The organism is Arthrobacter sp. GW822-FHT05G07 (assembly GCF_058799755.1).
Genome location: NZ_JBXALT010000014.1, coordinates 55,750 through 111,289, shown reverse-complemented (window position 1 = coordinate 111,289; position 55,540 = coordinate 55,750). Strand labels below are relative to the sequence as shown.

The window sequence follows — 55,540 nt, the reverse complement described above, 5'->3', positions numbered from 1 at the left end:
CCAACGCAGCGGAACCCATTGCTCCGGCACCCACAACTTCCCCGGACAAAGCACCGTTGCTGGATCCGAATATGCCAAGCCCCCTCCCACAGCCGCAGGAGGACGCGATCACGGCAGCCGTCCAGGGTTTCATCTTCGCCCGTTCAGGGCAGCGGTGGGACGACGGATCGGCCACTGCCTGGGTGGACAGGGCTGCCCACTTCACCACTGATCGCTATGCTGCCCAGCTCAAAGCAACGTACCCGGCCGGTGCGGCAGGCACGGCCTGGCAGCAGCTGGTCCAGGAACGAATCATCCGTGAAGCCAGAATCGACAGCCTCCAGGTAGTCCAGGCCCAGGACCTCAGCAAGGGGTCCGCTACCGTGTTGGCGCGCTACCGGATCAGCCAGGCGATCGATGGGCGGCAGGCCGAGACGTTCGAGCCCTTTGCCAAACTCGTGACCGTACTCCTGGTGGATGGCCAATGGCGGATTGATTCGATGGACGAAGTCACAGGAGGTTCTGTCCCGGAGCTGCCAGCGCCGGCCTTGTCACCGTCGAACCCGCCAAGGGTTTCCGAGGAATAACGCAGCAGCGACCTAACTCCCGTTGCTGAATGAGGCCCCGCCACGGTGGGGCCTCATCTGTGCTTAAAGCTGCATGCTGATCGTGGCCAATCACCAGCTGATAAGAGTTCACGTCCTGGCGGCAAAGGGTTGAGTTCTTGTTGGGTGCGCGTGGATTCCGGAGTGGGTTCGCGTGTGATGGTGAGGCGCTGAGGTTTGAATGAGAGATGAATACACGGTCAATGCGCAGTCAACGTATATTGCTGGCGCAGACAGGGGTGTATCTAGACTCGGTGAGAGCACTGACTCCTTTGGAGTTCCGCTCCGAGTCTAATCACCCTGTCAAGTCAATAGCAACCCAAATTTTGTTTCCGGCCGGTCCGTTTCCCTGTCTTTCCTGCACCTTTTGTTGGCAGCAGGAGAGAGAGGTGAGGGCATGGTGTCCAAGGCAAGGAGTCCCAAAACAGCTTCCGGTCCGCTGAAGGTGACGGAGCCGGTTGTCCACCAATGGGGATACCAGGGCGTTCGATCTGAGATCGCGCCAACGCTGCCACCCAAGCCGCAGAACTGGCCGTTCGCTGCGCTCGGCATCCCAGGGGCAGCAGCTGCAGTGGCTGGCTTCGAAATGGTGGGCGGATACGGCGAAGCGTTGCCGGCCACGGTTGCAGCCGGCCTCGCTGGCGCAGCTGGCGTCACTGCCATCGGGTTAAGGAACAAGGAACGTTCGGCCATTGCAGACCGAGCAACCGAAGACGTTGCCGTGCACGTGTCGACCTATCTGACCCGTAAGTGCCTCAAGGTACTCAAATGGGAGGGCGGATGGATTGGCTACCCGGCCCGGGTCAGGATCCGGTATGCCCAGGGCGCTGCAGATAATCCGTCCCTCAAAAACACCCTGGCGGAACTGTTGGAGGACAGGCTTGGCAGACCGTACCGCCTGATCTCGGAAAATTCCCGCGGCCGTTCCTTGGTGTACGAAGTCACCGAACATGCCCCGGCTCCGGACTCCGAAGAGACTCCCAGCAAGGTTGAGCAGCGCGTGGACAAAATCGTCAAGAAGCTTTTCACACCCCGAGGTGCTGGTGAGCAGCCCACCTATGAACTCTTCTGGGACAACGATGTTCTGGAGAAGGTCATCATCCGCCACGACATCAGTGACGTTGTCGAAAACAGGGTCGTCCAGACCCTGAAAACCCGAAAGTTCTCGAACTCCGTACCGGGCGAATGGAAGGCCGAGTGGGACACGGAGGAGGACTATGTCGTCTTTACCCATCCCCCCAAACTTCCGGACGTCATCCCGCACCCGCCACGAAATCCGGACGAGCCGATGAAGATCGCATTTGGTCAGTTCCGAACCGGTGAACCGTGCATCTGGGATCTGGACGCACCACTGCCTCATCTCCTGATCAACGGCGGTACGGGCGGTGGTAAGACGGTCCTCATACTCTCGATCCTCCTGGGCCTCCCCTTGGGCAGGACAAAGATCGTACCCATCGACCCAAAGCGTATTGGGCTTTTCAACCTGGATCTCATACCCGGGGGCCGGAAAGCAGCAACCACAGAGAAGGCCATCGTGGACGCCCTCTTTGAGGTCAAGGCTGAGATGGACCGCCGGTATGAATTCCTCGAATCCGAAGGCCCGCACCTGAGGGAAACCCTGGATCCTGTCGTGCTTGTCATTGATGAGGGCGAGGAAATGAATGACATGCTCTCGGACTGGTGGGTATCCGGGGAGGGAAAGGAAGACTGGAAACTAAGGTTTGATCTTGAAAAAGCACCAGCGGGAAGCACTCACCCCGCGATGGGCACCTTGGGATCCATTCTCAGACTGGGTCGAGAGGCCCGCATACATGTGATGGTTGCATCCCAGCAGGCAGCAGCTGCATGGCTGAGCACTTCGAGCCGAAGCCAGTTCGCAGTTCGAATAGCACTACGAAACCTCGAAACAACCACCAGCCAGATGCTCTTTGGCAGCACCGTTGCGACATCCGGGTTGGAGAACCTTCCAGGCCGCGCCTGGGTCAGCGTGGGCATGGGCGTGGTTCCCGAGCACGCGCAGATCTACTGGACGCCCAAGCTTCAGAGCGGACTCAGCGAAAACGACCGCGCAATCCTCCACGGACTTGGAATAGTCCTGCCTGACGACGAGGAATTCGTCCGCCCGAATCCGGCCAAGGGCTTCAGCCAGGCATCCCTACCGTCCCGGGAGGGTGGACATGAGCAGCCGGATTCACCGGACCAGGATGACAACACACAGGATGACGACGCAGCGGAAGTGGTCACGGCAGTTCAGAAAGCTGAACGTTTGGAAGTACTCAGCGGCACGGACAGCGCCGTGCAGCTGCGGGCGCGTCCGGAACGGTCGGTGCTTCAACTGTCACGGGCAGGGGATGAGATTCCTGACAATGTCACCTTTCTGCAAGTACCCCCACCTGTCCCCGCAGAACAGAAACCCGATAGCTCCGGCGTCCAGACGTATGGATCCGAGTCCCAGGCAGCCATCGAGGATATCGAGCCGGGATCAATGATCCTCATAGATGAAAGCGCCGGCACGTGGGCAGTCGTGACCGAAGAGGGGTTGCCCGATGACACGGACGACGAGGCGTGGGCCTTGCTCTGCACCACGGAGGACGGCCAGGAAACCGCCCTTATCGCGGGCTTGGGGGAAATCGTCACCTACCGCCCAGCTAGCTAAACAAAATCTACGAAAGCAGGAAACAGTGATGGAAAAAGAAACAGCAGGTCCTGAATCGGATCTTCAGGAGCTCATGGGCCTGGTCACGATAGCGATGCTGGTCATATCAGCCGGGGGACTGGGCGGCTTGCTCACGTTCATGGAACCAGCCAAAGAGTGGGCACTCAATACCGGGATCCTGGTCCAAGGGACGGCGGTCCTTTTCGCGTTGCCCGGGGATCCCACTATCGGACTCGACGCCGGACGGGCACTGCTTGCAGCTGGCGGGATTCTGGTCCTGATACTCGGATCGGCCTACCTTGTTATCCGCCGGCACCAGCGTCGGAAAATGGTTGTTTGACCGCTCCTTCCCGGGGCCTGGATCCCCCAAGCAGCGGAACTAAAGAAGGAGAGTGAGGGCAGTTGCCCCGACTCTCCTTCTTTCCCACCCACTCCGAACTGTCAGGAACCTCCGGAAGATTCTGATGCTGTGGTGCGGCGGCGTATCTTTCTCACCCAGACTTCGGACACTCCTGCAGCTTCGGCGATTTCCCTGGCTGAGAACTGGTGCACCACCGCCGCAATGCCGGCCGTCCTGGCGTCAAGGGCTTGCAGTAGTTCCTTGTCAGCGCTGTTCCTTGCTGTCCGCAGCGGGGCGATGGACTCCAGGTCGTGGACTTCCGGATGATCCGACCGTCCGCGTTCAAGGCGCAGGTAATAGGTTTGCTTGCTGATCCCGGCCGTATCCAAAAGCGTACGGATCGGAAGACTTTGGTTTGCGAGTTTTGAAACGGCAGAGACCAGCGCCTGAATAGTGTCGTCGCGCCTTTCCGCGGCTGTTTCAACGGACGATCGGAGCTGGTGCAGCTCATGAAGAGTGGACATTTGAACCTCTAAATATTTACTCGATCTGACATAGATAATCGTAGGGACGGAAGACTTGCCGGTCAAGCTCGCGAGCCACGGGCGGCGGTCAGGCGCTTCGGGTCGCTCTGCTGGTTCTGTGAACTGGAGTCGCGGCCGGCGTGTGGGCGCAGATGTACATCCCGGCCAGTCGGCGGGCGAAAGCCGGGTTGCGGCCAATGAGCGCAAGGGCCGCCTCGGCGTCGGAGCAGCCCCAGCCTGCGGGAACTATCTCCGGCTGGGCAGCGGCCCACTTGGCCAGTGCCTTGGGTTCGATTTCGATGACGGCGACAGCGTTTTGGGAAAGCATGGGCAATCCGCCTTTACTCGATCTGACATATATAAATGTAGGCATGCCAACACTCTCTGTCAATGCACCGAGCGAGGGTACGAAAAGACCCCGCCAGGATGGAGCCCAATTGTCAGATCGAGTTGACCCTGGCGGGGCCGGCATTCAGGATAGCGCGGATCTTGGCGTTCTGCCGAGTGCGGGCCTAGCATGTGGCTCAAGCGGCCCCTTCTCCTGTCGAGTTCGAGGGGCCGCTTTCCTTTGCCTTGAAAGCCGTGAGTGTTCTGCCTTGTTTCTCCATCAGGAAACTCGTAGATTGGACACATGAGAGATGCTATTGAGTTGGCTTCATACGCCCAGGGGATAGCTGCAGCTGCGCATGCCGGCCAGCGGGACAAAGCCGGCGCCCCGTACATCGAGCACCCGGCCCGTGTTGCGGGCCATCTCATCGCTCTTTTCCCTGATGCTTCCAGTGCGGCCGTGGCTGTTGCCTGGCTGCATGACACTGTCGAAGACACGGCCCTGACTCTCGAAAATTTACGCGAACTGGGATTCCCTGACTCGGTGGTGGCCGGCGTGGACGCCATGACCAAACGGGCCAATGAGGCCCCTGAGGATTATTTCCGGAGGGTCAGGTCCGATCCCTTAGCGTTGATGGTCAAGGCCGCGGATGTGCGCGACAACACAGACCCCGAGAGGGTAAAGTTCCTCGACGCTGCCACAGCGGAGAGATTGGCCAGGAAGTACGAAAAGTCTCAGCGCCTGCTGCAGGGTGCCGGCTAGTGTGTAGAGCTCTTGCTGAAGGCGGCCGCCGGTGCGACAGGGACGCGGGGCGTCTCCAATCCCTGGGACACGCGGATCTGCTTCCGGAAGCTTCCGACGACAGGCCGGGAGTTACCTGGAGCGTCCCTGGACACGCTGAACCTCCGCTTGCGAACCTCTGGTCACCGCCTGAGCCCCCTCCAGGAACGCCTGTGCAGGCCCGGCCGGCGCCGAAGGCTGTGGTCGCGGAGGCTGTTGGAACTCTGCATGACGTCCGGGCTGTGGAACCTGAGATCACCAGCACGGTATTGAATGCACTGCCGCCGGGATCCCGGGCGCATGGATTGGAATTCAGGCTTAAGTCACCATCCTCGTTGGCCCGCAAAATTGCCGATAGGGTCAGGCGTACCGCGCAGTCGGATAATCCGCAGTCCCCGCATGATGTCGCGTCCAGGCTCACCGACGTCGTCAGGTACACGGTCATTGCCCCGGACGGGGATTCCCTGGTTCCCACGGCCAGGACAGTGGTCACCAGGATGGGGCGTGCAGGGTACAAAGTCGTTGAGGCGGAGCATTCCTACTTGGAGGGCTCCGCATATAAGGGTTTGCATCTCCTTTTCGAAGCACCAGGCGGGCTCAGGTTCGAGCTGCAGGTCCACTCTGAACTGTCGCAGAAGGTCAAGGACGAGATCCACGTTGGATATGAGAAAGCCCGGGTCCTCCCGCAAGGAGATCCAGAACGAGACCGGCTGGTTGCCGGGATGCAAGCAGCAACAGATTCAGTCCCCATACCGGCGAAGATCCGCGGCATGAGAAAACTCGGCGGCATCCAGGTCGAAAAGAGGAAGAAATGAACACCTACCAGTTTGAAGAGGTCCGAGACCAGGAAACCGGGGCGCTTTTGTGGGTTGGCGCCCGTGAGCAGCAGAGCCCTTGGCGGTTCTTTGTGTGGGTGTCCAACACCGGGGCCTGGCACCGCTACCAGGAGTTTGAGCCGGGCGCCGGTTGGGTGGACGGTGTGGACTTCAAGGAAATCGATGCAGCTGCTGTGCCGGCCGTGGTTGAGTCCGTGCGGCGAATAGATGAGCGCCGTTTCGGGTGGGTCATGGATGAGTTCCGGGCACAGCCCGCCGAAGAGATCCTCACACACGCCCAACTTGGTTTGGATGCCGGCAGGGGAGCGCGTCCGACACGCACCGTTTCTTTGGAGGAGATTCCGACAGATGGCTGGATGACCCTGAAAACCTATGAGCCGGATGGTGAAGGCAAAGCTAGGTCACTGGCCAGTGACATCCGCCTGGGCAAACGGAAAGGATGGCCGGTCGGCGCCGTGGAGTCCCGGATAGAAAAAACCCCGGAGGGCTTTGAAGTCCAAGTCAGGGCCGCGGCGCAGGCGATAAGCCCTCCGGGCAAGGCCCAGACGGAAAGGCATGACTTAACCATGGGGCCGGTGCGATTGGAAAAAGACACGGTCTCTGATGACTTCTACGTTGACGACATCATCGACAAGAAATAGTCGAGCCATGCGGTTGGAGATGGCTGATGCTGGTGGCCAGGTCCTCTGTTCTGGTGGTGGTGTGGTGGCGTTCACCGTCCCGGGCATGGCTGACCACGTCAAACGTCTTCAAGAATAACCAGAAGCCCATGGGAGGCCAACGGTCGGAGGGGTCACCAGATGTTGTTCTTCGGCTGGTCCGAGGGGAGATGGTTGTTCTCCCGCGAGAAAATGCGGTCGTAGGCTGCTCCTGTGGCTTTCCATGCGAGCTTCGGATCGGGGGTGTAGCCAGACATCCAGAGGGCGGCTGAAAGTGGAGGGAAAAGAGCTGCAGCCAATCCCACAATGTAGGCAGCAGACATATATGCCGTTCCAACGGCCAGCTGCAGGGCGGCCCTGCTGTAGCGGTCATGGAAGGGGATTGTCAGCGCTAAGTCGCTGGCAGGATCCTTTTCAGCAACGGCCGGGGTAACTACCTGGCCGTATGCCGCTTCTTTACATCCAGGTCAGCCTTTAAAGGATCTTGCAGTAGGGGCCCACCGGGCATGTCAAGGACGTGCTGAATTGCTGTCTTTCCAGCAAATAGGCCTTGAAAATCAGGCAGATGCTGGTTGCCTGCTCGTTCCAGGATGCGTTGCACGCTGGCGAGGGCGGCGGGTTGCATGGCGATGTTTTTGTAGGGCTGGTTGCCTGCTTGTTCCAGGATGCGTTGCATCCTGGCCATGGCTGGGGGTTGCATGGCGATGTTTTTGTAGGGCTGGTTGCCTGCTTGTTCCAGGATGCGTCGCATCCCGGCTAGGGCGGGCGGCTCCATGGTGATGTTTTTGGAAGCCTTGTTGCTGGCTTTCTCCACCGATTCCTGAGCCGTGTGCTCCACATTTGTCCTGGGATGCTGCGGAGAAGCCTTGTCGGTAGTCATGACAACTATTCTGTGCCGGTTAACCTTTATCGGCAGCATGACGCGCTAACCAGAAGCGCCCGCGAATATGTACTCACCAGCGTTCAGGATCCGAATATGACAACTTGAGGGCGCTCGGATCCTCAATCGGCTGTTGGAGATACCAGGCTGAGCAGTATGCGCGGGCGAAGGGGTGCGTTGTGTACGCCCTGACCTTGGACCATTAAAACTGCGGCTACAGTCACGGAAGAGCCTGCGCAAAAGTACGGGCAGGTCGTGGCTGAAGGCATGGAACTACCAACAGTTGGACTGGTTAGATGAGTGAGCGGAAGGACGTAAGAATGAGCCAACGGGGTTCGAAAGCACGTCGCGCGGCGCAGGCAGCGAAAGTCATTGCACGAAGCGCACAGAGCTCCGGCACGATCAAGTGTTACGTGGAGCGCTTCAAGAACCCTGACGGAACGCCTAACCTTCGCCTCCGTGAGAAGGTGACCCAGCGGACGGTCCGGGTTCATACTGACCAACGGATGCTTCATCCTTTATCGCCGATGTCGAACCTACTGCAGGACTGCTATGCCCACGGCGGGGGGCTTGTCGAACCTCGGAACCGCAAAGAACACATCGCCATCGCCGCGCCAATCCTTGTGCAGAATACTCAAGAGGTAGCCGTCATGCTCGACAACGAACTCTCCGTAACGGTCAACATCTTGTCTGCGCACATGGTCTCCCCTCCCCACTCCGTGTGGTGTTACGTCGAAGAGTACCCAGGCGGGGACGGAGCCACCGGCCTCCGACTTCGGGAAAAAGTCACCGGTCGAAAGGTCGAGATGTACGGCAAGACTAAGGACCACTTGACCGAGTTCCTTGCCAGCACTCTCTTCACCGGCGCGTACAAGCTCATGCCGAACCTCTATGAGAAGGACGGGTTCCAGGACTACGTTTTGGTCTCTGGAGGAACTGCCGTTGACTCGTATGACGTGCTCCTCTTCGAAGCCGGAGCCCAGCTCACATACCTACTAGGCCCGACGCCCGATACGGCGTACCGGGATGCTTTCCGTGCTCTTGAGCAAGAGTCTCCGACCGCCTCGCACGCACGTACAGCCATGAGGCTTTTCGAGGGCGGTCGTTACCGTGAGGCTGTGCTCTCCGCGCGACTGGCTGTCGAAGTGGCTTGCGGCGGAGGTGGTTTAGTCGTGAAGAAGCGTTTGGACGAAGGACCCCAGGACATTTCGGCTCTCGGGAAGGACCTTTTTGAAAGGCGCAATATCGCTGTTCACGAGGGCCGTACAAGAGTCGAACAGCCGGACGCAATGCAGGCCATTACCGCGATGAAGCGCATCCTTGAATACCTGGAGCTGAAGGACGCCTGATCTGAGCGCAGTGGCTCTGGCGGCAAACCCTATGCTTTGGGGATGACGAACGAAGAAATAGGACTTGTCTGGCATTACACCGACGGTGGTGCGCTGATGAACATCCTCAAAAACAACGAACTTTGGGCGGGGTCGGCCGCCTTCATGAATGACATGAATGAGCTGCTCAGTGGCAGCATCCAGCTTCGAAACCACTTTGAGGACCAGCGTCCGAACCTCTCTAAAGACGTCATCCAGAAGCTGGAAGAGTACATCCCTGAGGTGAAGGCAAGATCCCGAGATTCCTTCGTTTTGTCAGCCTCTTCTGACCCTGACAGCCTGACCATGTGGCGCTACTATGGCCGTCATCAAGTCAGCTTTGCAGTCGGGCTCGACCGAAGTGAGTCCTTGGTGCCCTTGGCAAGGCTCACAGAGGACGAGCACCCCCACCCTCCGGCCGACTACGGTGACGACGGAATCGAATATGACGAGCAAGGGGCACCTTTCCGGACCTATCACCCGGATGACGTATTCATAGAGGGTGGTGAATGGAAATCCGTCGTTTACGAGCCGAACAAACAGTCGGAGATCATCGCCAACATCTTTGAGAAACTCCGTGATGGTGTCGAGAAACGGCTGGCGCCCGCTGAGAAAGGCAAGATCTCTGTCTGGCTATTTCCCTTCTTCATGAATGAGGACCTGGATCTCATCAAAAATGAAGGTTTCCGTGACGAGCTGGAAGAGCGAATAATCGTGTGGCCTAACCCCGCCTGGAAGTTTGTCTTCCACCGTCCGGGCCCTTTCGGGCTCGTACCCTACGTGAAGCTCACCTCACTGCGGGGTAAGAACATTGATCCTCAAGAAAATCGCTTTGCCACTAAGGCCGGCAGGCTGCCCATCCGCGAAATCCGTATCGGCCCAACCCCTTACAGCGTGGAAGCAACAGCTAGCTTGAAGCAGCTGCTGGAGTTTCATGGTCTGCACGACGTCAAGGTCACCTCCAGTGAGATTCCATTCCGTCAATAACACGGCGCGCCCCGGGCTAACTAGGTTCTGCCGAAGGGCCGGGGCTCATAAGTAAGGGCCCCGCGGCCGCCGCGTAGCGCGGCCACCCGAAACTCCTGCTCTTGGTCCTGGTCACGGCCCTCGGGTCTCCCCGACAAAACTCTGTTGATTTTCCCGTCACGATTCCATGGGTAAAGGCACTATATCCGTAAGGGGAGTTTTGCCTTTGCTGATCTTAGGAGAACCTGAGGCGCTGTTGACGTTGTCAGAGGATTTTGTGTTAAGGAGGAGCAGACTTGACGCGCTGTTTCTAGGAGCGGCGGAATGAGCTGCCGTTCGGAAGTCCACTTAGGGCCTCGACGACGGGTCGCCAGTCAATGGTCAGTGAAGGGTAGCTTTGGATGCGCCCCAGGATGGGCCACCCCTCGGTGTCGCGAGTAAAGGAACGGATCATCATCAGCATCCGTCCATCCTTGGCTGCGGCGGCGACGACCAAGGCCTCCCCGCGGTGAGGGTTAACGGTGTAGAACGTTTGTTCATGCTGATGAATTTTCTGTTCTTCGGCTTGGTGGGTTGTCCATACTTCACCGGTCCACATGAATCCGTCTGCTCCCGAGGAGCGGACTTTGTCTGCCATTAATCGGTGCATTGCGATCTTGGACGCACTGTCATGCGATGAGAGCTGGAAGGATTCGATCGGTGTTTCCCCTTTGTAGAGGACCATCCAAGGGAGTGCCTCACCATCGACCGTGAGGAACAGGGAGGCACTGCGCATCTGGAGCGGGGTGACAGCAATTGGGTCACCATCCAAACCGAAGTGGTCTCCGTAGCGCTCCCTGAGTTTCTCTGTAGTGATGGCGGGATCTCGCCGGATTCCAGCGACTTTCAAGATCAGTTCTCGGCGGCTTTGAATGTCGATGGTTCGGGTGATTGGTGTCTGGCCAGCCCACGCCATGCACGTAGGGACGATCAATGTGCTTTCATCGACGTTGCATTCACGGGTTGGTAGGGAAAGTTCCGCGCAGGTGCCCTCAGTTTCTGCATGAAATGCCGAAACCAGAGACACAAGATGCGCATAAAGATGGCTTCCCGCTTCGAGGAGCTCAACGTCAGGGAGGGTGTTGGCTACCCACTTCCTGGACACCCTGAGAACGCCGGATCGTAAGCTCTCTGGTTTTGACATCAGGAACGCTTCCAGCAGGGCGTCGTTCGAGGTTTCCGGTTCTACATCCAAGCGACGACCAATAGTTTCGTGATCGCTGCCGAAATACTCCATCCAGGCGACGCTATGCAATGTCAGATCAGCTTCATGAATGACTAGGTTGCGTGCCTTTGCCGCCCATTTGAAATAGCGATCGGATGACACTCGCGATGTCCATGCTTGGAGTCTTTGCTCACCGCCTGGGACTACACGCTTCTTGCGACTGACCGTGTCAATGGTGCTCTGAAAGGAAGCCAGAAAAGAGTTGAACGTGCGCCTGAACCTAGGGGGATCGAAGTAAGCCTCCAGCGCATCGTGCCATTCGGCATGAGCATCATCAAGGCGCCGGTGCGCGTCCGGTAGCGGGCAGCTCATGTACCTAGGGTAGGCGCGTAAATACTATTCCAGCGCACATAACCTTTTCCGGGCAGAATGGGGCTCATGTGCGGCAGATATGTAATGTCCAAAGCAACCAGCGACCTTTTGAGCCACTTTGAGGCCAAGGAAGTTGAAGGCAGCCCTCCAGGGCCGAGCTGGAACGTCGCTCCGACCCAGAACGTGCCGATCGTGGCCGAACGGCTGGATGAGGGCACCATTGACCGGCGCCTGCTGATAGCCCGTTGGGGCCTGGTGCCATCCTGGGCAAAGGACATCAAGGTGGGCTCCAAGCTGGTAAATGCTCGCAGCGACCTGAGGCAGACCGGCCATTCCCCGAACACAGTGAAGTCTTACGCACGCGCCTTTGCTTGTGGTGGGAGTTCTTGGGACTTCGGGACCGACGCCCGAATTCGACTGCCCTGGCTTAGGGCTGGTCCATTAGGACCTTGAGGGCGGCTAGGGCCTTCTCGTCGTCTCGCTTGAAGATCACCGTCAGAAGGGGCACTGCGAACCGGGCCAGGCCGCCCACTTGGAAATCTACCTTGCTGGTGAGCCGACAGGTGTCGGAGCCGGTGGGCTCTACCAGATAGGAAGCGACACCGGTCATCTTGCCCGATGGGATCTCGAAGGCGACGAAGCGGCCAGGCTCGTAGGTGATGAAGCGGTTGCGGGCGACGACTTTCATTCCCGCGAATCGCCGCGTCAACTCATGTTCTGTGCCAACACGGAGAGGACCCGGAGTGATGCGCCTAATATCGTCGATGCCGCTCTGCCATCGGGGCGCGTTCGTGTGGTCTGCAACGAAGTCGAAGACCTTTGAGGCCGGAGCCTGCAACGCGGTGCGCATCTCCAGCTGGAGCCGTCTCATGAGGCGTCCTTTCCAAGGCGCGGACGCACGCTATGGTGTGCAAGCCCGGTTGGTTGCAACGGGACGAGCGAATCCGCGGCTGTCGCAACGGCCCTGTGCGGGATCGACGAGGCGAGGGCTAGGACAATCACGAACGACGCGGCCAGGACGGCAACCCACGCGCCGCGGGGCTCCGTAAGACCGAGTACGGGGCCGCCGATTCCGGGTCCGGCCAGAGCGAGAGCCGCAAGCAGGGCTGCGCTGGTGATGCCGCAGGCCAGCCTGCTCCAAAGCGGACCCCGGTGCGATATAGCGTAGCCTCCACCGACGGCCATCAGAGCCACTGCGATCGCTCCTCCGCCAAGGCCCTGAGTCAGAAGGGCAGGAACCGCGCCGGGTAGGAGCATTGGAGCTACGGCAAACGCCAATGGCGCCAGAGCCAGCCATCGCCAATGCTGCCGGCCACCGGTCCGTCGGAGGGCTTCCGCCCAGCCTAGGAGTCCGCCGGCAACGGCACCGGGAAAGATGAGTGCGCCGAATGTTCCCCACCAATCGAAAGTGGATGCCGGACCGGCGAGCTCCGCCATGTATCCGCGGAAGCCGGCGGCCCAGGCAATCCCGCACGTCGTGCCCAGTGCGGTGAGAGTCACCGCTGGTCTGCCAAGGAAATGGCTGTTCATGATGGCCTCGTTAGCTACGGTGCCAGAGAGGGCGAGGAAGGATGTTGGGTCGACTGCCGGTGAGGACGGTCTGGGGGTTCCGGGTTTTCACGACACGCCTCTACTTTTGAAGCAAACTAGAGTGCTGCTCTAGTGAGATACTCTAAATATGGACCCGGACACACTGCACGTCAAGAGCACCCGCAGGCAGAAATCGGACGCCACCCGGCGCAAGATCATAACGGCGGCGCACCAGGAATTTATCGCCCGAGGATTCCACGGGGCCACCATGGCTGGCATCGCTGCCCGTGCCGGAGTAGCTTCGCAAACCGTGTACTTCGTGTTCCACACCAAACCCGAGCTCATCAGTGCCGTAATTGACTCCGCCGTCCTGGGCGAAGATGATCCCCGCCCACCGCAGGCCCAACCGTGGTGGACAGCGATGATGCAGGAACCCGACGCTGCTGAGGCATTGCGGATCTTCATTCGTGGAGCAGGCCCTTTATTTGCGCGCGCGTCGGCTATCTCGGAAGTTCTTCGCGCAGCCGCCCTGACCGATAACGAGGTGCGCCGAACGCACCAACACCATGAAAGCCTTCGCAGGGACGGGTTCGGGCAGGTCTTGGGAATACTGGCGGAAAAGGGGCCGCTCCGTGCCGATTGGCCCATCGATCAGCTCACCGAGGCGTTCATGACTGTCTACGGTGACAGCACGTACCACCAGCTCGCTGTCGTGCGCGGCTGGAGCCACGACCAGATCATGGCATGGCTCTGTGACGTCCTTCCAGGCATGCTGCTCACATAAAAAGGTTCCGCCACCTACCCGTGCTGCCCTCCCAGCAAACTACAAGGTTATGTGGACATAATGCGATCGGAGCTTCGGTCAACCGCTATTTGACCGGGGCTTCGCCAATTCAGGGACCAAGCAACGAATGCCAGAGTCCGCTGCTGTCGCTACCCGGCGGGACCGTCCTGTGACTGGCCAAGCAAGGCGCACGACGGTGCGAGAATCGGGCTACCTGCCCTTCATCATGGCCAGGCGCTCGACGCTGGGCGACCCGTGCCCACCACGCCTCCGAATCCATCACTATAAGCGCATATCCAAAATGCTGGATACTGCCTTATAGTTCTTGATATGGAAAGTGCTTTGAATCCGTATTCGCCCGGTTCGGGGCGTCGGCCCTTTGAGCTGGTTGGGCGCCAGAGTGAGATTGATGCGTTCGATCTGCTGCTGGCCAAGACCAGGCAGCGACGGCCCGACCGGGGGATCGTCCTGCATGGGCTTCGCGGGGTGGGCAAAACGGTCTTGCTGAACGAGTTTCGTCGGCAGGCCGAAAACGCAGAATTTATGGTGGTTTTCCTTGAGGGCAGGGACGCTGAGGGAGGGCCGGAAGCCGTTAGGGCAAAGCTCGCCCGGAGCCTGCTGCAGGCAGGGCGGAAGCTGAATCGCCGAGGTGCGGGGGAACGGCTCGTGGCGGCGCTTGGCAGCATCGCTTCCTTCTCCGCGAAACTCGGCGTGACCGGCATCGATATCGGGGTCAACCTCAATCACGGCCGCGCCGATTCCGGGTCGATCGAAGTGGATCTGGAAGAGCTGATTGAGGATCTGTGCCTGGCGCTGGCGGAGAAGCGTTCTGGCCTGATCTTCATCATCGATGAGATGCAGGACCTGGACGAGGGACTTATCGCCGCTCTCCTCAGCGCCCAGCACCTGGCTGGCCAACGCGAGTGGCCTTTCTACATCGCGGGCGCAGGGTTGCCCAATCTGCCTTCGGTACTCAGTGAGGCGCGTTCCTACGCCGAAAGGATCTTCAATTACCGCAGCATCGGAGCGCTGTCGAGGGAAGCCGCCGAGGCGGCCCTGGTTGTCCCGGCCCGGCGGTTTGGGGCATCGTTCGTGCCCGAAGCCCAAGACCTCCTGCTGAGTGCCTCGGGCGCGTACCCGTACTTTCTGCAGGAGTACGGCTACGCGGCTTGGGAAACAGCACCGGAGAAGACAGTGACCTTCGACGACGCGAAAATCGCGGTGGAAATTGGCCGTGCGCAGCTGGACCAAGGGTTCTTTCCTTCACGCTGGAAACGGGCCTCGAAGGCAGAGAAGGATTTCCTCCGCCTGATGGCGATCGACGGTGATGAAGGATCCAGCACCGCTGAACTTGCCGAACGGGCTCACAAGAAGCAAAGCTCCATGACCATGACCCGCGCATCTTTGATCGACAAGGGGATCATCTACGCACCAGCACTCGGTGTCGTGGCGTTCACCGTGCCGGGCATGGCTGACTACGTCAAGCGCCTCCATGAATAAGACGAGCGCAGGAACCGGGACCATTGCAGGCGGGAGATTGCGGTGGGGAATTCTCCTGGCGGTTACCGCGCTGGTTCTTGCTGGGGCCGGGATCTACGCGGTGGGAGCGTACCAGCGCTTCGAGGAGAGCCGCAGTGCGGCCTCATCGGTAGACGTCACTGCAGGCCAGCCCCTCCCGGGGGTCCCTTTCATTCTTTTCAGGAACACAGCCGACGGGCAGGGGTATGGCAATGCGGCCACCGTGCCTCTTTCTGCCCCTGGTGGCAAGCGTGCGGTCAGTGACCAGGCCTGCGACCGGGTCTATGGCGCTGACGCCACGGTGGTCTGTCTCAGATCCAACCGCGGCTTGGTGACGACTCACGAAGCGGCCGTCCTGAACCGGGAATGGGAGCAGGAGCGTTCGTGGCCTGTGCCCGGCATTCCGAGCCGGGCGCGCACCAGCGCGGACGGGTCCCTGATCGCGACCACGGTGTTTGTCTCCGGTCACTCCTACACTCAAGCCGGGTTCTCCACAGCAACTGAGATCACGTTGCCCGGGGGCGGTACAGGAAACCTCGAAGACTTCGCACTCATCGTGAACGGCGAACGGCTGCTGGCCAGTGACAGGAACATTTGGGGTGTGACTTTCGCACCCGGCCAGAGTGATGTTTTTTACGCCACGGCCGCGTCGTCAGGGCGGATCTGGCTGGTCCAGGGGAGTATCGCGGCCAGGACGCTGACGGCCATCCACGACAACGTTGAATGCCCCTCAGTGTCGCCGGACGGCACCAGGATCGCGTATAAGAAGAACGTCGGCGGGCCCCTGACCGCACATTGGAACGTGGCGCTGCTCGACCTGGCCACCGGCACTGAAACGGTGCTTTCGGAGAAGCGCAGCGTCGATGACCAGATTGAGTGGCTGGATGATCAGAACCTGTTGTATGGTCTTGCGGACGAAACCACTGAAGGTGACAGCAACATCTGGAAACTGCCAACCGATCCCGCGTCCCAGCCGAGCCTGTTCATTGAGCACGCGTGGTCCCCGAGTGTGGTCCGCTGACGTCCGACCCGGAAAACTCGGGGGAGCGGACGGACGTCAGCAGCCTGAATGCCGCTCCACGTCTCAGCAGCTTCCCAGCAGGCCGCACAGCAGGCCGCCGGACGGTGTCGGGCCCGGTGAGGGGCTGGGTGACGATGACGGGCTGGCGGTCGGACTTGGGGAGGGTGTCGCTGTCGCCGTTGCGGATGGTGACGGCGTTGCTGTCGGGGTAGGCGTGGGTGTTGGGCCGGGCGTCGCCTGTGCCGGTGCGGTGGCCGAGTAGAGGACGTCGACGAAGTAGTTCGTGGAGTTCCACGAGTTCGTGGGTGCAACACCGCCGGAACCGTACAGGTAGCGGCCGTTGTTGGGCCCGGCGGCGGTGAACACGCCGCTGACCCAGGTTTGGGCGAAGAACGCAGGCGTGTAAGCGTAGCGGCCGTTGGGCGCCAGATAGGACACGACGTACGTTTCCCCCGGAGCTACGGCTACCGGGGAGGACAGCATCGCGGTTTGCCAACCGTTCGCTGTTTCATTCGTGAAGGTCACTTGGGCCAGCCGTGTTCCCGCGGCGTTCCACAAGGAGCCCACATGGGTTCCGGTGTTTCCGGATCCCTTGTAGAACCGGATGCCGGTGACAGTGCCGGCTTCGGAGACCGTGAACGCCGTTCCCAGTTCAACCGATGACGCGTCATCGGAGGTTGCTGTCTGGGGTTGGAGTTCCCCGAAGATGGAGGTTTGCGCGGCATCAGGGTCGGCAGTGGTGAATTGCCAGGTGGTGGTCGGCAGCGTCTGGCCCTGGTGGGATTCGATGTTGCTGACGTTCACGGAGATGGTTGTGTTGCCCGGCAAAGGAGCTCCCGGGGTGAAGGTCAGGGTGCGGCCGTCGGTGGACAGGGCAGCGCTGCCGGTAACGGGTGCCTCGTTCGCCGCCAGCGCGAACGAGGCACCTGGCTTAATGGCGGCTGAGAGCGTCAGCGTGGGTTTGACATCAACAGGGACTCCCGTGGCGTCCGGCGCAGGGGACCGGTCGGTTATCGTCAGCGGGGGCACCGCGGCCATGAAGACCAGGTCCACCAGATAGCTCGCCGTGGAGGCCGTGCCGGGGAAGTCTGCGCTGTAGCTGAACGCACCGGAATCCGGGGCCGTGCGCAGCGGTCCGCTGGCGAAGCCGTCCCCGAAACCTGCCGGAGTGTAGGAGTAGGTTCCGGCGGGAGATTTGTACGCCACGACGTACTCGGTGTTGGCTGTGATCTCGACCGGCTGGCTGAACGTCGCTGTCTGCCAGCCGGAGCTGGATTCGTTGGTGAAGGTGACGGTGGCCAGAAGCTGCCCGCCGGCTGTGTACAGGGAGCCGGTGTGTGTTCCGGTGTTGCCGGCGGCCTTGTAGAACCGTACGCCGGTGACTTGGCCGGCGGTGTCGCTGGCGAACCGGACGCCCAGGGTCAGCGGCACGCCGTCGTTGACCTCCGCGACGGTGGGCGTAACGGAGTCCTGGTAGAGCGTGCAGGGGCACGTCCCGGGTGTCCTTGGGGCCGGGACAGTGGCAAACGTCCAGGAGGCGTTGCTCAGTGGTTGCCGGGACACGGCGGTTGCTGTGACGGTGGCCGTGTACGACGTCCCGGACACCAGCGGCGCGGCCGGGCTGAACGTGACCTTCCGTGTCTGGGGGTCGTAGCTGGTGGATCCGGGAACGGTTGTTCCGTCGGCGGCCTTTACCGTCAGGTTCACGCTGGATGCCTCGGCCGGTTCGGACAGTACGGTACTGACTTGGCTGTCCAGCGGAACGCTGGACGCGCCGGGGAGCGGGGAGTGGCCTGTCGGGGTGAATGCCGGTGGTGGGACCATCACCATGACATCCACCAGGTAGCTTGCTGTTGATCGTGCTCCGGGGAAATCGCCGCTGTAGGTGTAGGCGCCCGCATCCGGGCCGGCCCGCAACGGACCAACGCTCATGCCTGAACCGAATCCATTGGCCGTGGCGGAATAGGTGCCGGTCAGTGACTTGTAGGAGACGATGTAGTCCGTGTTCGCTGCCATCTGGACCGGTTGGCTGAACATTGCCGTCTGCCACCCCGAGGCGCTTTCATTGGTGAACGCCACCGTGGCAAGTTGCTGCCCGGCCGCCGTGTAGAGGGTGCCGTTGTGGGCGCCGGTGTTTCCTGCCGATTTGTAGAAGCGCATGCCTACTACTTCACCGGCGGAAACGCTGGAGAACCGCACGCCCAACGTCAACGGAACGCCGTCCTGAATCTCAGCGATGCCCGGCGTGACGGAGTCGTCAAAGAGGCTGCACGGGCAAGATCCCGGAACCGGCACTGTTGCCCCGGTCGTGAACGACCAGGTCCCGCCTGCCGTCACCGGACCACCGAGGGTGTCGGTTCCCGAAAGCGTTGCGGTGTACAGGGTGCTGAACGCCAGTGCGTTCGTCGGGGTGAAGGTTGCCCGCCGGGTGGCGGGATCGTACGCCGTCGTGCCGGTGACAGGGCCGTCGGGGGACTGCAGGGCCAGCTGGATGCTGGAAGCGGTGACGGGTTTGGAGAACACGGCACTGACCTTGGTGTCCACCGAAACGCTGGACGAGGACGGGAACGGTGTGTGCCCGGAGACCGTCATGGGGCTGCTGTCCACCGTGCTGAACAGGGCATCGGCGAAGTAGTTGCCGCCGTTATAACTTGATGTCGGGAATCCGGAGGAGGTGGCATAGACACCGGCCGGCTCGGCCCCGAAACCCCCGGCCACCTTCAAGGGGGCGTCCGTGGCGCCAAAGCTCGCCCACTGGAAATTCTGGATCGAGTACCGGCCGTTCGGAGCCCAGTAGGACACCGTGTACTTCTGGCCCGCCGCGACGGGCACTGCCTGGGCGAACAGCACGGACTGCCACCCGGAGGGGGTCTCGTTCGTGAACGTCGCCGTGGCCAGACGCTCCCCGGTCGAGCTCCACAAGGACCCAGTGTGGGCACCGGTGTTGGCCGCGCTCTTGTAGAAGCGGACACCGGTAATGAAACCGTCCACCGAAGGGGTGAAGCGCATCCCCATCTCGTACGCGCCGCCGTCGCCCGAGTCCGCGACAGCGGGAACGGTTTGGCCGAAGACACTGTAGGGGCCGCTGAGGGCCAGGTTCCTGGTGGCAGCCGCGCCGATGTTGGCGCTGTCGTCAATGGCCCGTGCCTGGATGGTTGCCGTAGCCAAACCTTTCTGGATGTACGTATACCTCCAGTTCTGCTTGCCTTGGGCGGGGTGCCAGGTGGCGCCGCCGTCGGTGGAGACCTCGACGCCGGCCACAACACCGCCGGTGTCAGCCGCGGTTCCGGTGACGGTGACGCTGGTCCCGTGCGGCACGGCCGCCCCGTCGGCCGGTGCAGTGATCGCTGCGGTGGGCGCGGTCCGGTCCGTGCTCGGGACGGCGGCAACCAGGCCGGCGGCCCGGGTGGCAGGTTGGGCGCCCATGTCGGCCAGGAGGTTGACCTGGGCCTGTCGCATCCTCGGGTCGGCGGGTGCGCCGTCGCCGTCGTGCACCTCGTCCAGGCCCCAGGTCCACTGGACGCTGCCGGCGGAGAACACGAGCGCGCCGCTGGCGGCACGGTAAAGGGTCACATGATGGGTTGTGGTGCCGGGCAGGACGGTGTTGCCGAAGTCCTGAAGATACTGGGGCACCTCCCCGACGGTGGTGGACAACCGGACCAAACCCGGTGGGCGGAACCCGTTGTCGAGGTCCTCGTCGGACTCATACCCCACGGTGTGGGGCGCCAGCGCCGCCGAGGAACCGGCCGGCAGCGAGGCCAGGGACGTGTTCCGCCACAGCCTGGTCTTGCCTTCCTCCGAATCGACGGTGACCGGCAAATCGGAGTAGTTGGACATATAGATGGTCCCGGTCAGCCCGTTTTCGGGCAGCCCGCCGCCGTTGGCCTGGGCCGCGAAGCGTGGGTCACGCCAGGTGCCGGTCCATTCGGGGCTGGGGTCGATCTTTTCGTTGGCCCAGGTTTCCTTGTAGGAGGTCAGCGTCCGGCCTGCAGCACCGTCCACGGGGGAAGGTTCGAAGCGGGTGCGCCAGTACCCCTCATTACCGGAGAGGAACTGCAGGTTCACCCCGGCATCACGGGCGGCGGTGATGTTCGCCCGTTGCGGGCCCGACCAGTATTCGTCATGGCCGACCGAGAGGAAGACCTTGTGGTTGAGCAGCTGGGCCCCGCTCCGGTCGGTGTCGAGGCCGCTGATGTAGCTGACGTCATAGCCGTTCTGTTCCAGGAACCGCACCATCGGATATTCGTTGGCGAAGAAGAAATCCCGGCCGTCCGGACCGCCCCGGGTTGCCACCGGCCGGTTGTAGCTGACCTTGTAGGCGCGGCCGTTCGCCCCCTGATAGAAGTCCGAGCCCCCGTAGGAGTTGTACGCCTGCCAGGACGGGTCCGAGGTCTGGAAAACAACGTCCGAGCGGCTGCCGTCGGCGCGCACAATAAAGGTGATGTGGCTTTGCCCGCCCGTGTCCGGCCTGGTCAGGAGAGCGAGGTAAACACCGGAGACAGCCGTGGCCGGCACCTGCCACGTCGCCGAGACCGCCCACGTGCCGCAGTCATAGAGTCCGGTGCTGAGGTCATTCAGGCACTGGGGCTGGTTTTGGCGCAGGGCCGACGGGGTCACATCGGCAATCTTGCGTGCACCGTCGCCGCCGTACCAGCCGGTGCGGTAGATCGCGATGGTGTAGCTGGGCGCGGGGGTGTCGATCTTGAAACGGATGGGCTGCCCGGCGTTGACGCTGATCTCGGTGGAGAACCCCTGGATGCTGTCATCGCCCGGGCCGGAAATGTCCCACTCCGAGGCCGGGCTGCCGGGCTTGGAGTTCTCGCACACCACCGGGTTCACCACAGGATCACACGGACCCGCCGCAGAGGCCGCCGGAACCGTGACCGGAAGCAGAGCGGCAACCAGCAAAAGTACCAAGGGCACGATCAAACGCTTCAGGACTGGCTGCGGGGTGGCTGAAGGACCGGACATGGGGACTCCTGGAGTGGACACGCCTGTTGCGAGATGAGGCCGCGCTGTCCACGCGGTCCCTGCTTGCCGCTCCCCAGCCAGGGTCAAACCAAGATCTTCAGTTATGAACACTCAGGTACTGTGCTTGGCTCGTCGTTCCGGAAGAACTGGACCGGATCCAACCTCAACCACGAATATCAGGCCAAAGCCGGATCACCGGAGCGAATCCGCCAAGTAACCCTTGGGACGCAGTTTAGAGGTCCGCCCTGCCGCCTCACAAGGCCCTCAGCCAACAAACCCAAGGACCGAGGCTTCCACCCGGCCGGCGTTCTGCCCACCCGGAGCGAACCATCCGCAAAGCCTTTCATACGCGTTCCTCCGGTTTTAGCCACCGTCTGCGGGGACCCGGGGATCACCAAACGCGAAACGTATGAAAGTATGCTCATATATTGTTCCTGCTCTTTCAGGGCAGGCTGACCCTGGTGATGCTGGGCTGAACCGCAGCACCCGTTCTTCTAGGAGCCACGTAGCCCGATGATTTCAAAAACTGACGCGAGCCTGTCCTCGGCACCGGCGGACGCCGTTAAGATGCCGCTTGGCGCCCGTCGACTCGTGCTCATTGGAGGGCTCTGCATTCCCGTTGGCCTGGTGGCCGGCCCGTACCTCTTCGGACTGCAGTTGCTGGCGGTCGCGGGCGTCGTGGCTGTCGCCATCGCCCTGTCCTACCGTCGGGGACCGGTATGGTTTTCCCGCTGGTCCTGGCTGCCAGCGGCCGCCGGTGCTCTCTGGGTGATCGCCACAATCGGGTACTGGCTGAGCATCATGGCCGCCGTGGACGGTTCGTCGGCACCATCCAACCTTCCGACGGTGCTGTTCTATGCCGGTATGGGCGCCCTGGCAGTCATGGTTGTGGCTACCATCGCGGGCTGGATATCACGGGTCCTGACGGATCGCCGAGCAGCGGCCGCCGCTGCACAGTAGTGCCCGGTGCCCCGGCCCCCGGGCACTACTGTTACCCGGAGCCGGGGAATTGGATGGTTCAGTCGCTCGGCTAGGCTCCGGAGGCCTTGTCCCGGCGCTTGCGGGCGATGAAGAACGCGGCGGCGGCAACAGCGAGGATGGCGGCGGCAATGCCCACGGCCATGGGAGCGTTGTCGTCGTTGGGTTTAATCTGATCCGGTGCCGTTTGGGCTGCCGGCGCCGGGGTGCTGGTGGCCGTTTCCGCGGCCGGGGTTGGCGTCGCTGACGGTGACCCGGCAATGGCTTGGGCGGGATCCTGGACGGTGAAGGAGTAGTTGCCTTCGATAGGGTGTCCGTCGGAGGAAACCGTGCGCCAGAGGACCTTATAGACGCCGTTGATCCCGCCGGTGATGGCGGCGGAAATGGTCGGACCCTCCACAGTGACCTTGCCGTCACTGAGGGTCTTGCCCGTCTCGTCGGTGACGGTGATAACGCTCAGGTTCAGCTGCTCTGTGTCCAGGGGAGGCTCCGAGAGCGTCAGGGACACGCTGCCGGGGGCGGCTGTGACCGTGGTGTCCTTCGCCGGCACGGTTGATTCCAGGGCGTCGTGGGCCAGCGCCGGAGTTGCGGCGAAGGCCGGGAGCAGGAAGGCCGTGGCGATGGCCAGCCGGAGGCGGAAGCGTCGGGGAGTACGGGGTTTCATGGGATTCTGCAATTCTGCTTGAAGCGGGAGAGGACCGGGGCCGCGCCGGGCCGCCCTGAACCACATGGTCAGTACGTGCCGGCGGACGCGCACAGCGGAGGTCCCCGCACGGGCGGCCGGAGCAGCGCCTTCCTCCGCGGAGAAAGGGCCGGCGCTGCCGCGACCGGAACCTCACGACAGGTTTGGATTGCAGATGGTTCAAGCGTGTCCACCAAGGGCCGCAGCCAGGCCGCCAACGCCCACAGCGCCGACTCACCCCGTGCCATGACAAGAGCGGTAACGAGAACCGCTGCCGCATGCATTGCGAGCATTCCGAGGCTGACATCCGCGCTGAGGTGGTCATGCGGGCTCCCGGCCGCAACGCTTCCGGTGCCGCCCGGCAACACACCGTGGTGGGCGCCGGTGGGCGCGGGCGCACCGGGACCGGACAAAGCCGAGAAGGCCAGGTGCAGTACAGTCTGGCCAACGCCGAGATATGCGGCCAGCATGGGGGCGGTCATTTTCCTGCCCGCCAGCATCACCGCAGACAGCGTGACAACAGCTGTCAGGGCGGTCATGACAGGGAAGGCCGGGAGTTCACCGTCGGCAAACACATGCGCTGCGGCAGCAAAGGTCAGGACCGTCACCGCAACGGCAGCGGCCCTGGGGAGGCGGAACGGTGCGCGCGCAAATGTCATCGCGCACCACTCCTTTCCTAGGAAGAACTATCGTTCTACGTTACGTAGAAGACGGGCGGCAGGGCAACGGCTACCCCGCGCCGGCTGGTCCGCTATTTTGCGGCGTCTGCGAGCAGCTGCCGGAATTGTTCCTTGGTCTCCAAGGTCAGCATTTCCCCGTTGAGGAAGAACGTCGGCGTGCCCTTGACGCCCAGGGCGGTGCCGTCGGCGATGTCCTTTTTGATCCGTTCCTTGGTCTTGTCATCGGCCACGGCGGCGTCGTAGGCGGTCAGGTCCAGTCCGAGCTCCTGGGCGAAGGTGCGGAACAGGGGCGCCTGGGACTCGGTTTTCTCGCCCCATTGCGGCTGGGTCTCGAACATTTTGGCGTACATTTGCTCGTATTTGCCCTGCTGGGCGGCGGCTTCCACGGCAAGGGCCGCGGTGGCTGAGTTACGGTGCGCCGGCAACGGGAAGTAGCGGTTGACGAAGGTGATCCGGTCACCGAATTCCTTTTTCAGTTCCTCGACCACCGGCTGCGCGGCAAGGCACGCCTCGCATTCGAAGTCCAGGAACTCCACCAGCTGGGCTTTCTCGGTGGCCGGGGAGGTGACGCGGTGGCTGTCCTCGCGGACCAGTTGGGCTTCCGCGGCCGCGGCCGGTGCCTGGGCGGCCGGTGCGGGTTTGTTCAGAGTGAACACGGTGTACCAGATCACCCCGACGGCGACGAGGACGGCCAGCAGGACCCAGATGAAGACCCGGGCTTTCTTGGCGGTGTCCATGGGCGGGGGAGGGGTTTTGGTTTGTGTCATCAGTGGTGGATGCTTTCCTGGTCGCGGTGGGCGGCGGGTTCGATCTGGAAGGTGGAGTGTTCGACGCTGATGTCGAAGTGCTGGGCTACGCAGTCCTGCAGGTCCGCCAGGATGCTGGCGGCATGCCCGTCGGTCATGCAGTTGTCCTCGACAGTGACATGGGCGGAGAGGACCGGGGTTCCGGAGGCCACAAGGGAGGCATGGAGGTCGTGAACGTCGATGACGTGGGGCAGGGCCAGGATGTGCTCGCGTACCTTGGCCAGGTCCAAACCCTTGGGGGTGGATTCCATGAGCACGTTCACGGTGTCGCGGAGCAGTTTGAGTGTGCGGGGGATGATCAGGACGCCGATCAGCAAGGACACCAGGGCGTCGGCCTGGAGCCAGCCGGTGAGGGCAATGATGATGGCTGCTGCGATGACGGCGACGGACCCGAGGGCGTCGTTGAGGACCTCGAGAAAGGCTGCCTTCATGTTGAAGTTGTGGTTCCGGCCGGAGGCGAGGATGAGCAGGCCGACCGCGTTGCCGGCCAGGCCGATGATGCCGAACCAGAGCATGGTGGATTCGCCGATTTCCGGGGGCTCGAAGAGCCGGCGGATGCCTTCGACGATGACGAAGCCGCCGACCGCGAGCAGCAGTGCCGCTTGCCCGGCGGCGGCGATGATTTCGGCGCGTTTGTAACCCCAGGTGCGCTTCAGGGTGGCAGGTTTCAAGGCCAGCGACGCGGCGATGAGCGCAATCAGCAGCCCGGCCGAGTCGGTGAACATGTGTCCGGCATCGGCCAGCAGCGCCAGGCTGCCGGTCAGCGCGGAACCGATGATCTCGGCAATCATCACCGTGAAGGTGATGGCAAAGACGGCGATGAGTTTGCCGCGCCGGGAGGTTGCCTCGGCGGCGTGGTCGTGCTCGTGGCCGCTCATGAGTGGACCTCCAGGATGTCGGCGGCAGCGGGGGCGCGTGTGGTGTCCTGGTCGTGTTTGGGTTCGGCGCATCCGCAGATGGTGTCCACGGTCAGGATGGTGCCCAGCAGGTCATCCAGGGCGTGGGCCAGTTTGGCGTCGGCGAGTTCGTACCGGACCCGGCGTCCGGCCGGTTCGGCGGCGACCAGGCCGCAGTCGCGCAGGCAGGCCAGATGGTTGGAGAGAATCTGGCGGCTGACCCCGATGCTTTCGGCCAGATCCGACGGGAACGCCGGACCGTCCTTGAGCTGCAGCAGGATCGCGGCCCTGGTCGGGTCTGCGAGGGCTTTGCCGAACCGGGCCAGCACGTCAATCGTGGATAGTATGCGCATACCCGCAATAATACAGAAATATCTGGATTCATAGAATGCTGAATTCAGGGTTGTTGCTGGGCCCGGTTTAGCGCTGACCGTCATGGCCCCGGGTCCTGGTGTCGCGTTCTTCCAGTTGGGCGAGCATGGCGTTGTAGGCATTCAGGTCGGCGTCGTTGGTGCGGGCGGCTGCCCTGTCGCTGCGGCGCGTTTCGCGGGCATCCGACCGTGACCACATGACGGCCACGCCAATGGCGATCAGCAGGGTCGGGACCTCTCCGATGCCCCAGGTGATGGCGCCGGCCATTTGCTGGTCCTCCAAGGGCGGGGCGCCCCATTCGCGGCCCAGTTCAGTGAACCACTCGGGTTGGATCAGGGTGGTCGATCCCATCAACGTGACGCCGAAGAAGGCATGGAAGGCCATGGTGGCCAACAGCAACAACAGCCGGAGCGGGTAGGGAGCCCGGCGCGGAACGGGATCGGTGCCGATCATCGACAGGACGAACAGGTAGCCGGTGATCACGAAGTGGACGGTCATGAGTTCGTGCCCGACGTGCTCTTTGAGGGCGAAACCGAAGGCGTCGGAGTAGTAGAACAGGACGATGGAGCCGGCGAAATTGGCGGCCACGAACAATGGATGGGTCACGATGGCCGCGAGGCGGGAATGTATCAGCATCATGACCCATTCCCGCGGCCCCCGGGACCCGTCGTTGCGGGGTTTCAAGGTCCGCAGCGCCAGGGTGACCGGCGCGCCCAGGACGAGGAATACCGGGACGACCATGGTCAGGGCCATGTGGTCGAGCATGTGGGCGCTGAACAGGATCCGCCCGTAGACCGAGGGTCCGCCCGAGGTGAAGAACACCAGCGCGGCCAGTCCGACGAGCCAGGCAACACTGCGGATCCATGGCCAGGAGTCCCCGCGGCGGCGCAGGCGCTGCGCTGCGCGCAGGTATAGGTACGCGGCGAAAACGGCGAAGGCGATCCAGAGCCAGTCCGGGCGCCAGATGGTGAACCAGCGTTCGGGGGTCAGTTCCGGCGGCAGAAGGTAGCCGGTGAGGATCTCGGCGGGCGTCAGGGCCGGCCGGATGTCTTCGCCGGCCGGTGGCGGGGTGCGGCTCAGTGCGGCGGCGAGGCCGCTGACGGCGCCCATGATCAGCAGCTCCACGACGATGAAGCGCCACAGCAGCCGGGTGGCTTGCCCGGTCCGGTTTTTTACGCTCAGCGCCGGAATGAGCCGTTTCCGATGCAGGTACCCGATCGCTCCCAAGGCGATGGCGGCCGTTGTTTTCGCCAGGAGCAGGACACCGTAGGGGGAGGCAAGACCGGCCGGGAGTTCGATGCGGATGGTGGCATTGATGATTCCCGAGGCCACGACGAGGACAAAGGCGAAACCGGCCAGGGTGGAGAACCGCTGCAGGACCGCCGCGGTGTCTTTGCCGAAAGCGGTCCCGCCCACGGCCAGCGCGATCAGGCCGCCCAGCCACAGACATACACCGACCAGGTGCAGACCGAGGGAGTTGATGGCCTGTTCGTGGTCGTTGCCGCCGGCCGCGTGGCCGATCAACACCACCGGCAGCAGGCCGCCCAAAGCCAGCAGGGCCGCGGCGGCCAGGCCCGCGCCGGACCGGACGCCGAAGGTCAGGGTGGCCACGACCGCGGAGATGATGACCACCCACAGCCAAGCCGCACCGTTGGGAAGCTCAGTAATGTAGGAGACGATCTGGGCGGCGAACTCGCGGCTGCCGGAGACCGGAACCCCTGCAATATCGGCGAAACTGAACACCAGCACCGCCCCGGCCGAGAGAGTCCACACCAGGCTCGCCACCGAGGCCAGCACCATGATCCGGCTGAACGCCGGATGCTCATCAGCGGCCGCGATCTCCGCCGCCGAAAGGTCCGCCGTGCGGGACGCGGATCCGCGGCCCTTGCGGCCCCGCAGCACCGGCGGCACGATGAAGGCCGCGAAGACCAGGGCGCCGATGGTGGCCGCCGCTGCCACGTTCTGCACGGTCTGGGCCACGCCGTAGCCCCAGCGGACCAAGGCGCCAGGATCGCGGGTTTCAGCCGGCAGGGTCCCCCTGCCGTAGGCCGTCGCCACCAGGACCACGATCACGGCAATCACGCCGGCCGCGGCCAGCCACCGCAATTTCGGCGAGGTAGCCGGGCTGCCGCCGGCGGCGGGGGCTTTCAAAGCCACAATGGTTCCCTAACACTGGTCCCGTACCTGCCTCCCCAATGGCCCGGGAGTCAGGCGGCACCGGTGCGTTCCGGCGCCATTCAAGATTATCTGTAGAGTTGTTCAGACGTTAATCGGTGGCTGCCTGGATACCGCCAGGATCCCCGAGTCCGGGCCCGTGTGACACGGCCCGGACACGCCAGAAGGCAAATGCGACGCATTAGCAGGTAGAGGTAGTCTTGATGAATGACGGGAACAGCACAGGCAGCGCCGATGCCCAGCCAACCGGGCAGCGACTGCGCCGTCCGGCTGATCGATGCCGAGAAGGTCGAGGCCGTCAGGTCCCGGATGCCGGCGGATACGGACGTGACGGATCTGGCCGTAATTTTCGGGCTGCTCTCGGACCCCGGACGGGTGAGGATCCTCATCGCCCTGCTCGAAGGGGAGATGTGCGTGTGCGACCTGGCCGCCACCACCGGTCTGAGCGAATCCGGCGTTTCCCATGCGCTGCGGCTGCTGCGCGGCCCGCGTGTGGTGCAGGTCCGTCGGGCCGGCCGGATGGCTTACTACTCGCTGGCCGACTCGCACGTGCGCATGCTGCTCGATCTTGGCCTCACGCACGTCGGACATGCCGGCCAGGACCGGCTGAAAATGGTCAGCAACAGCTAACACCCGCCCCCGCCCCGCCCGCACCCGGCCCTGCGGTCGCGGCCGGACGGCGGTACTCAGATGGGTGATCCTGGAATTGAGGGCCCGGTCTGGCTTCCTACCCTGCCGCCGACGCTGGGCGAGTACCTTGCACCGAACCTGCAGCCTGTTCCGCTGATCCCGGCATTGACACTGCTGGCCGCGGCCCTTTACCTTGCGGGCGCGATCAGTCTCTGGCGGCAGGGCCGGCACTGGTCCCCGGTGCGCACGGCATCCTTCCTGTTCGGTTGTCTGGCCATCATCGTTGTCATGGGAGCCGGGATCGAGGGTTACGGGCTGCGGATGTTCTCCATTTTCATGTTTCAGCAGCTGACCTTGATGATGGCTGTCCCGCCCCTGCTGGTCATTGGTTCCCCCGGGACCTTGCTGCTGCGGGCGACCCCGCACGGCCGGTTGGGCCGGCCGGTCCTGAGGTTTGCCCTCTGGGGTCTGCGGTCCCGTTGGGGCCGGCTGGCCATTCACCCGGCCTTCATGGTGCCGTTGTTCCTGCTCAGCTTCTACGGCGTCTATTTTTCCGGGCTCGCGGACCTGCTGTTGCCGAACTGGTACGGGCACGTCGGGCTGGAATTGTTGTTCCTGGCCGCGGGCATCCTGTTCACGGTGCCGCTGATTTCCGCTGATCCGCTGCCGAGCAGGCAAACACACTTCGGCCGGCTGCTGGACATCTTTGCCGAGATGCCGCTGCATGCGTTTTTCGGCGTCGTGATCATGATGGCCACCGCACCCATGGTGAAGTTCTTCGCCGCACCACCGGAAAGCTGGAACGTGGATCCGATGCAGGACCAGGGCCTGGCCGGCGGGCTGGCCTGGTCGTACGGGGAGCTGCCGGGGGTGCTGCTGTTGATGTTTATCCTGGTGCGCTGGCAGCGGGACGAGGCCCGCGGCTGGGCCAAATCCGAACGCAAGGCGGCGGTAGTGGGGGACCCGGACCTGGACGCCTACAACGAATACCTGCGTCAGCTGGCCAACCGTCCGGTGCGCCGGCGATGAGAACACCAGGCACCCCACAGTCCGCGCCCGCATACCAGGCTCCGGCGCCCGTGCTGCCCGCGTTGGGACCCGGTGGCATGCTGCGCTGGGCCTGGCGGCAGCTGACCAGCATGCGGACGGCCCTGTTCCTGCTGCTCCTGCTCGCGGTGGGCGCCGTGCCGGGCTCGTTGTTCCCGCAACGCTCGGCCAATCCCGCACTCGTTACCCGCTATATCAAGGACAACCCCGGGTATGGGCCGGTCCTGGATGCGCTGCAGATGTTCGATGTCTACTCCTCGGTGTGGTTCTCCGCGATCTATCTGATGCTGTTCATTTCGCTGGCCGGCTGCGTCACGCCACGTGCTGCCGCGCACTACAAGGCCATGCGGTCCCGGCCGCCGCGTACCCCCAAACGCCTTTCGCGCCTGCCGGAGTACGGCACCCTGGTGCTGCCCGCCGACGCCGGAGTCCCTGCCGCTGCCGCCATTGCGGACGCCGCGGAAGTGCTCAGGAAACGCCGCTACCGGGTGGAAGTCAGGGACGCGGACGGAACGCGGCCGTCTGTGGGTGCCGAGCGCGGCTTCGTGAAGGAAGCCGGCAACCTGGTGTTCCACACCGCGCTGATCGGGGTGCTGGTCTGCGTGGCCGTCGGCGGCATGTTCGGCTACCGCGGACAGAAAATTCTCATCGAAGGCGGCACCTTCGTCAACACCCTGGTCAGCTACGACGCCTTCACCCCGGGAACCAACTTCAACACCGCCTGGCTGGATCCGTTCGCCGTCACTCTCGAGACATTCGAAGTCCGTTTCGACAGGGAATCATCCCGGCAGTTCGGCCAGCCGATCGATTTCACCGCAAAGCTGACCACCAAAGACGGAACGGAGTCCCCGGCACGGGAACAGATCCTGAAAGTCAACGAACCGGTCTACTTCGGTGAAACCGGGGTGTTCCTCGTCGGCAACGGCTACGCCCCGGTCGTCACGGTAAAGGACGGCACCGGGAAAACCGCGTTCAGCGGTCCCGTGGTGTCCATCCCCAACGACGGGGTGTACACCTCCTCGGTGGTGCTCAAGGTCCCGGACGCGGCACCGTCCCAGCTGGGCTTTGTCGGGTTCTTTCTGCCTTCGGCCATCAAGAACGACCAGGGTGTGTCCTACAGCTTCGATCCCGATCCCCTGAACCCGCAGCTGAACCTGAATTCATACTACGGAGACCTTGGACTGGACACCGGAGCCCCGCAAAACGTCTATGTCCTGGACGTGGCCAAGCTGACCCAACTCAACGGCAGGGACCTGCCCGCCGGGGGCATCACACTCGCCCCCGGTGGCACGTACACGCTGCCCGACGGCAAGGGAAGCATCAGCTTCGACGGGCTGAAACGCTACATCGGAGTGGATGTGCGCAGCACCCCCGCCCAAGGTGGGGTCCTGGCGTTTTCCCTGCTGGCCGTGACAGGCCTGATGGTTTCGTTATATGTGAACCGGCGCCGAGCCTGGGTCCGCGCCGGCACCCACGAGGACGGCAGGACGATGGTCGAGTACGGCCTCCTGGCCCGAGGAGAAGACCACCGCCTGGCCGCAGAGGCCACCGCCATCCGCGCCCTGTTGGCACGGCGATGGCAGCTTCGGGAGGAAAACAGTGGCGTATAGCTTCCTGCTGTCGTGGCGTTGGGTGGGGTGGCTGCTGCTGGCCGCACTTTTCGCCGCCGCATGCATAGGCCTGGGAAACTGGCAGATGGACCGTCGGAACCAGACAGTGGCAGAGATCCGCAGGGTCCAGGAGAACTACGACAAACCCCCCGCGCTGTTTCAGGACGCCCGCCCCTACTTCGAGGTCGCCGACCCCGACGCGAAGTGGACAACCGTTGCAGTGTCCGGCCGGTACCTTGTCCAGGACCAGAGAATCGTCAGGAACCGGCCCAATAACTCCGTTGCCGGATATGAGGTAGTGGTTCCGTTCCGGCTTGCTTCCGGTGAAACGATCGTGATCAACCGGGGGTGGCTGCCGATCGGCAACCTTCGGCCCGGATACCCCGATGCCGTGCCGGCCCCGCCACCGGGCGAGATCTCCGCGGTGGTGCGCATCAAACCCTCCGAACCCGACCTTGGCCGGGACGCTCCCGAGGGACAACTGGCCAGCATCGACCTGCCCTACTTCGCGAGCCAGCTGGGCTATCCCTTGATGACAGGCAGTTACGGGGTGATGGCCTCGGAGTCCCCCCAGCCCGCCGTAGTTCCCCAGCAACTTGCCCAACCGGCCGTCAAGGAAGGATCAAACCTGTCCTACGCCATGCAGTGGATCACCTTCGGGGTTCTGGCGTTCGTCGGCTTCGGATACATGGCACGTCAACAGGCCCGCATCCACCGTGAGGAGCGTGAAATCCCGGACGAATCCGCGCAGACAGCAAGCACCGTCCAGCAACCCCGTCATCCCTCCGCGCCCAAGCGTTCCCGCGCCGAGGAAGAAGACGCCCTGCTGGACTCGATGGGACTGTGACCCTGGCGCAGGGCGGCGGATTCCCGCGCAGCGCGGGTCATGGACAATCCCCAACGGACGGACATCACGGCGCGCGGGAACCATCCTGCGCTGGGCCTCGTTGAGCCTTTGGCTGCACATCTGAAGAGACGCACAGCAATTGCGTACCGGCCGCCCGCCACGGCCACCGGATAGCGTCCGCGCCTGCACGACACGGGAACGTAGTGTCACGAAATTGTAACGATGATGCTTTGCGGCTACTATTAATTCAGGTTTTTCTGTACTGAGACCCTTGATGCCCCACGCTGAACCCCGCCCGGGGCATCAAACGACTATCCCTTTTTGACGGCGGGGGTGGAGGACCCAGGATCGGCAGTAAGCCTGCCTTGGGGTGAAGCCGTGATGCCGGTGGCCAGAAAGCCGCCGGGCACGGCCGGGCTTTTTCCTTGGCCCGAACCCGACAGCTAACTTCGCAGGCGAACCGAAAGGATCGATCCCCCTTGTCTTCTGTATCCCCCCATGGCCGCCGCCGAAAGCCAACCTCCGGTTTGTCGCCCCGCGTGGCCGTCCCGATGATGTCCCCCACGAGCGGTCGCCACCGACCCCTGCCAGGCGCAGGGGCGCGGGCGAGCCGCCGCAAACAGGTCACCGCAGCCGCCACGCTGAGCGTCGCCGCGCTGTTGACCGCAGCGCTCACCGCCGCCCATGCCGGCCCGGCCCCCACCGGCACCGCCCCTGCCGTGCAGGCGTCGGGAACCGTCGCTGCCGGCGCACCCGTCCAAGCCCCTGTCGGGGCTTCGATCAGTTATGAACGACCAGCTGTCACCACCGAGCAGGCACCGTTGCCGGTACCCGCCAAGACCCCCCTAGCTGCTGCCGGCGCGGCCGCGGCGACGACCCCGGCGGCCTCCCCGATCCCCGCTGCGGCCCCTGCTCCTGCGCAACCTGTCTCAACAGCCCGGCTCGGGGCGCCCTTGGCCGGCATGTCGGTCACCTCGCCGTTCGGTATCCGCACCAGCCCGATCTCAGGCACCGGGGAGCTGCACACCGGCCTTGACCTCGTGGCAGCCTGCCAGACCGCAGTATTCGCCGCCGGAGCCGGGACCGTCGTGGAAGCCGGATGGTCCCCCTATGGTGGCGGGAACAGAATTGTGGTGGACCACGGCAACGGCCTGAAGAGCACCTACAACCACCTGGCCTCCATCGAAACCTCCGTGGGCGCGACCGTGTCCGCCGGCCAGCGGCTGGCCGCAGCCGGAACCACCGGCAACTCCACCGGCTGCCATCTGCACTTCGAGGTACTTCTTAACGGACAGACCGTGAATCCGCAGGGATGGATGTAAGCCTCGCCCATCGCCCACGATGCCAGGGTCAGAGTCCTGATGTGCCCAGGAAGACGTGGCTGAAGGCGAAGAAGATGGTTGCGGTAACAGCCACGTAGAGCAGCGCGGTAATGATCCAGCCGAACTCACCGACAACGCGGGCCGTTCCGGCGGGTACTTTGATGACTCCATGGGTGATGTTCCGGGCCGTGACCCAGACGAACAGGGGAATCATTGCCGCCCAGACGATCATGCAGAAGGGGCAGAGGATGTGGATGGAGTACAGGGCCTGGGACCACAGCCACACGGCGAAGCCAAACCCAAGCGTGACACCTGTCTGCAGGCCGGCCCAGTACCAGCGGGCGAACGTTGCACCGGAAAGCAGGGCCATGCCCGTGGTGATGATGACGGCGAACGCCACGATCCCAATGAACATGTTGGGGAATCCGAAAACGGAACTCTGCCAGGTCTGCATGACCTGACCGCAGGAAATCCAGGGATTGACGTCGCAGACGGTTTTGTAGCCGGGGTCTTTGAGTACCTCGAGTTTCTCCAGGACCAGGGCGCCGGAGGCGAGCCAGCCGATGACGCCGGTGATGACCAAGAGCCACCCGAACGGCTTGTTGCGGGTCATGCGGGGAATATCCGGCCCCTCAGCAGCTGAAGCAACCCCACGATCGGAGGGTTTCACGTTCGCGGCGGGTTTTGCGGTGCTGGTCATGGCAGAAGTCCTTTTAGGTGGTCTGGCGGCGGGCTTGGTAATCATGATCCCGCAGCTGCGGTAGTGATCAGTGCCTTCAAGGTTCCTTTTTGGGAGATCCCCAGGATCCGGGCACTGACGCGGCCTTGAGTGTCCAGCACCAGGGTGGTGGGCACTGCACGGGGCGGGACGTACTCGGTCATGCCCAGCAGGATGCCGCCATCGCTGTCATCGAAGCTGGGATACTCGACCTTGAAGGTCCGCTCAAAAGCTGCGGCCGTGGCGGCGTCGTCGCGGACGTTGACGCCGTAGAACAAGACCCCTTGGTCTTTGAATTCCGTGTGCAGGGCGGCCAGGTCCGGGGCCTCCACCCGGCACGGAGCGCAGGCCGCGTACCAGAAATTGAGCACCACGACTTTGCCCGCCCAGTCCCGGGCAGCAACTTTTTGCCCGTCAAACAGCCGGCCTTCCAAGGAGACCGCGGCGCCGCGCGACCCGGGCGGGTATTCGTTGACCGACCCGTCCCCGGCGATGTAGTTCTTGTCATCGCCGGCCTTGGCCTGCTGGGCCAGATCGTCCGGGGCTGCGCAGCCGGCGAGGGCAAGTACTGCCGCGCCCAGGCCCAGGATGGTGCGGCGTCCGGGGCGCCGCAGCGGCTCTGGTTGGTTGATCATGTTCTCGGTCCTTGCTTGATTGTGTCTGCGTGCGGGGTCACCGTGGCTAGACGGGCATCAAGAACGTCCCTGCCAGGTTCTGCAGCTGGTAGATCCATTGCACCCACACCCCGGTTACCATCAGGACCCCCAGGATGATGAGCATGACGGCGCCGCCGATGTTGACGGCCCGAATGTGCTTGCGGACCACCGACAGGACCCTCGAGACCCAGTTCAAGCCCAGAGCGACAAGGACGAAGGGGATGCCGAGTCCCAGGCAGTAGATGAAGGCCAGCAGGGCCCCGCGCCAGGCGCTGCCGGCGGTGACGCTCAGGCTGAGCACGGCGCTGAGCGTTGGGCCCATGCAGGGGGTCCATCCGAGGCCGAAGACGATGCCCAGGAGCGGGGCGCCGGAGAGCCCGCCGCGTCCCGGACCCTGGAATTTGCGGGTTTGCTGGAGCCAGGAGAACCGTCCGAGCAGGACCAGGCCCATGATGATGACCACCACGCCCAATCCCCTCATGAGCGGGTCCTGCCAGCGGATCAGCCAGGATCCGATGGCTCCGAAGGCTGCACCGTAGAGGGTGAAGACGGCGCCGAAGCCCAGGATGAACAGTGCCACCCCCGAGAGGACCCGCCGCCTGTTCCGCGGCTGCGTTGGGTCGGTGAGCCCTGAGACGAAGCCCAGGTAGCCGGGAACCAGCGGAAGGATGCACGGAGAGAGGAACGACACCAGACCTGCTGCGGCGGCCAGAGGCAACGCCAGGATCAGCGCCCCGGAGGTCACCGTCGAGGCAAAGTATTCACCAATGTCCAACGATTCAGTCCTCTTCCCTGCGCGCGGCGGGGAACAGTATCGTGCCCAAAATCAGCAGGCCCACTCCGCCGACGACGAACACGTCAGCCAGGTTGAAGGTCGGGAACCATCCGGTATGCAGGTAGTCAACGACGCCTGCCCCGTCCATCCGGTCCACCAGGTTGCCCAGGGCGCCACCGAGAAGGAAAACAGCGCCGGTGCAGGAAAGCATGCCGAACCGGGGGACCGCACGGAACAGGAATACCGCCAGCGCCGCTACGATCACTGTGGTCGCAACGACCACTACCCACGGGGACAAGGTCGCGCCGAGGCTTAACGCGACACCGGTGTTATAGCCGAGCTTGAGGTTGAACAGACCGAAGTCCAGGACCCTGCCATCACCTATTGTCTCGACCACAACGGTCTTGACCAGCAGGTCAACCGCCGCCAAGGCGATGGCGCCGAGCCCGAGGACGACCCGTCCTGTCCGGGGCCGCCTGGTGCTCGTGGCACTCATGCGGAAACCCGGGAAGTGTCCGACAACGCCGGTGCGGGACTTCCCGTCCGCGATGCCTTGATGCGGCCGGCCCGGACGCCATTGCCGATCACCACGATTTCGGCCAGTTCGTGGATCAGAACAACCGCGGCCAAGCCGAGGAGCCCGAACAGTGCCAGCGGGATCAGGACCGCGATCAACAGCAGGGACAAGCCCACGTTCTGCAGCATGATGGACCGGGTCCTGCGGGCGTGGTCCAACACCTGCGGCAGGTGGTTCAGGTCCTCGCCCATCAGGGCGATGTCCGCGGTTTCGATCGCGACATCGGTGCCCATGGCCCCCATCGCTATTCCGGTGTCGGCGGTGGCCAGGGCCGGGGCGTCGTTGACGCCGTCACCGACCATGGCGGTGGGCTGGCGGGACTTCAGCGTCCGGATAATCTCGGCTTTGTCTTCCGGGCGAAGGTCGGCGTGGACTTCGGTGATGCCGGCGTCCTTGCCCAAGGCATTGGCGGTGATCGTGTTGTCCCCGGTGAGCATGGCCGTGGTGTACCCGGAGGCCCGCAGCCGGGCAATCACGTCCCGGGCTTCGGGACGCAGCTCGTCACGCACTGCTACGGCACCGATGACCTCCCCGGCGGATTCGATCAAAACGGCAGTGGCACCCGCCGTTTGCATCCGCTCGACCTCTGCGGCGAGCGGGCCGGGGGTGATCCAGCCGGGGCGGCCGAGTCGGACGGTTTTGCCCTCGAAAAGGCCTTGCAGGCCGGCTCCGGGAACGGTGTCGACGTCGGTGACCTCGGCCCGGGTCGGGGATGCGGCAAGGATGGCGCGGGCGAGTGGGTGTTCGCTGCGGGCTTCCAGTCCGGCGGCGAGGGCAAGGACTTCTTCGCGGGCCACGGTACCGGCTGTGGCGACGTCGATGACTTCGGGCTTGTTCCGCGTCAGTGTGCCGGTTTTATCCAGGGCGATGGTGCGGATTTTGCCGAGAGTTTCCAATGCGCCGCCGCCCTTGATGAGCACACCGATACGGCTTGCGGCGCCGACGGAGGCGACGACGGTGACGGGTACGGAGATGGCCAGCGCACACGGTGATGCGGCGACGATGACGACGAGGGCGCGTTCAAACCACAGCAACGGCTCTCCGATGATGAAGCCGAAGGCAATGATCAGTGCCGCGGTGAGCAGGATGCCGGGGACGAGTTTCCTGGCGATGTTGTCCGCGAGACGCTGGCCGGGGCCCTTTCGGGACTGTTCGGCCTCGACGATGTGCACGATTCTGGCCAACGAGTTGTTCTCCGCGGTGCTGGTGACTTCGAGTTCCAGCGGCCCGGTGCCGTTGATGGACCCGGCGTAGACGTCGCTGCCGGGGCCGACCTCTACGGGTACGGATTCACCGGTCAGGGCCGATGTGTCCAGCGATGTGCGGCCGGTGATAATGCGACCGTCGGTGGCAACACGTTCACCCGGACGAACGATCATCCGGTCTCCGGGAACGAGCTCACCGGGGTCGAGGGTGACCTCCGTCCCGCCGCGCAGGACGGTTGCTTCGGCGGGAACCAGGTCAAGCAGGGCCCGCAGACCGCGCCGGGTTTTGGCCAGAGAGTATTCCTCCAGTCCTTCGGAAATTGAGTAGAGGAAAGCGAGCATCGCCGCTTCCTCGTATTCGCCCAGCGCTACCGCGCCGGCAGCAGCAATCGTCATCAGGGTCCCGACACCGATCTTGCCCTTGGCCAGTCGACGGAGGGTGGAGGGAACGAACGTCCATGCAGCGACCAGCAGCGCCCCGATTTCCAGGACAAGGCGCAGCCAGTCCGGACCGCCCGTCAGGGACAGGATCCACCCGGCCAGGAGGAGCACGCCAGCGACCGCTGCGGCCCTGATCTCGTTGATCTGCCAAAAACCGAGTGCTTCCTCGGCTTCCTCTGCCGCGGTCTCGGGCTTGTCGTCACTGCAGCAAGCGTCACTCATCGAGTGTGCTCCTTCGTTAGTTCTACGTTGGACAACACGACGCGGGTGCTTCCGTTGCCGTAATTCGGGCAGAGGCTGACCGCGTTGCCGGTCGCAGCCAGCAGGACCTCGGCCTGAGCAAGCATGTCCATCAGTTCCGGACGGGACAGCGAGTAGTACACACTGCGGCCCTGGGCCCGGCCTTCCACCAGGCCGCAATCCCGCAGGCACGCCACATGCGCCGAGACCGTCGACTGAGCCAATCCCAGCTCGCTGGCGAGCTCACCCACGCGGACCTCACCGCCGGCCATTCGCTTCACAATGCCCAGGCGCGTCGGATCGCTAAGGGAGTGAAACAGCGCCGCCGCGGGATCCAGCGGAGCACACCCGTCCACGGAACCGCCAAATTGATTCGTCATACGACGATGATAGCGCAGTGTTCGGATGTTATCGGTAGGAACTGCTGTCCTATCAAGCCCCATTGTGCCCCTCGGACTGACTCGTTCCAACGTTCAGACACCACGCGTAAGCCAATATCGGATGACCGCTCAGTCGTATCGCTATTCTTGGTGCAGACACTCATCTCCCAGGGCCGCAGGATCGAGGCTTAGCCACCCAACATCATGAGTAACAGCAGAAAAAATGCGACACCACAGGCCTCGGACCTGACGGCCGTTGCCCAGGACTACGTGAGGGTAGTGTGGTCCGCGCAGGAGTGGTCCGACGAGATGGTTACGGTGGGCCTTGTCGCGGATCGGCTCGGAGTCAGCGCTTCGACCGCTTCGGAAGGTATCCGGAAATACGCGGCGCAGGGTTTGCTGACGCACGCCCGTTATGGCGGTGTGGAACTGACCCCGACCGGTGAGGAATACGCCCTGGCGATGGTCCGGAGGCACCGGCTCCTGGAGACGTTTCTGGTCGAGATCCTCGGTTACCGCTGGGACGAGGTCCATCATGAGGCTGAGGTGCTCGAACACGCAGTCTCGGATACTTTCATCGCCAGGATCGATGCCCTTCTTGGCTACCCACGGCACGATCCACACGGTGATCCGATCCCATTACCGGGCGAACATCTGGACCGGGCCGACGCGGTGCCGTTGGGCGCTGTGCGGCCCGGGGATGCGGTGATCATTCGGAGGGTCTCGGATGAGAGTGCCGAGATGCTCCGCTACTTCGCCGGGCATGGCCTCGTCCCGGGCACGCAACTCATCGTCGGTGAACGCAAAGCCTTCGCCGCCGGGATACCTGTTCGTCTCGCCGACTCCGGGGAAGACCTCGCCCTTGGTGACGAGGCAGCCGCGGCCCTCTGGGTGGAAACCGTGGCCCAAGGTTAGGAATGACCCGGCTTTCGGGCCTGGTCTCAGGATTGGCCGCTGAGGGTGAGGGTGATGAGGACGACGTTGAGTCCGACGATCAAGGTGGCGCTGGTCCAGCCGGCGATCTTCAGGGCTTTGCCATCGGTGTGGATGCCCATCACGTCGCGTTTGCCCGTGAGCCGGATCAAGGGGATCAAAGCGAACGGGATGCCGAAACTGAGCAGCACCTGGCTCAAAACCAGGGCCAGGGTCGGTTCGATACCTGCTCCCAGAATGATCAGCGCCGGAATGAGGGTGATGACCCGGCGGGTCAGCAGGGGGATTCGGACCTTCAAGAGCCCGCCCATGATGGTCGCGCCGGCGTAGCAACCGACTGACGTTGAGGCCAGACCGGAGGCCAGCAACCCGACAGCGAAAATGACGCCGATGGCCGGACCCAGTGCCGAGGTCACGGCAGCGTGGGCTCCGTCTATGGTGTCTGTTCCCTCGATGCCGCGCAAGCTGGACGCGGCCAGCAGCAGCATCGAAATGTTCACCACACCAGCGAGCAGCAAGGCACCGAGGACGTCGAAACGGGTGGCCCGGATCAGGCGGGTCCGCACGGCAGGATCCTCGGAGAAGCCGTGCCGGTCCCGGGCCAGGGCCGAGTGCAGGTAGATCGCGTGCGGCATGACCGTGGCTCCGAGCATGCTCGCCGCCAGCAGGACCGTGTCGGTGCCCTCAAAGCGAGGAACCAAACCGCCAAGGGCAGCTCCGCCATCAGGGGGATTGACGAACAATCCAGACATGAATCCGACGGCGATGACTCCAAGGAGCACCAGGATCGCGTATTCAAAGGAACGCTGACCCCGGTGGGACTGCAGCGCCAGCAGCAGCATGGAGGCTACGCCGATGATGACTCCTCCGGCCAATAGCGGAAGGCCGAACAGCAGGTTCAGGGCGACGGCACCGCCGATTACCTCGGCCATGTCCGTGGCGCCGGCAACGATCTCCGCTTGCACCCAATACAACCGGCGGCGCTTGGTCCCCAACCTTTTACCAAGGATCTCAGGAAGACTCATACCCGTGGCCAAACCCAGCTTCGCCGATTGGTACTGCACCAGAACAGCCATGGCGTTGGCAACCACCAACACCCACACGAGCAGATACCCGTAGTTCGCACCGGCGGTGAGGTTCGCGGCCACGTTGCCAGGATCCACATAGGCGATCGCGGCCACGAAGGCCGGACCCAGGAGCAGGAGCCGGGACCACACCTTCCGGGGCGCGGGGCGGGTATCAAGAGTCGGTGCAGCCATCGTCAGTCCTCATTATCGGGGCGTTCTGATATGAGGATAGAGCAAAGTTAGGCATACCGAAAAGTAGTTATTAGGGAAACCGATAAAATCGGGTTTTACTGTCTGCGACGTGGTTATCTGCGGGACCTCCACACTCAATGGATCGAGCCCCCGATACCTCGCGGAGTCCGTTAATCGAAGGCGGAGGTAAGTCAAGCTCCGGATTCACGAAGCCGCCCGCTTCCGGATCATCGGACACAGGAGCCGCATCGCCCACATGACATACGGGCCCGCAGTCGGACAATGGCCCGGCACGCTTCTGCTCGAACGCCGTTCGTCGGCTGTTGTCTGACGGCAACGCCGCAAACAGGTGAAGCCCTGCGCGGCGAAAAATGCCCAGGGACTCCTCATTAGTCACCCCGCATCCTGCCTAGTCGGGGACATTCCTCGGATCATTGGCGCAGGCCTGGTTCGCCATACTTCAACAGCCCCTCCTGAGCACCACCAACTATGAATGTGTCATAATATTCGCATGAATGCAGATATTTCTTGTGGCCTGAACGTTGACAGCGACTACGTCGAGTTGGCCGTTGAGGTATTCGCCATGCTCTCCGACGCGACGCGCGTCAGGTTGATTCTTGCTTTGCGTGAGGGTGAGATGTCGGTCAACGATCTTGCGGAGACCGTGGGTAAGCCGCAGTCCGCAGTGTCCCAGCACCTGGCGAAGATGCGGATGGCGCGTATGGTCTCCACGCGTCATGAGGGTACCCGGGTGTTTTACCGGCTGGAGAACGAGCATGCACGGCAGCTGGTTGCGGATGCGATCTTCCAGGCCGAACACACTCTCGGCGGTACGCCCCGTCATCACCATGTGCAGAACGAAAGCGGTGCGGCATGAAACATGCCGACGACAACGTGGACAGCCACACCGCCCACGAGCTGATGCATGACCACGACCACCAGGCGCACGACCACGACCATGGCCATCATCACGGGCATGAACACAGCCATGAGCATCCTGGGGGCCTGCGGGGTTTCCTGCATGGCCTGTTTATCCCGCACAGCCATGATGCTGCGGATTCGGTGGACGAGGCGATGGAGTCATCGACGAAGGGCATCCGGGCCCTGAAAATTTCGCTTACGGTTTTGGCTGTGACGTCACTGCTGCAACTGGTCGTCTTTCTATTCAGTGGCTCCGTGGCTCTTCTCGCCGATACCATCCACAACTTTTCCGATGCGTTGACCGCGGTGCCGCTGTGGGTGGCTTTTGTCCTGAGCCGCCGTGCAGCGACACGGACCTATAACTACGGTTTCGGGCGTGCCGAAGATCTGGCGGGCTTGTTCATCGTTGCGATGGTTGCTTTGTCCGCCATTGTGGCAGCCGTCGAATCCGTGATCCGGATCTTCCAGCCGCAGCCGTTGAACAACCTCGGCTGGGTCCTGGCTGCCGGTCTGATCGGGTTCGCCGGCAACGAGATCGTGGCGGTCTACCGGATCAGGGTTGGAAGGGAGATTGGTTCCGCGGCCCTGGTCGCCGATGGTGTACACGCCCGGACCGACGGCTTCACCTCTCTGGCAGTTGTCGCGGGTGTGATTGGCGTCTGGCTCGGCTTCCCGCTGGCAGACCCGATCATCGGCATCCTAATCTCGATCACCATTTTCGTCCTGCTGTGGGGCACCGTCCGTGACATCGGCCGCAGGCTGCTCGATGGCGTGGATCCCGCCCTGCTGGACCGTGCTGAGGCCACTATCGCCTCCGTGGCGCCCCCGGCGTCAACGGTCCGGCTCCGGTGGTCAGGTCATCGCCTCCAGGTTGAAGTCACCACTCCGGTAAACCCGCAGTGGACCATGGCCGAGCTGGCGGAGGTCGACCGTTCCGTCCAGGACGCCGTGCGAGCCAATATCCGCAACGTGGGAACGGTGCTGGTCGTTGCCCGCTAAAGGCCGGCCCGCTCGTGGCGGAGCCGCGGGGCCCGCGCGAATCGAGAATAATCCGGCTGCCCTCACCAGCTTTGGGATTCCGGGCCACGGCATATTCGAGCTCACAAGTGCAGCGGTGGAAATGATAGAGGTGTTCGGCGGGACGCTGCATTGCTATCTCGCTGCCGGGGGGTGTCGGAAGCAAGGCCTGTACTTCTCGCGTACCTTGCCCCGTAAATCCCTCCACTGCCAAGAGCGATCAGGAAAGAAAGGTCCGGGCCCTTCGGGAGCTTTGAAGCCGCAACTACTGGTAAGCGTCAGCCACGATCTCGCTCCCAAGCTGAACGGGGCCATCCTGGACTTCGGGCTCTACAACAAGATGCAGCGTTTTGTCTGGCTGTCCCTGCCTGCCGTGAAAGGACCACCGTGCACATGTCTTCGCTCCATCGGAGTACCGGCCGGCAAGCACTCGCCCTGCCTCGATGATGCCGGAATCGGACTGACCGACCTACGTTGACAGTCTGTGCCACTGAACCGAGGTGACCTGGCCCAACCGTCGGGAAGGCTTGTTTGTGTGAAAATCAGCGCAGTCATGTGGGTGCAGCGGCCTTGGTTTCCTTGTTGCGGCACAGCAGTCGCTGGACCAATCCTGAGCGGGACGTGAAGGCACAGCATCCCGCCACCGAGTCTCTAGGCAAGGGTGGTCAGAAGATCGGCGCAGGCGGCCTCGCAGCGCCGGCAGGCCTCCGCGCAGATTCTGCAGTGTTCGTGCATGCTGGCGTGCTGTTCGCATTCTTCGGCGCAAACGGCGCAGGCGGTTCGGCAGGCTTCGAGCATTGCCCGGACAACGTCTGTGTTGGTGCCGGTTTGCCGGCTGAGGATAGTGCCTGTGGCGCCACAGATATCGGCACAGTCCAGATCGGTGCGGATACAGGTGGTCAGCTCGGCGACCATGTCCTCTCCAAGGCAGGCGTCGGCACAGGAACTGCATATTTGGGCGCATTCAAAGCAGGCCGCGATACATTCGGCGAGCTTTTCCCGGTCTGCGATGTCTGTTGCCTTGGGGTGGGAATTGATCATTGCGCTGATGTGGTGGGTCATGGCCTGCTCCTGTCATTGGTGGGCGTGAGGACCGGCCGGCCGGCCATCACGCCCACCCTAGACCTGGTCTGTGCAGCCCGCCAGATGCTTCCCTGCCTTTGTCTGGCCGCAGGCGGTCATCAACTCAGGCTGCGTCCATGGGGCGGAAATTAGTGCCCCCGTCCGTGGACACGACGATCCCGTCGGGCGTGGCAGCCCACACCCAAGGACTGCCATCGGCACCCTTGAGTGCTGCTATGGCCATCACTTCACCATCGACCCGGCCCTTTTTCGTCCAGCTGGCCCCGGCGTCTGCCGAGTAGTAGGTGGTCCCGTCAGGGGCGACGCCAGCGGCTTCGTCGGGTGTGGCGAAGGCCGCGTATTGGATCACCGGCCCGGACTTATCCAGCGACCAGGTCTCTCCACCATCGGTGGAGCGTTGGATTCCCTCGGTGGTGGTGCCCAGTATGGTCTCGCTGTCCGGGTGGCCGGCCAGGACTGCTGGTGCGAACATGGCGGCCACGGTGTTCCAGGTCTTTCCGTCGGGGCTGTGGCGAAGTTCCCCGTCGTACGCGATGATCCCGGTTTTCGTGGCGGTCATGGCGTGGAAGTCAGATTCACCTTGGCGTGAGAGTTTCTCCCAACTTTGTCCTCCGTCGGTGGATTTGATGAGTCCGAAGGGATTGGGCAGGTCCGATCCGGGACCGGGGTGTCCGGAGGCGTAGAAAACGCCGCCCTCGCCGGCAGTGAAGCCCATCAGATCGTTCGTGCCGCCGATCTTGGTGGCGGGTTGTTTCGTGACGTCAAAAAGTCCGTCGTGGGTGGCCAGGAGCACCTGGCTGGTATCGGGATCGACGGTCAAACCATGGACGTGGCTATTGGGCAGGGCCTCGTCGCTCAGTTCGCTCGGCGGCGCCGTGGTGGTGGGTGGGTTGGCCGGGGTGCAGGCTGCCAGAGCGAGCACGAGCGCCGCCCCGGAAAGCAAGATGCCGCGACGCGATGCCGCACGGGTGAAGGGTTGCATGGGAAAGCTCCAGGGTTGGAAGGGAACGCGGAGGGGGCCGGTCCCGCTTGATGGGTGCAGGGCCGGTCCTTTAGGGAGTGGCTTAGAGGCTGGCCAGCAGTGTCTGCATTTCCTTGATTTCGGCTTCCTGGGCGCTGACGATGTCCTTGCCCAGCTGAACGGCTGCGGGGCCTTTGCCGTCCGTGGTCTCGGTCTTGGCCATGGTCACGGCGCCCTCGTGGTGGGCGATCATCTGGGTCAGGAACAGCTTCGCGGCCTCCACACCCTGGGCGGCTTCCAGTTTGGTCATGTCTTCGGCGCCCATCATGCCGTCCATGCTGTGCCCGGTGGGCACCTGCGTCGACTCGCCCCAACCCTGCAACCAGCCGGTCATCTTCTCGATTTCCGGTCCCTGTGCGTCCTTGATGCGGGTAGCCAGGGCTGTGACCTCGGCGGGAATGTCCTGTTTCTTGAGGATCATGTCGCTCATCTCCACGGCTTGTGCGTGGTGCGGGATCATCATCTGGGCGAACATCACGTCCGCAGAGTTGTGGGCAGAAGCGTTCGCGGCAGGGGTGGAGGTGCTGGAGGAGCTGTTGCCGTGGTCCATTCCCGGCATGGAGGTCGCGGAGGAACCGGAACCACCGGAGGAACCGCAGCCTGCGAGGGCGATCACCGCGGCGACGGCCGTAGCTGCAAGGGGTACAAACTTCTTGGTGTTCATCATGATCAAGTCCTTCAAAAGGTTTTAGGGGACGCGAAGGCGCCCCTGAAAGGGGGGTGGGTAAATCCATCAAAGACGCGCCGGAAAGACAGTGGTTGGTTTCCGATCGCAACGTAAGGTGCCAGGCTTGGGCCCGGGCGGATAGCGTCTATGTTCTGCTGATGGACAGTTCACCCGGTGAAGGACCGCCGGGACGGTAGGACCACAGATTCCAGACCGCGAAGGTGGAATCCAGCGTTGGGGCTGTAATCGAAGGCGCTTCGGTGGGTACCGGCGTGGCAAGGACGCCGGCCGAGGCCGAGGGGATACAAGCCGCGGTCATGGAGTGCTCGCTGGAGCAGTTCCCTGAACAGGAGCACTGGGCCGGGGACACTGCACCATGGGAGGTGGACAGCTCCTCCGTGGCAGTAGCCCCGGATGATGGGGGCTGATGGCCGCCATGGCCGGACGGGTTTCCGGCTGCGGCCTGAGCCGCCGTAGCCGTCATGTCTGCGGGAACCGCCGCGGCCGAGCGTGCCGAGTGGGTGCCTGTCATGACGTGCATGCCAAGGATTCCGGCGATGATGGCCAGGACTGCTGCCAGCAGTGTCGCCGTGAGCAGGGCGGATCCGGCGATGGTGCGTTGCGCGGCCATGCTGGTCCTCCTCCCTGGGTACTGGTTCTTTCAAGGCTACCGGCACCCACGCATGGGTCCCGTGGGATGGGTGCGTCGGTGCCGGTGGCACTACGTGGTCAACGAACCTGCGAGGGGTTCAGTTTCACCCGCCGGAGCAGTTGGGCGTTGAGGGCGACCACGATGGTGGAAACCGACATCAGCACCGCCCCGGCCGCGGGGGACAGAACGATCCCGGCGAAAGCCAGGACACCAGCGGCCAGCGGGACGGCGATGATGTTGTATCCGGTAGCCCATACGAGGTTCTGCCACATTTTGGTGTAGCTCGCCCGGGACAGGTCCACCATGGACAACACGGCCCGGGGGTCGTTGCCGGCCAGGATGACTCCGGCCGATTCCATGGCCACGTCCGTGCCGGCGCCGATGGCGATGCCGACCTCTGCCCGGGCCAGGGCCGGTGAGTCGTTGACCCCGTCTCCGACCATGGCCACTTTCAAACCGCGGGCCTGCAACTCGGCGACCTTCTTGTCCTTGTCGGCGGGAAGCACCTCGGCGAAGACCTCATCAATGTTCAGTTCCGCGCCCACTGCCGTCGCGACCTGCTGCGCGTCGCCGGTGATCATGGCTACCTTGATGCCCCTGCTCTGTAGAGCGGCCACAGCCTGCCTCGACTCGGAACGGATCGCGTCTTCAAGACTGACCGCACCCAGGATCGTCTCCCCGTCGATGACGTGCAGCACGGCCGCACCACGGCCCATCCACCCCCGGGTTGAAGCGGCCATCGATTCCGGTTCGTCCAGTCCCAGTTCGCGCAGCAGCGCGGGGCCGCCGACCTGGACAACGCGTCCATTGACCGTGGCCCGCACACCCCGGCCCGTCATGGACGAGAAACCCGTTGCATTCGGGAGGTTCAGGTCTTTGCTGCGGGCTGCCCGGACGATGGCCCGCGCCACGGGGTGTTCGCTGTCGGACTCCACTGCCGCTGCCAGGGCCAGCAGTTCATCGGCGGCACCGCCGTCGACCGTGGCTGTGTTCCTGACTTCGGGTTCGCCCTTGGTCAGGGTGCCGGTCTTGTCGAACAAGACGACGTCGACGGTGCGCATCCGCTCCAAAGCATTCCGGTTCTTGATCAATACCCCGGCCTTGGCGGCCTGTTCAGTAGAGATGGCTATGACCAGCGGAATGGCCAGGCCGAGCGCATGGGGGCAGGCGATCACCAGCACCGTCACGGTGCGGGTGACAGCGTCGGGCAGGCTTCCCAGCAACGCCCAAGCGATGAACGTGATCCCGCCGGCGATGGCGGCGAAGTAGAACAGGAACGCCGCTGCCCGGTCCGCGAGGGCCTGGGCTTTGGACGAGGATGCCTGGGCTTCGGCAACCAACCGTTGGATGCCGGCCAGTGCCGTGTCGTTCCCCACGGCGGTTACCCTGACCCGGACCCTGTTGTCGGTGGCCACGGTCCCGGCCACGACCGGAGCACCCACGGAGCGCAGCACTGTTTTGGATTCACCGGTAATCATTGATTCATCGAACTCGGCTTGTCCGTCAACGATGGTTCCGTCGGCGGGCATCCGGGCCCCGGAACGGACCAGAACAATGTCGCCGGTCGTCAGTTCGGAGACGGGGACTGTTTCGACGCCGGCGTCGGCGACGCGTTCGGCTTCGTCCGGGAGCAGCGCCGCCAAAGCGTCCAAAGCGCCCTGGGCGGAGCCGAGGGCTCGCATTTCGATCCAATGGCCAAGCAGCATGATGGCCACCAGCAGAGCCAGTTCCCACCAGAAGTCCAGATCGAAGTTCCCGATCCGCAACGTGGTCGCCCAGGAGGCGAGGAACGCGACGGTGATGGCCATGGAGATCAGCAGCATCATCCCCGGCTGCCGGTTCTTCAGTTCACTGATACCGCCCTTGAGGAACGGCATGCCCCCATAGAAGAAGATCACCGTCCCCAGGACCGGCGGGATCCAGGCCGAGCCCGGGAACTCCGGGGGCATGTACCCCAAAAGATGCCCGAACATCGGGCTGAAATAGACCACCGGAACTGACAAGGCCAATGTCAGCCAGAACCTGTCCTTGAACATAGCCGTGCTGTGGCCGGCATGCTGACCATGGCTATGCACCGCGTGATCATCGGCATCGTGGCCGTGATGGCCGTGATGTTGATCCGGGGCTGAGCTGGTTGCTTGGTGCGCGTCGGCGGGATCAGGTTCGGCCTCACCTACAGGGGAGGCATGTTCAGTGTGGTAATGGGAGTGCTCTGTCATGGTGTGCTCCTCCAGTGACGGCCTACGCGGCACGGATAGGCCCGCAGGGCCGTGATGTGTGGACTAGCTGCTGGCCAGGCTGTATCCGGCCGAGGTAACGGCATCCTTGACCGCGGACGGTTCTGCGGATCCCGTGATGACCAGGCGGGAAACCCCGCCCGGAACAAGGTCAATAGTTGCGGACTCGACTCCGTCCACGGCGGAGACCGAACGCTGAACGCTGGCCACGCAGCCTCCGCAGGTCAGGCCTTCAACGCCATACTCAACGCCCGCTTCGGTGAGCGGAGCGGAGGGAGTCTCGGTGGAGCAGCAACCACAGCCCGACGAAGAATCAGTCAAGGGCAGTTCGGTCCGTGATGGTGTTTGCATGTCAGTTCCATTCATTGCAGAAGATGCGATGGGCGCTGTGGTTGAACGGCTGTAAAGAGGAACCAATCGGATCTCCGCGACGCGCCACTCACTGACAACACTTCAAATATACCCCCTGGGGGTATATTTGCCAATACGTTCCTACTGGTCACCAAAGACCGAGTAGAAAATATTGAACCGGGGGTCGGGGAGGGCCATCCTTGAAGAAGTCCGGAACATGAAAGGAAACGGCTGTGGATCATTCACACCAAGGCAGTGAAACGCCACTACCAGTGACCGGGCTGGTCGCGGCCCTGACCCGCATCGACACGGTAGGTTCTCACGGCATCGCCACAACTCTCACCGGGGCAGAGCCGACAATCGACCGGAACTGGGCGGCTTTGATCCGATGCCCGCATCGCCGTAGCCGTTACCGTCTGGCCGGAGGACATCCGGTTCGCAGCCGATAGATTTACAACGGCCGCCGAAAACCTGGTCGCCGTCCTGGAGCAGCGCGAAGGCACCCCTGTTGCCGATCCTGCCCGGGAACTCCATATTGCCTACCACGCGCTCAGCGACGCAGGCTGGATCCACCTTGCCTCAGCGGCCGGGATAACCGGTGGAGGGGACCACCACGGACACTGACGTCCGCGGGATCGATGGACCAATTGAGGGCTGTCGCGACCAGACCACGACGTATACCCGGGCAGTCCGGTGTTCACCGCAGTGGTATTAGCCGGCAGGATTCGACCTTGGCAACGGTGTGACCATGAGTGGTGGATGGCGGCTGCCGGGCAAGGACGGCGCCGATCAGAGGTCGGTTATTCCCACACCCATGTCGTCCAGGCAGGGTGAACGTTTTCCCGCGGGCTTTCCCATGGACCGCAGGCAGGTGCATTGGGGGCCTTTGACTGCCGGAAGGGCGATCCACACGAAGCGTTGCATGCGGTTGTAGTTGCCAAAGTCCAGGACTGCTCCGTCGAGCCGGTCAGCCAGTTCGTGGCTGACGGAGATTGCCAGCGTCCGGTGTGTCTCGGACGGGGAGTCCAGTGCACAGGGGATGTACTTCTTTGGCCGTGTCCGGGAAAAGTAGAGTCCTTGGACACGGCAGCCGCCCGGTCCTTGGTAGCAGTGCAGGGAGCCACCGAAAACCGCTATCATCTCCAAGGCATCGGCGGTGGCTTGGAAGTGCCCGTGTCCGGGCACTGTCACTGTTGTCCGCGCCCTTGCGGGGCCGGTATTCATGAATGGTCCTTTCGGGGTCAAGCAGGAACGTTGCGACGGCCGGGGTGGTGGGTCAGTTTTTCCAGGCCTGGCTGCGTAGGAGCCGCAGGCCGTTGAGGGCGACGATGACGGTGGAGCCTTCGTGTCCAGCGACGGCCAGCGGCAGCGGCAAGGTGGAGATCAGGTCCCACGTGACGAGAACCGTGATGAAGGTGGCCGCGATGGCGAGGTTCGCTATGACGAACCGGTGGGCCCGCTTTGAGATCGCGATCAATGAGGGCAGGGCTTCGAGCTCGTCGCGGACGATGATGGCATCGGCCGTTTCCAGGGCGAGGTCGGATCCGTGCCGTCCCATCGCGATGCCGGTGGTTGCGGCCGCGATGGCGGGGGCGTCGTTGACGCCGTCGCCGATCAGCAGGACCCGGTGGCCGTCCTGTTCCAGCCTGTGCACCGCCGCTGCTTTGTCAGCCGGCAGCAGGCGCGAGCGGACGTCGTCGATGCCGGTTTCGGCGGCGATCTGCGCGGCCGCGCGATGGTTGTCTCCGGTGAGCAGATGAACTGGATTGCCCGTTATCTGGCGGAGCCGTTCGATTGTGGCAGCTGCGGTCGGCCGGAGCCGGTCTGCCAAGGCGATCCGCCCCGCCGCGGTCCCGTCGATGATGACGTAAACGACGGTACCGGCCACGTTGTCATCGGCCTCCATGGCGGGCCGCTCCACCCGGACATGCTGGCCGTGGACCATGCCGGATACTCCTTGACCGGGGATGGCCTTGAACTCGGCTGCCGGCACCACGGTGTGGCTTTTTTCCCGTGCGTCCCGGAGGATGGCCCGGCCGAGCGGGTGCTCGCTGTACTGTTCGACGGCGGCCGCCAGCCCCAGGATCTGTGCGGGGTTGAGGGCGGCATCCAGGGAGTCAACGGAGGTGACTTTCGGGGTCCCCTCCGTGAGGGTTCCGGTCTTGTCGAAGGCGACGACGGTGGTGCGTCCGACCTGCTCCATCACGGTGGCGGATTTGACCAGGACGCCATGCCGTCCGGCGTTGGCGATGGCGGCAAGCAGCGGCGGCATGGTGGACAGGACGACGGCGCATGGGGAGGCAACGACCATGAAAGTGATGGCCCGCAGCAGGGCCGCCTCCAGGCCTTCGCCGAGGGACAGGGGCAGGAAAAACACCAACAGGGTCGCCACGATGACACCGACGGAGTAACGCTGTTCGACTTTTTCAATGAACAGCTGGGTCTTCGCCTTGGTGGCCGAGGCTTCCTCCACCAAGGCCACGATGCGGCTGACCACTGAGTCCTTGGCGGCCTTGGCTACCCGGACCGAGAGAACACCGCTGCCGTTGACGGTTCCGGAGAGCACCTCGTCGCCTTCGCGCCGGATGACCGGGACCGATTCCCCGGTCATCGCCGCCTGGTCGACCTCGCTGACTCCCCGGATGACGGTGCCGTCGGCGCCGATCCGTTCACCCGGGCGCACCAAAATCACGTCGCCGACCAGCAGGTCCGCGGTATCAACCTCTTCTTCGAGTCCGGTCCCGTCGAGGGGACGGGTGGCCCGCTCCGGGGCCAGGCCCAGCAGAGAACTGACGGAGTCAGCTGTCCGTTGGGTGACCAAGGCTTCCAGGGCACCCGAGGTTGCGAAGATGACGATCAGCAGGGCCCCGTCGAAAACCTGGCCGATAGCCGCAGCCGCGATCGCTGCGACGATCATCAGCACGTCCACGTCCAGGGTCTTCTCGCGCAGCGCCCGCAAACCCGACAAAGCCGGTTCCCAGCCTCCGGCCGCGTAGCAAGCCAAGTAGAAGCACCACCACACGACCGCCGGCGCCCCGGCTAGCTGCACGGCCCCGCCGACCAGAAAAAGCACCAAAGCAACCGTGGCCCACCGGACTTCGGGCAGCCGGGCCCCGGTACGGAAAACCGACGGAGGCTTGGGCAAAAGCCGGCCCTGGCCAGCAGCGGCCGGGGAGGTCAGTGTTTGGCTCACGAGCGCACCACCGCTTCCGCGGCCGGAGCCTCCGTGCGCGTCATGTCGATTCGGTGATGGACCGGCTCACCGCCCAGGGAATGCTCGGCCTGGAACACGGCGTCGGCAACGAGCTTTCGCGCGTGCTCGTTGGCAAGCCGGTAAAAGACCCGGGTCCCGTCCTGCCGGGCAGCCACGATCCTGCCCAGTCGGAGCTTCGCCAAATGCTGCGACACGGCCGTCGGGGACTTGCCGATGATGTCCGCGAGGTGGTTCACGGACATTTCTCCGTCCCGCAGGGCAAGGATGATCCGAACCCGCGTAGCGTCCGCGAGCATGGCAAACACCTCCACCGCGAGTTCGACGTACTGACTGCCCACATTCAGTCTGCAAGGATTCTTATCTTCACGCATATGAAGGTTATTCCATGGATTGCACCCCGCCCAGCTCGCGCTCCGCTGCTGCGCGCCCACTTGCCCCATCTCCCGGCTCCGGGTTTCAGTGATGCAGCTCAGGGCATGAATGGCCAATTCGCGTCGCTGATATGTTGCGGAATTGATCTTGACCGCGTGCTTGCCCCATGGCCCAGCCCCAGATTCCGGCCGTACCGCCCGCCCCTCCCCCAGCGCCCCTGAAGGAAGCGTCCAGTGCTCTTTTGGGCCCCGGGGCGGGCAGGGGACCATCCGCGCGTGTCGTCAGCACCATGGTTGCTGATGTCTCACCAGCTGAAGCGGCAGAAGTAGCGCCGCCGCGCGGCCGGGCGAGGCTCGGCGCCCGATGACCAAGGACTGTGGGGTGGAAAGAAGCAGGGCCGGGACTCGGGGGGGAGTTGACTACTATAGGTGCATAAAAGCGCACACATGCACCTAAGGAGTTCGGGCTGATGTTAACGGTTCTGCGGAATGTCACCTATCGGCGGCTGTTCGCCGCCCAGGTGGTGGCCCTTACCGGTACGGGACTTCTCACGGTGGCCCTCGGGCTGCTGGCATACGACCTGACCGGCCGCAACGCCGGGGCTGTGCTGGGCACTGCTCTGACGATCAAGATGCTGGCCTACGTCGGTCTCGCCCCGGTGATCAACGCATTGGTGGCGCGGCTGCCGAAAAAGCCGGTGCTGGTCGGGGCGGACCTGATCCGGGCGGCAATGGCATTGTGTTTGCCTTTCATCACGGAAACCTGGCAGATCTACGTGGTGATCTTCCTGTTGCAATCGGCTTCCGCGACCTTCACTCCGGCCTTCCAGTCACTGATCCCGACCATTTTGAAGGAGGAGCGGGACTACACACGCGCGTTGTCCCTTTCCAGGCTGGCCTATGACATGGAAGCCTTGGTCAGCCCGGCGGTCGCGGCGCTGTTGCTGACGATGATCAGTTATAGCAACCTGTTCCTGGGCACGGTTGCCGGTTTCGTGTTCTCGGCCTTCATGGTCACGATCACCTCGCTGCCCCGGCTTTCCGTCCCGGCCGGCCCGGCGACCTCCCTGTGGCACCGGACCACCCTGGGTGCACGGATCTTCTGGCGCGAACGGCGCCTGCGGTCCCTGTTGGCACTGAACCTGGTGGTAGCAGCCCCGACGGCGCTGGTCCTCGTCAACACCGTCGTCTACGTCCGAGACGTCCTGCGCAGGCCGGATACCGACATGGCTCTTGCCCTGGCCTGTTTCGGTGTGGGTTCTATGATCATCGCTTTGTCCGCGCCCCTGGTCCTGGACCGGTTCGGGGACCGGGCCGTGATGCTCACCGGTGCCGCCGTGATCCCAGCCGCGCTGGCCGGTGCCGCGCTCCTGCCCTTCCTTAAGATCGGCGGGGCGGGGTGGTGGCTGCTGTTGGTGCTCTGGTTCCTGCTCGGTGCCGCAAATTCCACGATCCTCACACCTTCCTCCCAACTGCTGCGCGATGCCTCCACCGAGGCGACCCGGCCGTACGTGTTCAGCGCGCAGTTCTCCCTTTCTCATGCCTGCTACATCCTCACCTACCCCTTGGCCGGTTGGATCGGTGCGGCCGCGGGATTGGGGTGGGCCGCGCTTGTCCTGACATTTATTGCGATGATAGGCAGTGCAGGTGCCTTCCTGTCCTGGCCGCGGCACACCGTCGCGGCATCCCCGGAGCAACCCACTGAGGAGCAGACCCTTGAGCAGCAGGCCCAGCAGCGCGTTGAACCCTAGCATTGTGCTGGGCACACTCTCCGGGGAACCGTCTCTGGCCCACCCCGTCACCCCGGACCCGGAGCTGCTCGAAACAGCCGCCAGGACGCTGCGGATGCTAGCCGAACCCACGCGGCTGCACCTGCTCTGGCAACTCTGCAACGGCCCCAAGACCGTCACCGAACTCACGGAACTGTCCGGGGCGCCGCGGACAGTGGTCAGCCAGCACCTGGCCAAACTCCGATTCAGCGGACTTGCGGACACCCGCAAGGACGGCCGCCATATCATCTATTCCCTCCATGACGGGCACCTGATTCGGCTTATCCGGGAAACCATCAACCACGCCGATCACCTGATGACCGGAGAACCGGTACACGACTGAGCCGTCCTGCTGACTCGAACCAAACTGCCCGGACAGGGCTGGTCACCGTGGAAGCACACAAGGTCCCTGTTTTGGTTGGGGATTCCTGCCACCAGCAATGCGACGCAGAATGTCGTGCCCGGAACCCAGGGTGAAGGGGAACGTGTCCGATTCGGTCAGGACCCTTGTTCTCTCCACCGGCAGGATCCGGCGGTCCGGGCCAAGCCGGTGGCCTGTTCGGGGCAGAGCTGGTTTACCAGAGCCCGGAGCTGGGCGGGGCGGAACGGTTTGGTCAGGTACGCGCTGGCGCCTGCTGCAATGCCGAGGAGTTCGTCCGCTGTTTCGGCGAACGCGGTAATCATGAGCAGAGGCGCGGAGGAGACGGTGCGCAGCTGCCGTGCCAATTCCCGGCCGTCTACGTCCGGCAGGCCTAAATCCAGAGTGATCAGCGCCAATTGACGCTCTGAGGCGGCCAGTAGCCCGGCGGTCCCGGTTTCTTCGGTGTGGACCTCGAAGCCCGCCGCGAGGAGGATGAGGCTGATCAATCCCTGAATATCGGCGTCGTCTTCGATGACCAGACATGCACCGCGTACGCTCATGCCGCCCCCCAGTTCTTCCGGCCATTCTAAGCCATGGCATCCCGCTCAGGCCCCCTTGAAAGGCAAGGTTTAAGGGCGCCGATATGGGCCATCCTGTAAGCGCGGCCTCGGCTCGTGATGGCACGGGCGTTGGCGATGGCGAATGTGGTCGACGCGGAGCAATATGTCAAACGCCCGGCGGGCTGATCCCCGGTTGTGGATGTGAAGGCGTTGCCTGCCATGGGAACCCGGTGCTCTGACTGGTTCCGGTACCCCCGGCGGGACCGGAAGGCGTCACCGTGGACAGCTGAGAGTTTTCTGTGATTGCCTTGGGCTGGGCCCGGGGCCGGAGTGCTGGCTCCTTGACAGGCAAGGGCCGGAGTGCTGGCTCCTTGACAGGCAAGGGCCGTAGGCTTGGCTGGTTGTTGCGCCCCTCGTTCATTTCTTCCGGCAGGATTTCATGGCTGCTTTGGTCCCCATCGATTCGTTCATTCCTTCACCGACCCTCAGCGCCGTGCATCTGGGGCCTCTGACCGTTCATTTCTACGCCGTATGTATCCTGGCTGGCATCATCCTCGCGGTCTGGCTTACGTCCCGACGCTGGCAGCAGCGTGGCGGGCAGGCGGGCCAAGTGCTGGACATCTGCCTCTGGGCCGTACCGGCAGGGATCATCGGTGGACGGATCTATCACGTCCTCACGGATCCGGAACTCTACTTTCTTCCCGACCGGAATCCGTGGGACGCGTTCGCCATCTGGGACGGCGGTTTGGGGATCTGGGGTGCCGTCG

General features: G+C 63.3%; 55 protein-coding genes and 1 riboswitch (2 of these 56 running past the window's edge). Of the genes, 24 read left to right on the top strand and 31 right to left on the bottom strand.

The window, feature by feature from the left end; all coding sequences use genetic code 11:
- From AC1RJY_RS21545 to AC1RJY_RS21535, 3 genes are all read left to right on the top strand, one after another.
- On the top strand, nt 1-566 hold the 3' portion of the coding sequence (locus AC1RJY_RS21545) for a hypothetical protein (protein WP_498603432.1). The gene continues 103 nt to the left of window position 1, outside the view; the window shows 566 of its 669 coding nt (coding positions 104-669); its start codon lies off the left edge, out of view; the stop codon is at nt 564-566.
- A 415-nt stretch (nt 567-981) separates the two neighbouring features.
- Nucleotides 982-3,240: an FtsK/SpoIIIE domain-containing protein gene (locus tag AC1RJY_RS21540; protein WP_498603430.1), complete on the top strand. Its 2,259-nt coding sequence runs from the start codon at nt 982-984 to the stop codon at nt 3,238-3,240.
- Nucleotides 3,241-3,268: 28 nt separating this feature from the next.
- Complete coding sequence (locus tag AC1RJY_RS21535) at nt 3,269-3,580, top strand: hypothetical protein (RefSeq protein WP_498603428.1); 312 nt, start codon at nt 3,269-3,271, stop codon at nt 3,578-3,580.
- A gap of 101 nt (nt 3,581-3,681) precedes the next feature.
- Here AC1RJY_RS21535 and AC1RJY_RS21530 read toward each other — a convergent pair whose 3' ends face one another.
- Nucleotides 3,682-4,104 (bottom strand): hypothetical protein, encoded by a 423-nt coding sequence (locus AC1RJY_RS21530; RefSeq protein WP_498603426.1) that lies wholly within the window; start codon nt 4,102-4,104, stop codon nt 3,682-3,684.
- Nucleotides 4,105-4,192: 88 nt separating this feature from the next.
- Entirely contained in the window at nt 4,193-4,432 is a 240-nt protein-coding gene (locus AC1RJY_RS21525; RefSeq protein ID WP_498603424.1) for a hypothetical protein, read from the bottom strand.
- A gap of 303 nt (nt 4,433-4,735) precedes the next feature.
- On the opposite strand from AC1RJY_RS21525, the gene AC1RJY_RS21520 reads away from it, so the two are divergent.
- From AC1RJY_RS21520 to AC1RJY_RS21510, 3 genes are all read left to right on the top strand, one after another.
- Nucleotides 4,736-5,194, top strand: coding sequence for an HD domain-containing protein (locus AC1RJY_RS21520; protein ID WP_498603422.1), 459 nt, complete (start codon nt 4,736-4,738; stop codon nt 5,192-5,194).
- A 191-nt stretch (nt 5,195-5,385) separates the two neighbouring features.
- On the top strand, nt 5,386-6,027 hold the full coding sequence (locus AC1RJY_RS21515; RefSeq protein ID WP_498603420.1) for a hypothetical protein: 642 nt from the start codon (nt 5,386-5,388) through the stop codon (nt 6,025-6,027).
- Entirely contained in the window at nt 6,024-6,689 is a 666-nt protein-coding gene (locus AC1RJY_RS21510; protein WP_498603418.1) for a hypothetical protein, read from the top strand. The genes AC1RJY_RS21515 and AC1RJY_RS21510 overlap by 4 nt, the downstream gene beginning before the upstream one ends.
- Nucleotides 6,690-6,841: 152 nt before the next feature.
- Here AC1RJY_RS21510 and AC1RJY_RS21505 read toward each other — a convergent pair whose 3' ends face one another.
- Nucleotides 6,842-7,030, bottom strand: coding sequence for a hypothetical protein (locus AC1RJY_RS21505; RefSeq protein ID WP_498603416.1), 189 nt, complete (start codon nt 7,028-7,030; stop codon nt 6,842-6,844).
- A 110-nt stretch (nt 7,031-7,140) separates the two neighbouring features.
- Nucleotides 7,141-7,587, bottom strand: coding sequence for a hypothetical protein (locus tag AC1RJY_RS21500; RefSeq protein WP_498603414.1), 447 nt, complete (start codon nt 7,585-7,587; stop codon nt 7,141-7,143).
- 650 nt (nt 7,588-8,237) lie between these two features.
- Here AC1RJY_RS21500 and AC1RJY_RS21495 point away from each other — a divergent pair.
- Nucleotides 8,238-8,936: a hypothetical protein gene (locus tag AC1RJY_RS21495; RefSeq protein ID WP_498603412.1), complete on the top strand. Its 699-nt coding sequence runs from the start codon at nt 8,238-8,240 to the stop codon at nt 8,934-8,936.
- Nucleotides 8,937-8,978: 42 nt separating this feature from the next.
- Entirely contained in the window at nt 8,979-9,941 is a 963-nt protein-coding gene (locus AC1RJY_RS21490) for a hypothetical protein (protein WP_498603410.1), read from the top strand.
- Nucleotides 9,942-10,230: 289 nt separating this feature from the next.
- Here the strand turns inward: AC1RJY_RS21490 and AC1RJY_RS21485 are convergent, their stop codons facing one another.
- Nucleotides 10,231-11,496, bottom strand: a complete 1,266-nt coding sequence (locus tag AC1RJY_RS21485) for a hypothetical protein (protein WP_498603408.1) — start codon at nt 11,494-11,496, stop codon at nt 10,231-10,233.
- A gap of 57 nt (nt 11,497-11,553) precedes the next feature.
- On the opposite strand from AC1RJY_RS21485, the gene AC1RJY_RS21480 reads away from it, so the two are divergent.
- Entirely contained in the window at nt 11,554-11,949 is a 396-nt protein-coding gene (locus AC1RJY_RS21480) for an SOS response-associated peptidase family protein (RefSeq protein ID WP_498603406.1), read from the top strand.
- On the opposite strand, the gene AC1RJY_RS21475 is transcribed toward AC1RJY_RS21480, so the two are convergent.
- Nucleotides 11,924-12,367: an SRPBCC family protein gene (locus AC1RJY_RS21475; protein WP_498603404.1), complete on the bottom strand. Its 444-nt coding sequence runs from the start codon at nt 12,365-12,367 to the stop codon at nt 11,924-11,926. The genes AC1RJY_RS21480 and AC1RJY_RS21475 overlap by 26 nt on opposite strands.
- A complete protein-coding gene (locus tag AC1RJY_RS21470; RefSeq protein WP_498603402.1) occupies nt 12,364-13,026 on the bottom strand; it encodes a hypothetical protein in 663 nt (220 codons plus the stop codon). The genes AC1RJY_RS21475 and AC1RJY_RS21470 overlap by 4 nt, the downstream gene beginning before the upstream one ends.
- Nucleotides 13,027-13,174: 148 nt before the next feature.
- On the opposite strand from AC1RJY_RS21470, the gene AC1RJY_RS21465 reads away from it, so the two are divergent.
- The 3 genes from AC1RJY_RS21465 (at nt 13,175) to AC1RJY_RS21455 (ending at nt 16,349) form a co-directional block, all read left to right on the top strand.
- Nucleotides 13,175-13,810, top strand: a complete 636-nt coding sequence (locus tag AC1RJY_RS21465) for a TetR/AcrR family transcriptional regulator (protein ID WP_498603400.1) — start codon at nt 13,175-13,177, stop codon at nt 13,808-13,810.
- 330 nt (nt 13,811-14,140) lie between these two features.
- On the top strand, nt 14,141-15,310 hold the full coding sequence (locus tag AC1RJY_RS21460; protein WP_498603398.1) for an ATP-binding protein: 1,170 nt from the start codon (nt 14,141-14,143) through the stop codon (nt 15,308-15,310).
- A complete protein-coding gene (locus AC1RJY_RS21455; RefSeq protein WP_498603396.1) occupies nt 15,303-16,349 on the top strand; it encodes a TolB family protein in 1,047 nt (348 codons plus the stop codon). The genes AC1RJY_RS21460 and AC1RJY_RS21455 overlap by 8 nt, the downstream gene beginning before the upstream one ends.
- Before the next feature lie 63 nt (nt 16,350-16,412).
- On the opposite strand, the gene AC1RJY_RS21450 is transcribed toward AC1RJY_RS21455, so the two are convergent.
- Entirely contained in the window at nt 16,413-21,320 is a 4,908-nt protein-coding gene (locus AC1RJY_RS21450) for a DUF4082 domain-containing protein (protein ID WP_498603394.1), read from the bottom strand.
- Nucleotides 21,321-21,833: 513 nt separating this feature from the next.
- Between AC1RJY_RS21450 and AC1RJY_RS21445 the strand changes: the two genes are divergently transcribed.
- Nucleotides 21,834-22,280, top strand: coding sequence for a hypothetical protein (locus AC1RJY_RS21445; RefSeq protein WP_498603393.1), 447 nt, complete (start codon nt 21,834-21,836; stop codon nt 22,278-22,280).
- Between the two features lie 70 nt (nt 22,281-22,350).
- Here AC1RJY_RS21445 and AC1RJY_RS21440 read toward each other — a convergent pair whose 3' ends face one another.
- The 6 genes from AC1RJY_RS21440 to AC1RJY_RS21415 form a co-directional block, all read right to left on the bottom strand.
- The gene (locus AC1RJY_RS21440) at nt 22,351-22,962 is read right to left on the bottom strand and encodes a copper resistance CopC family protein (protein WP_498603392.1); all 612 of its coding nucleotides are present in this window, start codon (nt 22,960-22,962) and stop codon (nt 22,351-22,353) included.
- Between the two features lie 68 nt (nt 22,963-23,030).
- A complete protein-coding gene (locus tag AC1RJY_RS21435) occupies nt 23,031-23,639 on the bottom strand; it encodes a hypothetical protein (RefSeq protein WP_498603390.1) in 609 nt (202 codons plus the stop codon).
- Nucleotides 23,640-23,731: 92 nt separating this feature from the next.
- Nucleotides 23,732-24,427 carry a DsbA family protein gene (locus AC1RJY_RS21430; RefSeq protein WP_498603389.1) on the bottom strand — a complete coding sequence of 232 codons (696 nt, stop codon included), beginning with the start codon at nt 24,425-24,427 and terminating at the stop codon, nt 23,732-23,734.
- Nucleotides 24,427-25,344 (bottom strand): cation diffusion facilitator family transporter, encoded by a 918-nt coding sequence (locus AC1RJY_RS21425; RefSeq protein WP_498603388.1) that lies wholly within the window; start codon nt 25,342-25,344, stop codon nt 24,427-24,429. Before AC1RJY_RS21425 ends, AC1RJY_RS21430 begins: the two co-directional genes overlap by 1 nt.
- Nucleotides 25,341-25,715 carry an ArsR/SmtB family transcription factor gene (locus AC1RJY_RS21420; protein ID WP_498603387.1) on the bottom strand — a complete coding sequence of 125 codons (375 nt, stop codon included), beginning with the start codon at nt 25,713-25,715 and terminating at the stop codon, nt 25,341-25,343. Before AC1RJY_RS21420 ends, AC1RJY_RS21425 begins: the two co-directional genes overlap by 4 nt.
- A 67-nt stretch (nt 25,716-25,782) precedes the next feature.
- Nucleotides 25,783-27,891 (bottom strand): bifunctional copper resistance protein CopD/cytochrome c oxidase assembly protein, encoded by a 2,109-nt coding sequence (locus AC1RJY_RS21415; protein WP_498603385.1) that lies wholly within the window; start codon nt 27,889-27,891, stop codon nt 25,783-25,785.
- Nucleotides 27,892-28,116: 225 nt separating this feature from the next.
- Here AC1RJY_RS21415 and AC1RJY_RS21410 point away from each other — a divergent pair, with 225 nt between their 5' ends.
- From AC1RJY_RS21410 to AC1RJY_RS21390, 5 genes are all read left to right on the top strand, one after another.
- The gene (locus AC1RJY_RS21410) at nt 28,117-28,539 is read left to right on the top strand and encodes an ArsR/SmtB family transcription factor (RefSeq protein WP_284705365.1); all 423 of its coding nucleotides are present in this window, start codon (nt 28,117-28,119) and stop codon (nt 28,537-28,539) included.
- Between the two features lie 60 nt (nt 28,540-28,599).
- The gene (locus tag AC1RJY_RS21405) at nt 28,600-29,568 is read left to right on the top strand and encodes a cytochrome c oxidase assembly protein (protein WP_498603384.1); all 969 of its coding nucleotides are present in this window, start codon (nt 28,600-28,602) and stop codon (nt 29,566-29,568) included.
- A complete protein-coding gene (resB, locus tag AC1RJY_RS21400) occupies nt 29,565-31,196 on the top strand; it encodes a cytochrome c biogenesis protein ResB (protein ID WP_498603382.1) in 1,632 nt (543 codons plus the stop codon). Before AC1RJY_RS21405 ends, resB begins: the two co-directional genes overlap by 4 nt.
- The gene (locus tag AC1RJY_RS21395) at nt 31,186-32,043 is read left to right on the top strand and encodes an SURF1 family cytochrome oxidase biogenesis protein (RefSeq protein WP_498603381.1); all 858 of its coding nucleotides are present in this window, start codon (nt 31,186-31,188) and stop codon (nt 32,041-32,043) included. The genes resB and AC1RJY_RS21395 overlap by 11 nt, the downstream gene beginning before the upstream one ends.
- Before the next feature lie 298 nt (nt 32,044-32,341).
- Nucleotides 32,342-32,515, top strand: a riboswitch (cyclic di-AMP (ydaO/yuaA leader).
- 7 nt (nt 32,516-32,522) lie between these two features.
- Nucleotides 32,523-33,365, top strand: a complete 843-nt coding sequence (locus AC1RJY_RS21390; protein ID WP_498603380.1) for a M23 family metallopeptidase — start codon at nt 32,523-32,525, stop codon at nt 33,363-33,365.
- Between the two features lie 28 nt (nt 33,366-33,393).
- Here the strand turns inward: AC1RJY_RS21390 and AC1RJY_RS21385 are convergent, their stop codons facing one another.
- Genes AC1RJY_RS21385 through AC1RJY_RS21360 form a run of 6 tightly spaced genes read right to left on the bottom strand, consistent with a single transcriptional unit; the run spans nt 33,394 to nt 38,357 of the window.
- Complete coding sequence (locus AC1RJY_RS21385; protein WP_498603378.1) at nt 33,394-34,065, bottom strand: vitamin K epoxide reductase family protein; 672 nt, start codon at nt 34,063-34,065, stop codon at nt 33,394-33,396.
- Nucleotides 34,066-34,106: 41 nt separating this feature from the next.
- Entirely contained in the window at nt 34,107-34,718 is a 612-nt protein-coding gene (locus AC1RJY_RS21380; protein WP_498603377.1) for a TlpA family protein disulfide reductase, read from the bottom strand.
- A gap of 46 nt (nt 34,719-34,764) precedes the next feature.
- Entirely contained in the window at nt 34,765-35,514 is a 750-nt protein-coding gene (locus tag AC1RJY_RS21375; protein WP_498603375.1) for a cytochrome c biogenesis CcdA family protein, read from the bottom strand.
- A 4-nt stretch (nt 35,515-35,518) separates the two neighbouring features.
- Nucleotides 35,519-36,010: a signal peptidase II gene (gene lspA, locus AC1RJY_RS21370; RefSeq protein WP_498603373.1), complete on the bottom strand. Its 492-nt coding sequence runs from the start codon at nt 36,008-36,010 to the stop codon at nt 35,519-35,521.
- On the bottom strand, nt 36,007-37,959 hold the full coding sequence (locus AC1RJY_RS21365) for a heavy metal translocating P-type ATPase (protein WP_498603370.1): 1,953 nt from the start codon (nt 37,957-37,959) through the stop codon (nt 36,007-36,009). Before AC1RJY_RS21365 ends, lspA begins: the two co-directional genes overlap by 4 nt.
- On the bottom strand, nt 37,956-38,357 hold the full coding sequence (locus AC1RJY_RS21360; RefSeq protein ID WP_250820609.1) for an ArsR/SmtB family transcription factor: 402 nt from the start codon (nt 38,355-38,357) through the stop codon (nt 37,956-37,958). The genes AC1RJY_RS21365 and AC1RJY_RS21360 overlap by 4 nt, the downstream gene beginning before the upstream one ends.
- 204 nt (nt 38,358-38,561) lie before the next feature.
- On the opposite strand from AC1RJY_RS21360, the gene AC1RJY_RS21355 reads away from it, so the two are divergent.
- On the top strand, nt 38,562-39,272 hold the full coding sequence (locus tag AC1RJY_RS21355; RefSeq protein ID WP_498603367.1) for a metal-dependent transcriptional regulator: 711 nt from the start codon (nt 38,562-38,564) through the stop codon (nt 39,270-39,272).
- 26 nt (nt 39,273-39,298) lie between these two features.
- Here the strand turns inward: AC1RJY_RS21355 and AC1RJY_RS21350 are convergent, their stop codons facing one another.
- Nucleotides 39,299-40,549 carry an Nramp family divalent metal transporter gene (locus AC1RJY_RS21350; RefSeq protein ID WP_498603364.1) on the bottom strand — a complete coding sequence of 417 codons (1,251 nt, stop codon included), beginning with the start codon at nt 40,547-40,549 and terminating at the stop codon, nt 39,299-39,301.
- A 511-nt stretch (nt 40,550-41,060) separates the two neighbouring features.
- Here AC1RJY_RS21350 and AC1RJY_RS21345 point away from each other — a divergent pair.
- The gene (locus AC1RJY_RS21345) at nt 41,061-41,426 is read left to right on the top strand and encodes an ArsR/SmtB family transcription factor (RefSeq protein WP_498603361.1); all 366 of its coding nucleotides are present in this window, start codon (nt 41,061-41,063) and stop codon (nt 41,424-41,426) included.
- Nucleotides 41,423-42,469, top strand: a complete 1,047-nt coding sequence (locus AC1RJY_RS21340; protein ID WP_498603359.1) for a cation diffusion facilitator family transporter — start codon at nt 41,423-41,425, stop codon at nt 42,467-42,469. The genes AC1RJY_RS21345 and AC1RJY_RS21340 overlap by 4 nt, the downstream gene beginning before the upstream one ends.
- A 669-nt stretch (nt 42,470-43,138) precedes the next feature.
- Here the strand turns inward: AC1RJY_RS21340 and AC1RJY_RS21335 are convergent.
- From AC1RJY_RS21335 to AC1RJY_RS21295, 9 genes are all read right to left on the bottom strand, one after another.
- Nucleotides 43,139-43,549, bottom strand: coding sequence for a four-helix bundle copper-binding protein (locus AC1RJY_RS21335; protein ID WP_498603357.1), 411 nt, complete (start codon nt 43,547-43,549; stop codon nt 43,139-43,141).
- Nucleotides 43,550-43,673: 124 nt separating this feature from the next.
- On the bottom strand, nt 43,674-44,552 hold the full coding sequence (locus AC1RJY_RS21330; RefSeq protein WP_498603355.1) for a F510_1955 family glycosylhydrolase: 879 nt from the start codon (nt 44,550-44,552) through the stop codon (nt 43,674-43,676).
- Nucleotides 44,553-44,634: 82 nt separating this feature from the next.
- Nucleotides 44,635-45,258, bottom strand: a complete 624-nt coding sequence (locus AC1RJY_RS21325; protein WP_498603352.1) for a DUF305 domain-containing protein — start codon at nt 45,256-45,258, stop codon at nt 44,635-44,637.
- Between the two features lie 145 nt (nt 45,259-45,403).
- Nucleotides 45,404-45,889: a hypothetical protein gene (locus AC1RJY_RS21320; protein ID WP_498603349.1), complete on the bottom strand. Its 486-nt coding sequence runs from the start codon at nt 45,887-45,889 to the stop codon at nt 45,404-45,406.
- A 98-nt stretch (nt 45,890-45,987) separates the two neighbouring features.
- The gene (locus AC1RJY_RS21315) at nt 45,988-48,129 is read right to left on the bottom strand and encodes a copper-translocating P-type ATPase (RefSeq protein WP_498603348.1); all 2,142 of its coding nucleotides are present in this window, start codon (nt 48,127-48,129) and stop codon (nt 45,988-45,990) included.
- 63 nt (nt 48,130-48,192) lie between these two features.
- Nucleotides 48,193-48,498 carry a heavy-metal-associated domain-containing protein gene (locus AC1RJY_RS21310; protein ID WP_498603346.1) on the bottom strand — a complete coding sequence of 102 codons (306 nt, stop codon included), beginning with the start codon at nt 48,496-48,498 and terminating at the stop codon, nt 48,193-48,195.
- Between the two features lie 789 nt (nt 48,499-49,287).
- Nucleotides 49,288-49,722, bottom strand: coding sequence for a peptidase (locus AC1RJY_RS21305; RefSeq protein ID WP_498603344.1), 435 nt, complete (start codon nt 49,720-49,722; stop codon nt 49,288-49,290).
- Between the two features lie 52 nt (nt 49,723-49,774).
- Nucleotides 49,775-51,691, bottom strand: a complete 1,917-nt coding sequence (locus AC1RJY_RS21300; RefSeq protein ID WP_498603342.1) for a heavy metal translocating P-type ATPase — start codon at nt 51,689-51,691, stop codon at nt 49,775-49,777.
- Complete coding sequence (locus tag AC1RJY_RS21295; protein WP_498603341.1) at nt 51,688-52,083, bottom strand: ArsR/SmtB family transcription factor; 396 nt, start codon at nt 52,081-52,083, stop codon at nt 51,688-51,690. The genes AC1RJY_RS21300 and AC1RJY_RS21295 overlap by 4 nt, the downstream gene beginning before the upstream one ends.
- A 470-nt stretch (nt 52,084-52,553) precedes the next feature.
- Between AC1RJY_RS21295 and AC1RJY_RS21290 the strand changes: the two genes are divergently transcribed.
- Nucleotides 52,554-53,834, top strand: coding sequence for an MFS transporter (locus tag AC1RJY_RS21290; RefSeq protein WP_498603339.1), 1,281 nt, complete (start codon nt 52,554-52,556; stop codon nt 53,832-53,834).
- Nucleotides 53,800-54,195 (top strand): ArsR/SmtB family transcription factor, encoded by a 396-nt coding sequence (locus AC1RJY_RS21285; RefSeq protein ID WP_498603338.1) that lies wholly within the window; start codon nt 53,800-53,802, stop codon nt 54,193-54,195. Before AC1RJY_RS21290 ends, AC1RJY_RS21285 begins: the two co-directional genes overlap by 35 nt.
- A 155-nt stretch (nt 54,196-54,350) precedes the next feature.
- Here the strand turns inward: AC1RJY_RS21285 and AC1RJY_RS21280 are convergent, their stop codons facing one another.
- Nucleotides 54,351-54,773: a response regulator transcription factor gene (locus tag AC1RJY_RS21280; RefSeq protein WP_498603336.1), complete on the bottom strand. Its 423-nt coding sequence runs from the start codon at nt 54,771-54,773 to the stop codon at nt 54,351-54,353.
- Between the two features lie 439 nt (nt 54,774-55,212).
- On the opposite strand from AC1RJY_RS21280, the gene lgt reads away from it, so the two are divergent.
- Nucleotides 55,213-55,540, top strand: partial view of a prolipoprotein diacylglyceryl transferase gene (gene lgt, locus AC1RJY_RS21275; protein WP_498603334.1) — the 5' end (the start) only. Its footprint extends 608 nt past the window's final position; only the first 328 of its 936 coding nucleotides appear in the window; it begins with the start codon at nt 55,213-55,215; the stop codon falls past the right edge of the window.

What these genes read in the sequence shown, in the direction of transcription:
- AC1RJY_RS21540 (WP_498603430.1), top strand. Translation starts at nt 982, where the DNA reads ATGGTGTCCAAGGCAAGGAGTCCCAAAACAGCTTCCGGTCCGCTGAAG.
- AC1RJY_RS21535 (WP_498603428.1), top strand. Translation starts at nt 3,269, where the DNA reads ATGGAAAAAGAAACAGCAGGTCCTGAATCGGATCTTCAGGAGCTCATG.
- AC1RJY_RS21530 (WP_498603426.1), bottom strand. Translation starts at nt 4,104, where the DNA reads ATGTCCACTCTTCATGAGCTGCACCAGCTCCGATCGTCCGTTGAAACA.
- AC1RJY_RS21525 (WP_498603424.1), bottom strand. Translation starts at nt 4,432, where the DNA reads ATGCTTTCCCAAAACGCTGTCGCCGTCATCGAAATCGAACCCAAGGCA.
- AC1RJY_RS21520 (WP_498603422.1), top strand. Translation starts at nt 4,736, where the DNA reads ATGAGAGATGCTATTGAGTTGGCTTCATACGCCCAGGGGATAGCTGCA.
- AC1RJY_RS21510 (WP_498603418.1), top strand. Translation starts at nt 6,024, where the DNA reads ATGAACACCTACCAGTTTGAAGAGGTCCGAGACCAGGAAACCGGGGCG.
- AC1RJY_RS21505 (WP_498603416.1), bottom strand. Translation starts at nt 7,030, where the DNA reads ATGTCTGCTGCCTACATTGTGGGATTGGCTGCAGCTCTTTTCCCTCCA.
- AC1RJY_RS21500 (WP_498603414.1), bottom strand. Translation starts at nt 7,587, where the DNA reads ATGACTACCGACAAGGCTTCTCCGCAGCATCCCAGGACAAATGTGGAG.
- AC1RJY_RS21495 (WP_498603412.1), top strand. Translation starts at nt 8,238, where the DNA reads ATGCTCGACAACGAACTCTCCGTAACGGTCAACATCTTGTCTGCGCAC.
- AC1RJY_RS21490 (WP_498603410.1), top strand. Translation starts at nt 8,979, where the DNA reads ATGACGAACGAAGAAATAGGACTTGTCTGGCATTACACCGACGGTGGT.
- AC1RJY_RS21485 (WP_498603408.1), bottom strand. Translation starts at nt 11,496, where the DNA reads ATGAGCTGCCCGCTACCGGACGCGCACCGGCGCCTTGATGATGCTCAT.
- AC1RJY_RS21480 (WP_498603406.1), top strand. Translation starts at nt 11,554, where the DNA reads ATGGGGCTCATGTGCGGCAGATATGTAATGTCCAAAGCAACCAGCGAC.
- AC1RJY_RS21475 (WP_498603404.1), bottom strand. Translation starts at nt 12,367, where the DNA reads ATGAGACGGCTCCAGCTGGAGATGCGCACCGCGTTGCAGGCTCCGGCC.
- AC1RJY_RS21470 (WP_498603402.1), bottom strand. Translation starts at nt 13,026, where the DNA reads ATGAACAGCCATTTCCTTGGCAGACCAGCGGTGACTCTCACCGCACTG.
- AC1RJY_RS21465 (WP_498603400.1), top strand. Translation starts at nt 13,175, where the DNA reads ATGGACCCGGACACACTGCACGTCAAGAGCACCCGCAGGCAGAAATCG.
- AC1RJY_RS21460 (WP_498603398.1), top strand. Translation starts at nt 14,141, where the DNA reads ATGGAAAGTGCTTTGAATCCGTATTCGCCCGGTTCGGGGCGTCGGCCC.
- AC1RJY_RS21455 (WP_498603396.1), top strand. Translation starts at nt 15,303, where the DNA reads ATGAATAAGACGAGCGCAGGAACCGGGACCATTGCAGGCGGGAGATTG.
- AC1RJY_RS21450 (WP_498603394.1), bottom strand. Translation starts at nt 21,320, where the DNA reads ATGTCCGGTCCTTCAGCCACCCCGCAGCCAGTCCTGAAGCGTTTGATC.
- AC1RJY_RS21445 (WP_498603393.1), top strand. Translation starts at nt 21,834, where the DNA reads ATGATTTCAAAAACTGACGCGAGCCTGTCCTCGGCACCGGCGGACGCC.
- AC1RJY_RS21440 (WP_498603392.1), bottom strand. Translation starts at nt 22,962, where the DNA reads ATGAAACCCCGTACTCCCCGACGCTTCCGCCTCCGGCTGGCCATCGCC.
- AC1RJY_RS21435 (WP_498603390.1), bottom strand. Translation starts at nt 23,639, where the DNA reads ATGACATTTGCGCGCGCACCGTTCCGCCTCCCCAGGGCCGCTGCCGTT.
- AC1RJY_RS21430 (WP_498603389.1), bottom strand. Translation starts at nt 24,427, where the DNA reads ATGACACAAACCAAAACCCCTCCCCCGCCCATGGACACCGCCAAGAAA.
- AC1RJY_RS21425 (WP_498603388.1), bottom strand. Translation starts at nt 25,344, where the DNA reads ATGAGCGGCCACGAGCACGACCACGCCGCCGAGGCAACCTCCCGGCGC.
- AC1RJY_RS21420 (WP_498603387.1), bottom strand. Translation starts at nt 25,715, where the DNA reads ATGCGCATACTATCCACGATTGACGTGCTGGCCCGGTTCGGCAAAGCC.
- AC1RJY_RS21410 (WP_284705365.1), top strand. Translation starts at nt 28,117, where the DNA reads ATGACGGGAACAGCACAGGCAGCGCCGATGCCCAGCCAACCGGGCAGC.
- AC1RJY_RS21405 (WP_498603384.1), top strand. Translation starts at nt 28,600, where the DNA reads ATGGGTGATCCTGGAATTGAGGGCCCGGTCTGGCTTCCTACCCTGCCG.
- resB (WP_498603382.1), top strand. Translation starts at nt 29,565, where the DNA reads ATGAGAACACCAGGCACCCCACAGTCCGCGCCCGCATACCAGGCTCCG.
- AC1RJY_RS21385 (WP_498603378.1), bottom strand. Translation starts at nt 34,065, where the DNA reads ATGACCAGCACCGCAAAACCCGCCGCGAACGTGAAACCCTCCGATCGT.
- AC1RJY_RS21380 (WP_498603377.1), bottom strand. Translation starts at nt 34,718, where the DNA reads ATGATCAACCAACCAGAGCCGCTGCGGCGCCCCGGACGCCGCACCATC.
- lspA (WP_498603373.1), bottom strand. Translation starts at nt 36,010, where the DNA reads ATGAGTGCCACGAGCACCAGGCGGCCCCGGACAGGACGGGTCGTCCTC.
- AC1RJY_RS21365 (WP_498603370.1), bottom strand. Translation starts at nt 37,959, where the DNA reads ATGAGTGACGCTTGCTGCAGTGACGACAAGCCCGAGACCGCGGCAGAG.
- AC1RJY_RS21360 (WP_250820609.1), bottom strand. Translation starts at nt 38,357, where the DNA reads ATGACGAATCAATTTGGCGGTTCCGTGGACGGGTGTGCTCCGCTGGAT.
- AC1RJY_RS21355 (WP_498603367.1), top strand. Translation starts at nt 38,562, where the DNA reads ATGAGTAACAGCAGAAAAAATGCGACACCACAGGCCTCGGACCTGACG.
- AC1RJY_RS21350 (WP_498603364.1), bottom strand. Translation starts at nt 40,549, where the DNA reads ATGGCTGCACCGACTCTTGATACCCGCCCCGCGCCCCGGAAGGTGTGG.
- AC1RJY_RS21345 (WP_498603361.1), top strand. Translation starts at nt 41,061, where the DNA reads ATGAATGCAGATATTTCTTGTGGCCTGAACGTTGACAGCGACTACGTC.
- AC1RJY_RS21340 (WP_498603359.1), top strand. Translation starts at nt 41,423, where the DNA reads ATGAAACATGCCGACGACAACGTGGACAGCCACACCGCCCACGAGCTG.
- AC1RJY_RS21335 (WP_498603357.1), bottom strand. Translation starts at nt 43,549, where the DNA reads ATGACCCACCACATCAGCGCAATGATCAATTCCCACCCCAAGGCAACA.
- AC1RJY_RS21330 (WP_498603355.1), bottom strand. Translation starts at nt 44,552, where the DNA reads ATGCAACCCTTCACCCGTGCGGCATCGCGTCGCGGCATCTTGCTTTCC.
- AC1RJY_RS21325 (WP_498603352.1), bottom strand. Translation starts at nt 45,258, where the DNA reads ATGATGAACACCAAGAAGTTTGTACCCCTTGCAGCTACGGCCGTCGCC.
- AC1RJY_RS21320 (WP_498603349.1), bottom strand. Translation starts at nt 45,889, where the DNA reads ATGGCCGCGCAACGCACCATCGCCGGATCCGCCCTGCTCACGGCGACA.
- AC1RJY_RS21315 (WP_498603348.1), bottom strand. Translation starts at nt 48,129, where the DNA reads ATGACAGAGCACTCCCATTACCACACTGAACATGCCTCCCCTGTAGGT.
- AC1RJY_RS21310 (WP_498603346.1), bottom strand. Translation starts at nt 48,498, where the DNA reads ATGCAAACACCATCACGGACCGAACTGCCCTTGACTGATTCTTCGTCG.
- AC1RJY_RS21305 (WP_498603344.1), bottom strand. Translation starts at nt 49,722, where the DNA reads ATGAATACCGGCCCCGCAAGGGCGCGGACAACAGTGACAGTGCCCGGA.
- AC1RJY_RS21295 (WP_498603341.1), bottom strand. Translation starts at nt 52,083, where the DNA reads ATGCGTGAAGATAAGAATCCTTGCAGACTGAATGTGGGCAGTCAGTAC.
- AC1RJY_RS21290 (WP_498603339.1), top strand. Translation starts at nt 52,554, where the DNA reads ATGTTAACGGTTCTGCGGAATGTCACCTATCGGCGGCTGTTCGCCGCC.
- AC1RJY_RS21280 (WP_498603336.1), bottom strand. Translation starts at nt 54,773, where the DNA reads ATGAGCGTACGCGGTGCATGTCTGGTCATCGAAGACGACGCCGATATT.